The organism is Pseudochelatococcus sp. B33, from assembly GCF_053570585.1.
Genome location: NZ_JBSEFH010000036.1, coordinates 1 through 45,119 on the forward strand (window position 1 = coordinate 1; position 45,119 = coordinate 45,119).

General features: G+C 62.9%; 35 protein-coding genes and 4 pseudogenes. 26 read left to right on the plus strand and 13 right to left on the minus strand.

The genetic code is table 11. The annotated features are described in order from the left end of the window. Positions 1 to 137 precede the first annotated feature (137 nt). The 8 genes and pseudogenes from ACUSIJ_RS26975 to ACUSIJ_RS27010 all read left to right on the plus strand — a co-directional run. Positions 138 to 1,093 (plus strand): annotated as a pseudogene (locus ACUSIJ_RS26975) (extracellular solute-binding protein); the annotation flags it as partial. Between the two features lie 52 nt (positions 1,094 to 1,145). Then, positions 1,146 to 1,876: pseudogene (locus tag ACUSIJ_RS26980) on the plus strand (SDR family oxidoreductase). Positions 1,877 to 1,958: 82 nt separating this feature from the next. Then, a complete protein-coding gene (locus ACUSIJ_RS26985) occupies positions 1,959 to 2,729 on the plus strand; it encodes an enoyl-CoA hydratase/isomerase family protein (RefSeq protein WP_449311516.1) in 771 nt (256 codons plus the stop codon). 522 nt (positions 2,730 to 3,251) lie between these two features. Next, a complete protein-coding gene (locus tag ACUSIJ_RS26990) occupies positions 3,252 to 3,518 on the plus strand; it encodes a hypothetical protein (protein ID WP_449311517.1) in 267 nt (88 codons plus the stop codon). A gap of 76 nt (positions 3,519 to 3,594) precedes the next feature. Further along, complete coding sequence (locus ACUSIJ_RS26995) at positions 3,595 to 9,129, plus strand: glutamate synthase-related protein (RefSeq protein ID WP_449311518.1); 5,535 nt, start codon at positions 3,595 to 3,597, stop codon at positions 9,127 to 9,129. A 14-nt stretch (positions 9,130 to 9,143) separates the two neighbouring features. Next, positions 9,144 to 10,958, plus strand: a complete 1,815-nt coding sequence (locus tag ACUSIJ_RS27000; protein WP_449311519.1) for a diflavin oxidoreductase — start codon at positions 9,144 to 9,146, stop codon at positions 10,956 to 10,958. 116 nt (positions 10,959 to 11,074) lie between these two features. Next, positions 11,075 to 12,049: a hypothetical protein gene (locus ACUSIJ_RS27005; RefSeq protein ID WP_449311520.1), complete on the plus strand. Its 975-nt coding sequence runs from the start codon at positions 11,075 to 11,077 to the stop codon at positions 12,047 to 12,049. Between the two features lie 62 nt (positions 12,050 to 12,111). Then, a complete protein-coding gene (locus ACUSIJ_RS27010) occupies positions 12,112 to 12,588 on the plus strand; it encodes a hypothetical protein (protein WP_449311521.1) in 477 nt (158 codons plus the stop codon). A 120-nt stretch (positions 12,589 to 12,708) separates the two neighbouring features. Here ACUSIJ_RS27010 and ACUSIJ_RS27015 read toward each other — a convergent pair whose 3' ends face one another. The 3 genes from ACUSIJ_RS27015 to ACUSIJ_RS27025 are packed head-to-tail and all read right to left on the minus strand — an operon-like array spanning position 12,709 to position 14,399. Next, on the minus strand, positions 12,709 to 13,182 hold the full coding sequence (locus ACUSIJ_RS27015) for a cupin domain-containing protein (protein ID WP_449311522.1): 474 nt from the start codon (positions 13,180 to 13,182) through the stop codon (positions 12,709 to 12,711). Between the two features lie 21 nt (positions 13,183 to 13,203). Continuing rightward, positions 13,204 to 14,118: a LysR substrate-binding domain-containing protein gene (locus tag ACUSIJ_RS27020; protein ID WP_449311523.1), complete on the minus strand. Its 915-nt coding sequence runs from the start codon at positions 14,116 to 14,118 to the stop codon at positions 13,204 to 13,206. Continuing rightward, complete coding sequence (locus tag ACUSIJ_RS27025) at positions 14,106 to 14,399, minus strand: hypothetical protein (RefSeq protein WP_449311524.1); 294 nt, start codon at positions 14,397 to 14,399, stop codon at positions 14,106 to 14,108. The genes ACUSIJ_RS27020 and ACUSIJ_RS27025 overlap by 13 nt, the downstream gene beginning before the upstream one ends. A gap of 339 nt (positions 14,400 to 14,738) precedes the next feature. On the opposite strand from ACUSIJ_RS27025, the gene maiA reads away from it, so the two are divergent. Continuing rightward, complete coding sequence (maiA, locus tag ACUSIJ_RS27030) at positions 14,739 to 15,365, plus strand: maleylacetoacetate isomerase (protein ID WP_449311550.1); 627 nt, start codon at positions 14,739 to 14,741, stop codon at positions 15,363 to 15,365. A 13-nt stretch (positions 15,366 to 15,378) separates the two neighbouring features. Here the strand turns inward: maiA and ACUSIJ_RS27035 are convergent, their stop codons facing one another. Next, positions 15,379 to 16,500: an LLM class flavin-dependent oxidoreductase gene (locus ACUSIJ_RS27035; RefSeq protein ID WP_449311525.1), complete on the minus strand. Its 1,122-nt coding sequence runs from the start codon at positions 16,498 to 16,500 to the stop codon at positions 15,379 to 15,381. 759 nt (positions 16,501 to 17,259) lie between these two features. Between ACUSIJ_RS27035 and ACUSIJ_RS27040 the strand changes: the two genes are divergently transcribed. The 10 genes from ACUSIJ_RS27040 to katG all read left to right on the plus strand — a co-directional run bounded on the left by ACUSIJ_RS27040 (position 17,260) and on the right by katG (position 29,997). After that, the gene (locus ACUSIJ_RS27040) at positions 17,260 to 18,333 is read left to right on the plus strand and encodes an LLM class flavin-dependent oxidoreductase (RefSeq protein WP_449311526.1); all 1,074 of its coding nucleotides are present in this window, start codon (positions 17,260 to 17,262) and stop codon (positions 18,331 to 18,333) included. A 50-nt stretch (positions 18,334 to 18,383) separates the two neighbouring features. Continuing rightward, complete coding sequence (locus tag ACUSIJ_RS27045; RefSeq protein ID WP_449311527.1) at positions 18,384 to 20,558, plus strand: hydantoinase/oxoprolinase family protein; 2,175 nt, start codon at positions 18,384 to 18,386, stop codon at positions 20,556 to 20,558. Next, on the plus strand, positions 20,555 to 22,405 hold the full coding sequence (locus ACUSIJ_RS27050) for a hydantoinase B/oxoprolinase family protein (protein ID WP_449311528.1): 1,851 nt from the start codon (positions 20,555 to 20,557) through the stop codon (positions 22,403 to 22,405). The genes ACUSIJ_RS27045 and ACUSIJ_RS27050 overlap by 4 nt, the downstream gene beginning before the upstream one ends. A 20-nt stretch (positions 22,406 to 22,425) precedes the next feature. After that, a complete protein-coding gene (locus ACUSIJ_RS27055; RefSeq protein ID WP_449311529.1) occupies positions 22,426 to 23,613 on the plus strand; it encodes an ABC transporter substrate-binding protein in 1,188 nt (395 codons plus the stop codon). 89 nt (positions 23,614 to 23,702) lie between these two features. After that, complete coding sequence (locus tag ACUSIJ_RS27060) at positions 23,703 to 24,422, plus strand: ABC transporter ATP-binding protein (protein WP_449311530.1); 720 nt, start codon at positions 23,703 to 23,705, stop codon at positions 24,420 to 24,422. Positions 24,423 to 24,427: 5 nt separating this feature from the next. After that, positions 24,428 to 25,153, plus strand: a complete 726-nt coding sequence (locus ACUSIJ_RS27065; RefSeq protein WP_449311531.1) for an ABC transporter ATP-binding protein — start codon at positions 24,428 to 24,430, stop codon at positions 25,151 to 25,153. Beyond that, a complete protein-coding gene (locus ACUSIJ_RS27070; RefSeq protein WP_449311532.1) occupies positions 25,150 to 26,067 on the plus strand; it encodes a branched-chain amino acid ABC transporter permease in 918 nt (305 codons plus the stop codon). Before ACUSIJ_RS27065 ends, ACUSIJ_RS27070 begins: the two co-directional genes overlap by 4 nt. Further along, a complete protein-coding gene (locus ACUSIJ_RS27075) occupies positions 26,064 to 27,080 on the plus strand; it encodes a branched-chain amino acid ABC transporter permease (protein WP_449311533.1) in 1,017 nt (338 codons plus the stop codon). Before ACUSIJ_RS27070 ends, ACUSIJ_RS27075 begins: the two co-directional genes overlap by 4 nt. A 261-nt stretch (positions 27,081 to 27,341) precedes the next feature. Further along, a complete protein-coding gene (locus ACUSIJ_RS27080; RefSeq protein ID WP_449311534.1) occupies positions 27,342 to 27,818 on the plus strand; it encodes a Fur family transcriptional regulator in 477 nt (158 codons plus the stop codon). Then, positions 27,808 to 29,997: a catalase/peroxidase HPI gene (gene katG, locus ACUSIJ_RS27085; protein WP_449311535.1), complete on the plus strand. Its 2,190-nt coding sequence runs from the start codon at positions 27,808 to 27,810 to the stop codon at positions 29,995 to 29,997. Before ACUSIJ_RS27080 ends, katG begins: the two co-directional genes overlap by 11 nt. Positions 29,998 to 30,591: 594 nt before the next feature. On the opposite strand, the gene ACUSIJ_RS27090 is transcribed toward katG, so the two are convergent. The 7 genes and pseudogenes from ACUSIJ_RS27090 to ACUSIJ_RS27120 form a co-directional block, all read right to left on the minus strand. Beyond that, entirely contained in the window at positions 30,592 to 31,149 is a 558-nt protein-coding gene (locus ACUSIJ_RS27090) for a hypothetical protein (protein WP_449311536.1), read from the minus strand. 486 nt (positions 31,150 to 31,635) lie between these two features. Next, positions 31,636 to 32,427: an ABC transporter ATP-binding protein gene (locus ACUSIJ_RS27095; protein WP_449311537.1), complete on the minus strand. Its 792-nt coding sequence runs from the start codon at positions 32,425 to 32,427 to the stop codon at positions 31,636 to 31,638. A gap of 8 nt (positions 32,428 to 32,435) precedes the next feature. Continuing rightward, positions 32,436 to 33,200 (minus strand): ABC transporter permease, encoded by a 765-nt coding sequence (locus ACUSIJ_RS27100; RefSeq protein ID WP_449311538.1) that lies wholly within the window; start codon positions 33,198 to 33,200, stop codon positions 32,436 to 32,438. Then, on the minus strand, positions 33,197 to 34,258 hold the full coding sequence (locus tag ACUSIJ_RS27105) for a taurine ABC transporter substrate-binding protein (RefSeq protein ID WP_449311539.1): 1,062 nt from the start codon (positions 34,256 to 34,258) through the stop codon (positions 33,197 to 33,199). The genes ACUSIJ_RS27100 and ACUSIJ_RS27105 overlap by 4 nt, the downstream gene beginning before the upstream one ends. 142 nt (positions 34,259 to 34,400) lie before the next feature. Next, positions 34,401 to 35,280, minus strand: a pseudogene (locus tag ACUSIJ_RS27110) (LLM class flavin-dependent oxidoreductase); the annotation flags it as partial. Positions 35,281 to 35,299: 19 nt separating this feature from the next. Beyond that, positions 35,300 to 35,989: pseudogene (locus ACUSIJ_RS27115) on the minus strand (siderophore-interacting protein); the annotation flags it as partial. Between the two features lie 114 nt (positions 35,990 to 36,103). Continuing rightward, positions 36,104 to 36,427 (minus strand): phasin family protein, encoded by a 324-nt coding sequence (locus ACUSIJ_RS27120; RefSeq protein WP_449311540.1) that lies wholly within the window; start codon positions 36,425 to 36,427, stop codon positions 36,104 to 36,106. A gap of 174 nt (positions 36,428 to 36,601) precedes the next feature. Here ACUSIJ_RS27120 and ACUSIJ_RS27125 point away from each other — a divergent pair, with 174 nt between their 5' ends. The 5 genes from ACUSIJ_RS27125 (at position 36,602) to ACUSIJ_RS27145 (ending at position 41,610) form a co-directional block, all read left to right on the plus strand. Continuing rightward, positions 36,602 to 37,219 (plus strand): TetR/AcrR family transcriptional regulator, encoded by a 618-nt coding sequence (locus tag ACUSIJ_RS27125; protein ID WP_449311541.1) that lies wholly within the window; start codon positions 36,602 to 36,604, stop codon positions 37,217 to 37,219. A gap of 154 nt (positions 37,220 to 37,373) precedes the next feature. Continuing rightward, positions 37,374 to 38,120: an outer membrane protein gene (locus ACUSIJ_RS27130; RefSeq protein ID WP_449311542.1), complete on the plus strand. Its 747-nt coding sequence runs from the start codon at positions 37,374 to 37,376 to the stop codon at positions 38,118 to 38,120. 241 nt (positions 38,121 to 38,361) lie between these two features. Then, positions 38,362 to 38,817 (plus strand): MarR family winged helix-turn-helix transcriptional regulator, encoded by a 456-nt coding sequence (locus tag ACUSIJ_RS27135; protein ID WP_449311543.1) that lies wholly within the window; start codon positions 38,362 to 38,364, stop codon positions 38,815 to 38,817. Further along, the gene (locus ACUSIJ_RS27140; protein WP_449311544.1) at positions 38,804 to 40,498 is read left to right on the plus strand and encodes an MFS transporter; all 1,695 of its coding nucleotides are present in this window, start codon (positions 38,804 to 38,806) and stop codon (positions 40,496 to 40,498) included. The genes ACUSIJ_RS27135 and ACUSIJ_RS27140 overlap by 14 nt, the downstream gene beginning before the upstream one ends. 38 nt (positions 40,499 to 40,536) lie before the next feature. Then, complete coding sequence (locus ACUSIJ_RS27145) at positions 40,537 to 41,610, plus strand: HlyD family secretion protein (RefSeq protein WP_449311545.1); 1,074 nt, start codon at positions 40,537 to 40,539, stop codon at positions 41,608 to 41,610. 289 nt (positions 41,611 to 41,899) lie between these two features. Here the strand turns inward: ACUSIJ_RS27145 and ACUSIJ_RS27150 are convergent, their stop codons facing one another. Then, positions 41,900 to 42,517 carry a TetR/AcrR family transcriptional regulator gene (locus ACUSIJ_RS27150; protein ID WP_449311546.1) on the minus strand — a complete coding sequence of 206 codons (618 nt, stop codon included), beginning with the start codon at positions 42,515 to 42,517 and terminating at the stop codon, positions 41,900 to 41,902. 443 nt (positions 42,518 to 42,960) lie between these two features. Between ACUSIJ_RS27150 and ACUSIJ_RS27155 the strand changes: the two genes are divergently transcribed. Further along, positions 42,961 to 43,350: an SDR family NAD(P)-dependent oxidoreductase gene (locus tag ACUSIJ_RS27155; protein ID WP_449311547.1), complete on the plus strand. Its 390-nt coding sequence runs from the start codon at positions 42,961 to 42,963 to the stop codon at positions 43,348 to 43,350. A gap of 9 nt (positions 43,351 to 43,359) precedes the next feature. On the opposite strand, the gene ACUSIJ_RS27160 is transcribed toward ACUSIJ_RS27155, so the two are convergent. Further along, on the minus strand, positions 43,360 to 44,331 hold the full coding sequence (locus ACUSIJ_RS27160; protein WP_449311548.1) for an AraC family transcriptional regulator: 972 nt from the start codon (positions 44,329 to 44,331) through the stop codon (positions 43,360 to 43,362). Between the two features lie 146 nt (positions 44,332 to 44,477). Here ACUSIJ_RS27160 and ACUSIJ_RS27165 point away from each other — a divergent pair. Continuing rightward, on the plus strand, positions 44,478 to 45,119 hold a 642-nt coding region (locus ACUSIJ_RS27165; RefSeq protein WP_449311549.1), incomplete at its 3' end, for an NAD(P)H-binding protein.

The following is a 45,119-nucleotide window of genomic DNA, read 5'->3' on the forward strand; positions in this document are numbered from 1 at the left end:
CGCCGTAAACTCTATGTTGTTCCGGAGCTTGTCCAATTCGATGGATTAAACTGAATGCAGGCTGCCATAGGCACGGCGGCGAGGGATATTGCGTTTTATCGATAACGTCCCGAAGTTCGCCGGTTCGGCCGGGATCGGATCATCCGCATGTGGGCCAGGTCACGGCGGAGGAATGCCTGCTGCCTCTCGATGTGGCGGGGCGCGGGGCCGAGCGCGCGGCGTTGGAGGCGGCGACGGTCGGCCCGTCCTATCGCAGCTATTTCTGGCAGGGCCGCCAGTGGGCGTTCCCCATCGATGCCGCGACGCAGGTGATGGCCTGGCGGCCGGACCTGCTGCCGAAGGCGCCGGCGAGCTGGGACGAGGTCGTAGCCCTCGCCCGCGACGGCAAGGTGCTGCTGCCGCTGCGGTCGCCGCACGCGCTGATGACTTTCTTCACGCTGGCGGCCAATATCGGCCGGCCCTGCTCGACGCTACCGGGCAGGTTCGCGGATCCCGAGGCAGGTGCCCGCGTCTATGAGATGATGCGCGAACTGGCGGGGCATATCGATCCCGCCTGTTTCGACATGGACCCAATCGACGCTTCCGAGGCCATGGCGAAGCAGGACGCCGCGTGAGCCTGCATTCCCTACACCTACGGCTATGTCAGCTATGGGCGCGAAGGCTTTCGTCCGCGGCGTCTGGCCTTTGCCGACATTCCTGTCGCCGGCGCGTCGGGACCGGTCGGCGGCACGCTGGGCGGCACCGGCATCGCGGTATCGGCACGCACCGGCCATCCGGGGGAGGCGGTGGACTTCGCCTACTGGATCGCGTCGGAGGGCGTGCAGCGCGGTCCCTATGCCCACGCCGGCGGACAGCCGGGCCATGTGCGGCCGCCTGGGAAGACGACGCCGTCAACGCTGATACCGGCAATTTCTACCGCCTGACGCGCGCCACGCTCGAAGGTTCTTACCTGCGTCCGCGCCACGAGGGTTACATGGCGTTTCAGGCGGCCGCATCCAGCCGCATCAGCGATGGATTGAGGGCGCGGCGGGCCACGGCGGCCGTCCTTTCCGACCTCGAAGCCCTTTTCCAAAAGAGCTTCGCGGGCAAGTAGGCGTCTCGCGGGCCGGTGTCCGGGCCGCCAGGGCAGTTGAAAGGGGATATACATGGTATATGTGGGAACTCTCGCAAACAAGGTCACGCTGGTGACCGCAGCAGGACAGGGCATCGGCCGCGCTATCGCAGAAGCGTTCGCCGTCCGTGGCGCAAAGGTCTGGGCGACCGATCTGAACGAGAATGCGCTCGCGGGTCTCGATGTGGAGCGCCGCTGCGGGCTCGACGCCCGTGACGACGGGGCGGTCAGGGAACTGATCGCCGAGATCGGAACCGTCGACATCCTCGTCAACGCGGTCGGCTTCGTTCACAACGGCACCATTCTGGAATGCACCGAGGACGATCTCGACTTCGCTTTCGACGTGAACGTGAAGTCGATGATGCGGACCATCTCCGCGGCGCTTCCCGGAATGCTCGCGCGCGGGGACGGCTGCATCATCAACATCGCGTCCGTGGCGGGCAGCATCAAGGGCGTTCCGAGCCGCTTCGCCTATGGCGCCACGAAGGCGGCCGTCATCGGCCTGACCAAGTCGGTCGCCGTCGACTACGTCACCCAGGGCATCCGCTGCAACGCGATCTGCCCCGGTACGGTCGAGAGCCCGTCGCTCGAACAGCGGCTGCGGGCGCTCGGCGACTACGAGAAGGCGCGTGCCGCCTTCATCGCGCGCCAGCCGATAGGGCGCATCGGACGTGCGGCGGAGATCGCCGACCTCGCCGTCTATCGGCGGGCGCGACCTACACGACCGGCCAGACGCACATCATCGACGGCGGTTGGGTGAACTGATGCCGGCGGGGCGCCGTCCGTCCGCGCCGGCTTGTCATGCATCCGGGTTGTCCCCGCGTGCTCCTGTTTCGGGAAGGTTGCAATGAGCGAGAATATCAATTTCAGGGTCGACGGGCATGTCGCGACGATCACGCTGGACCGACCTGCCAAGCTGAATGCCATGACGCCGGAAATGATCGAGGGATTGCTTGCGGTCGTGGCGGAATGCAACGTCAGCAACACCATCCGCTGCGTGATCCTGACGGGGGCGGGCGAGAAGTCTTTCTGCGCGGGGTCGGACATTCGCGAACTCGACACGTACGATACACCGTGGAATTTCCGCAATCGCCCCGACTATTGCGATGCGATCCGCAAGCTGCTCAAGCCGACCATCGCGGCCGTGAAAGGATATGCCTTCGGTGGCGGCCTCGAAATGTCGATGAGCTGCGACATCCGCATCGCCTCGCCGAACGCGCGCTTCGCCTCGCCGGAAATCAAGCTCGGCTGGATCGGCGGTGGTGGCATGGCGGCCTTCCTCACGCATTCGGCCGGCGCCTCCAACGCCGCCCTTATGCTGCTCACCGGGGAGCCGGTCGACGCTGGCCGGGCGCTGCAATGGGGCCTGGTCAGCGAGGTCGTGGAACAGGAGAAGCTCGTGCCGCGCGCACGCGAGCTTGCCGGGATCATCGCCTCGCGCGCGCCGATCGCGGCCGAGACCGCCAAGCTCAACCTGCGCGCCGCGCATACGATGCCGCTGGAGAAGGCCATCGAATACGAACGTGACCTGCAGACCATCTGCTTCGCCACCGAGGATGCGCATGAAGGCCGCAGGGCATTCGCCGAAAAACGCGCGCCCGTGTTTCATCGCAAGTAGGAAACGGGAACCGACTATGCGTCGCGGGAGAGGCATAGTTCCGGATATCGCTGTCCCGGCCGGGGCGCGTCGATCAGGGCGTGCTTCGAGCAAGCATGTTTCAGGCAAGGCAGGTTTCGGCCCGGGCAATCCGTGGGATCGGGCATCGCCTGCATCCGGCGGGGGAAGACGCATCGCGTCAGTGCCGGTGCGACGGCGGGCAGCGCGTTGTCTTCGCACGCCGCTGTCCCTGCCGCCTCAACAAAATGGAACGGAAGCAGGCATTGTCTTGCCCGGTTGGTTTCCAGGAACGTCCAGTTGATTAGAATTTATATTATGTAAATCTGTGCCAACCGTAGAATATAATTATCGTAAAATAGACTTGTGTGTTATTTATATATTGCATGTCAGCCTTGGGTAATATAAATATCCGCCTCCGTGATGTACGACGGAGCGTATGCTGACGCTCTTCAGGACGATCAGGCGTCCCGGTTCCTGTCATCTGGCAGAGGAAGGGAACGTTGCAACCGCCGGAGGCAATCAGTGATCATGGACACTGATGGCCGCTGGCTGCTGGAATGTACTTCCATCGCATCCGTGCCACCATGTTTCGGAGAACTGGCCGTGAATACCGGATCCGTCGAGATGCAGGCGATTGCGGCGATGATGCCGTGGATCCTGCTCGCCGTCACGGCCGGCGTTCCGCCTCCCGCCTGCGCGGTGGTTTCCGGGCCGCGTGCAGCCCGAAAACCGCGACGAGCAGCGAATGCGGGGAGGCGACGCGGCGATCTTTCGGGAATGGCCGGATAGCGTCAGGCGGATTGTGCGCCTCCTCGGCGTAGTGCCCGGCCCTTGGGCCGGCTGTCGATGAGGAGGGAGACAATCGATGAATCAGGTGGATCGATCCTGCGGCCTGTATGACGATACGGTCGAAAAGAACAATTGCGGCGTCGGCTTCATCACCCGCAAGGACGGACAGCAGACCCACGAGGTCATCCGGCTGGCGGACGAGGCGCTGTGCGCGGTGCCGCATCGCGGCGGCATGTCGGCGGAGGGCGTGGGCGATGGCGCAGGGGTATCGATCGACGTGTCGCTTGCCTTCTTTCGCAAGCTGACGGGACGTGCCGATCTCGAACCGGGGCTGTTCGGAATCGGCAACTTCTTCTGGCCGCGAGGCGGCGAGGCGCAGCGGCGGGCGGTCGATCTCGTTTCCGCCGTATTGCGCGACGAGGGGCTCGGCATCGTGCTGGTGCGCGACGTGCCGGTGAATGACGATGCGTTGCGGCCAGCGGCCGTCCGCTTCCAGTTGCCGATCCGTCAATGGGTTTTCATGGCGCCGCCGGAGATGTCGCAGGCCGCTTTCGACCTGACGATCTACCGTGCGCTGCAGGCCATCGAGGCGCAAGCGTTCACCGATTCCGGGCTTGGCGAACTCTATCCGTTGTCGCTGTCAGCGCGCACGCAGGTGTTGAAGGGCCGCCTGAACTCGAATGAGGTCATCCCCTATTTCCGTGACCTCGCAGACCCGGATCACGGGGTGCGCAGCCTGTTCTTCCATACCCGCTTTTCCACCAATACCGATCCGCATCCGAGCATGGCGCAGCCTTTCCGGCTGATGGCGCACAACGGTGAGCTGAACACGGACAAGAAGAACCGCCTGTCCGAGGCCGCCGTAGTGCGCGCCCGCAACGGCCGCATCGTCCGCCCCAGGGGCCAGTCCGACAGCTGCCGTTTCGACCAGACCCTGCACGGCCGGCTGATGGACGACGCGCTCGATCTGGTCACGGCTGTCGTGTCCATGATGCCACCCGCGTGGGAGAACAACGGGGATCTCGACCCCGACGTGCGGGCGATGCTCGAATACTTCTCGCTCTACGAGGAGAAGAACGACGGCCCGGCGGCGCTGATCTTCGGCAACGGCGACATCATCGGCGCACGCCTCGACCGCCTCGGCCTGCGGCCGCTGCGCACGGTGGAGACGGCGGACTATCTGTGCGTGATGTCGGAAGCGGGGCAGATCGGCTTTCCGCCGGAGACCGTCATCCACCGCGGGCGGATCGAGGCGGGCGGCATGCTCTATTTCGACCATCGCGAGGGGCGGGCGTTTGGCACCGACGAAGCCCTGCGGCGGATCGCGGCACGGCGTGACTACAAGGCGTTGGTTGCGGCCGCGCGGGTCAATATCGAGGATCTGCCGGCCATCCCGGCCGAGCGGCAGGGCTCGCCCCTGCGCTACAACGGCGATTTCAAGCGCTGTCAGCGCTACGTCGCCTATGCCCACAACCAGGAAAGCTTCCGCTTCCTGATGGACCCCATGCTGGAGACCGGCGCGGAGAAGGTGTCGGCCATGGGCTACGGCAACGCCATCAACGCCCTGTCCGACCAGGAGGGCGGCGTCGCCAAGTACTTCTCGCAGCGTTTCGCCCAGGTCACGAACCCGCCCCTCGACAGCCTGCGCGAAGCCGACGGCATGACGATGCGCGTGGCGCTCGGCGCCAAGGCGGGTGTCGGCGGTGCGGCCTCGCGGCAAATCGTCATTCGTTCGCCGCTGCTGTCGCATCTGGAGATGCTGCAACTCAGGGAGCAGAAGCTGACGCCGTTCAGGAAATTCGAGCTCCTGTACGGGCCGGTGTTCGGCGACGCGGCTGCCAATGCGCGGGCGCTGGAGGAGGCCATCGACGTCCTTTGCCGGGATGTCGCTGATTTCGCGCACGAACAAGGCGGCATCGCCGTGCTGTCCGACAGGCACGTATCGCGCGAGCGAGCCGTGCTGCCGCTGACCATCGCGATTTCCGCCGTCAACCAGAGGCTGATCGACGAGGGGCTGCGGCTGCGCATTTCCGTCATCGCGGAGAGCGGCCAGATTGCCTCCGCCCACCATGTCGCGACGGCGCTGGGCTTCGGCGCATCCGCTGTCTATCCGCTGGGGGTGCAGCTGCGCGCCGAGGAGAAGTTCGGTGAGGAGGGTGCGGACAAGGCGTTCGGCAAGTTCGTCAAGGCGGCCGAGAAGTCGCTGATGAAGACGATGGGCAAGGTTGGGCTCTGCACGGTCGAGAGCTATATCGGTGGTGAGTTCTTCGAGCCGAACTTCCTCGATACGAACGATCCCGTGCTGCGCCGCTACTTCCCCAACATGAAGACTCCGGTCGGTGGCGTCGGCTTCGAGACCATCGCTCAGGCGGTGGCCGACTGGCACGAGCGGGCATCGCTCGTGCACAAAGAAAGCGACATTCCGCTGCTCGGCCTCTTCAAGGAACGCAACGATGGGGCGGGCCATTCCTTCGGCACGGTGGCGGTGCGCGGCTTCGTCGACATGACCGAGGAGCGCATCAGCCGCCCGGGTGCAGCCGGGGAGGATGCCGATATCCTGCGTCTGCTGCCGCTCAACCGCATGGAGGACGCGTTCGGTGTCGACGAGACCGCCTATCGCGAGACGAGCTTCGAGCAATTGTCTCCCGAGGCCATCGACAATTTCCGCATCACGCCGGGCTATCGTGCCTTCAGCCGCATGATGGCGCAGGAGCGCGCCCGGCGTCCGGCGGCGCTGCGCGATGTGCTGGCCTTCCCCGCCGATGTGACCTGCCTCAACCATGCCGAGGATTTCCGGCGCGAGATGGGACGCTTCTCGCGCAGGGGCAACAACGGTTTCCAGGTGCGCGGACTCGCATGCCGCCGCACGGCAGAGGACGAGTTCCGCCTGCGGCTGACGGCCGTGCCCGACGCGGTGGCCGGCGCCCTCAGCGCCGCCGCCAACGACGTCGGCCGCCTGACGGCGATGGGGCAGTCGCTGCTGCTGCGCTTCGGCGAGGACATCACCGGCCACTGGCTGGAGGAAGGGGAGCTCGTCCTGCGCGCCACGGGCGAGGCGCGTGGCTATCTCGCGCTTCTGCGCCGCGCGCCGGACAGCATTCCCCTTGAGGACGTGCAGCGGGCGAGCGAGATCACGCGCCAGTTCGCCTCCGGTGCGATGAGCCACGGCGCGTTGAACGCGCCGGCGCACGAGGCGGTCGCCCACGGCACCAACATGGTGGGCGGCCTGTCGAACTCCGGCGAGGGGGGCGAGCACATCTCCCGCTACGGCACCATCCGCGCCTCACGCATCAAGCAGTTCGCCTCGGGCCGCTTCGGCGTGTGGGCGGGCTATCTGGCCGATCCGATGCTGGAGGAGCTGGAGATCAAGATCGGGCAGGGCGCCAAGCCCGGCGAGGGCGGCCAGCTGCCGGCCAAGAAGGTGACGGTCGAGATTGCCGCCGCGCGCGGCGGCACGCCGGGCGTGGAGCTCGTGTCGCCGCCGCCACATCACGACACCTACTCAATCGAGGATCTCGCGCAGCTCATCCACGACTGCAAGGCGGCGAGGGTGCGGGTGATCGTCAAGCTGGTGTCGTCCGAGGGCGTCGGCACCATCGCGGTCGGCGTGGCGAAGGCGGGCGCGGATGTCATCAACGTCGCGGGCAACACCGGCGGCACGGGTGCTGCCGCCGTCACCAGCCTCAAGTACACCGGTCGTGTGGCCGAGATCGGCGTCGCGGAGGTGCATCAGGCGCTGTGCGCCAACGGCCTGCGCCAGAAGGTGACGCTGCGCTGCTCCGGCGCGCATCAGACGGCGAGCGACGTGGTCAAGTCCGCGCTGCTCGGCGGGGACAGCTTCGAGTTCGGCACGGCGGCGCTGATGATGCTCAAGTGCGTCATGGCCAAGAACTGCAACATCAAGTGCCCAGCCGGGCTCACCACCAATTCCGAGCTGTTCGACGGCGATCCGCGCGCGCTGGCGCAATATCTGGTGAACGTCGCCCACGAGACGCGCGAAATCCTCGCGACGCTCGGCCTGCGGTCGCTGCGCGAGGCGCGCGGGAGGTCGGACCTGCTCCACCTGCTTGACCATCCGGCGAGCGTCGGCCAGCTTGATCTGCGCGCCATGCTGACGGTGGCCGATGCAACGCCCGTCTCCGACCCGGTCTACATGGAGGCGGACTATTCGCGCGATGATGACTGGTTCCGGCAGGTGCACGCGGCGCTGGTCGACGGGCGGGAATTGACCGTCGAAATCGGCGGCGGGCATCTCGGCAACCGCAACAAGAGCATCGGTGGCCAGCTTGCGGTCGATATCGAGCGGCTGCTCAACCACACGCTGACAGAGGCGAATGCGCGGGCGCTGCCGTCCGTCATCATCGATGATCGGGGCCGGCGCTTCCTTGACGGCCGCAGCGTCACCATCGAGACGACCGGCTCGGCGGGGCAGTCCTACGGTGCGTTCTGCAATGACGGCATGGTGATGCGTCATACCGGCACCTGCAACGACGGCGTCGGCAAGGGTGCCTGCGGGGGCGTCATCGCGGTGCGGTCGCCGGGCGGCGGCTCGCGCGATGCGGGTGGCAATGTGCTGATCGGCAATTTCGCCCTGTTCGGGGCCACCGGCGGGCGCACCTTCATCGAGGGGCAGGCGGGTGACCGCTTCGCCGTGCGGAACTCCGGCGCCACGGCGGTCGTGGAAGGCGTCGGCGATTTCTGCTGCGAGTACATGACGAATGGTGCGGTGCTCAATCTGGGCGCTTTCGGTGCGGGCTTCGGCAACGGCATGAGCGGCGGATTCGTCTACCAGTACGACCCCTACGGCGACCTGCCGAAGAAAGTCAGCGCCGACAGCCTGCTGCTGTTTCCCATTGCCGGCGATGACGAGGCGTCGGTGATCCATGCGGACGCGGTGCATCGGTTGCTGGAGTGGCACCTGGCCGAGACCGGCTCGCACCGCGCCGCCTGGTTGCTGGCGAACTGGGAGGCCGAAAAGCGCAATTTCGTCTACGGCCTGCCGGTCTCCCTGCTGCAATATCAGGATTGCGACGCCATCCTCGCCGCGAAGTCGCGCAAGGATCTGCTGGAGGAGTTCTCCGAGGCGCTGGCGGGCCATCAGCTGCGCAAGTTCAAGCTGGCCTTCCGCGACCGCAGACCGGTGCTCGGTGGCGTAGCGCCGGAATACGGCCATACCGACACCAGCGACATGTACGCGCTGCTCAACAACTACACCGTCCTCAACGCGGCGCGGCAGCTCGCCGCCGCACGGCTGAAGCAGGAAGGCAAGGCCGCCCCGGGCGATGCCGAGATCGGCGAGGCCATGCGCAAGCTGGTGCTGACCGAGGATTTCGCCCTGATGCAGAAGCTCCAGCGCCATGCCCGGGAGGCGCTGCAGGACTATGAGGACATGGCGCTCTCCGCGCTCGTCGCAAGCAAGCGGCTCGGCGACTACAAGGAGGCGCTGGCGCGGCGCAACGTCATTTCGATGGACAGCCCTGGCACCTACGGCTGGATCCTGTACCAGAACGCCAGAAACATCGAGCGCCTCGGCCGTCTGCCCGACTTCGAGGAACTTTTCGCACGGGCGGCCCTGCCTGAGATCGTCGCCAGCGCGAACCAGCACGGTTAAGGAGGCATGTCATCATGAAGATCCCCTACATTCCCGATGACGCGCCCTTCAGCTCCGAGCAGCGGGCGTGGCTCGCGGGCTTCCTGGCGGGGCTCAACTCGCGGCTGGCGCTGGAGACCGGTCCTGCCGCGCACGTCCCCGCCGCTACGGTCGCGGCCGCGCAGGCGCCGGCGCGCAAGGTACACGTCCTTTACGGCAGCCAGACCGGCAACGCGGAATCGGTGGCGGAGAGCGCGGTCAACGCCGCGCGCAAGCGGGGGCTGGAGCCCGTGCTGCTTGCGCTCGACGAGGTCGACCTCGCGCAGTTCGCCGCCATGGAGCATGTGCTCGTCGTCGTCTCCACCTATGGCGAGGGCGAGATGCCGGATAACGCCGGCCTGTTCTGGGCGGCACTGTCTGCGGATGCCGCACCGAGGCTGGAGGGCATGACCTATGCCGTGCTTGCGCTCGGCGACAGGGCCTATGACGGCTTCTGCGAGGCCGGCAAGCTGGTCGACCTGCGGCTCGAACAGCTTGGCGCGACGCGGGCAGCGGCGCGCGTCGATTGCGACGTCGACTACGACAAGCCCGCCTATGACTGGATCGCGACCACGCTTCCGCTGTTCGTGCCGGGCGGGCAGGAGCAGGACGCCTTTGCCGCCGCGCCGGCGCAGGAAGTCTCCCCCGCCAGCGCGAAGGCCGCGTGGAGCCGCAGAAGACCGTATCCCGCGCGCCTTGCCGTCAACCGCCGGCTGTCCGGCGAGTCTTCGGGCAAGGACATCCGCCACTACGAGCTGGATCTCGGTGACAGCGGCATCTCCTACGAGGCGGGGGATGCGCTCGGTGTGATGCCGGTGAACGACGCCGCGCTCGTCGCGCTGCTGCTGGAACGCCTCGGTCGCAGCCCCGACACGCCGGTAGCGAATGTGGACCGGCCGCTGGGCGAGCTGCTGGCGAGGGGACTCGAAATCGCCACGCCGGCGAAGGATCTCATCGCCCATGTCGCCGCTCATGCGTCGGGGGCGCAGGGCGAGGTGCTGCGGGAAAGCTGGCACGCGGCGGAGGCGGGTGAGCGCGCGGCGCTCGATGCCTTCCTCTGGGGCAAGGATGTTCTCGACCTGCTGAACGTCGATCCCGCCTTGCCGCTCGATGCGGACACGTTCGCCGGACTGCTGCGGCCGTTGCAGCATCGCGCCTATTCCATCTCGTCAAGCCCGCTGCTGCATTCCGATCGCGTCCATCTGACGATCTCGACGGTGCACTGGTCCCAGCCCGTCGGGAAGGACGATGGCCGGGCGCGCGGAGGGGTGTGCTCGTCATGGCTCGCCGGACTGGCCGACGGAAACGGCGGCGTAGGTATCTTCCTGCAGCAGAACAAGGCATTCCGCCCGCCTGCCGCTGACGACGCCCCGATGATCATGGTCGGTCCCGGCACCGGTATCGCTCCCTTTCGCGCCTTTCTCCAGCACCGGCAGGCGAGGGGCGCCCAAGGCCGCAACTGGCTGTTCTTCGGCGATCAGCGCCGGGCAAGCGATTTTCTCTACGAGAACGAACTCGTCGCCTGGAGCGCCGGCGGCCTGCTGACGCGCCTTGATCTCGCCTTCTCGCGCGATCAGGCGGAGAAGGTCTACGTGCAGCACCGCATGCACGAGAATGGCCGCGATCTGTTCGACTGGCTGGAGCAGGGGGGCCATTTCTATGTCTGCGGCGATGCGGGACGCATGGCGAAGGACGTCGACCGTGCGCTGCACGAGATCATCGCGAAGCATGGCGACCGTTCCGTGGAGGAAGCGACGGACTACGTGAACACGCTCAGGAAGGAAAAGCGTTACCTGCGCGATGTCTACTGAGAAAACACCTCAACCCGGACGACCGGTCCCGGACTGCTTCGCGGCCCGTGGCCCGCGCGTCTTCGTCTAGCCGGTTGCAAACCGCGGCGGACGTTCCAGACCTTGGCGAGCTTTTCATGTCGTATCGTTGCCCTTACGGAAGTGATTGCGAGAATGGCGTATCGAGTGACCTGCAGGCGATCGTGACCGCGCCGGGCTTTCGCGGGGAACGTGTCGCGGCCGATCCCGCCGGGGTGATCGCCACCTTGCCGTCCGTCGATCTCGCCGTGGCGGTGACGCTCAATCCCTGCGTGGTGATGACGCATATCGGCCCCTACGACTGGCCGATGGCGGCGGGCGACGCGCTGCGCTTCGCCGAGGGGCGCACGGCACTGCGCTTCATGGCGGCGAATGTCGACACGGTCATGATGATCGACGGTGCATCCATGGGGCGCATGCCGCACTCCTTGCAGCTCTTCTCGTCCGAGGGCACGGTGCTGCACCGCGCGTTCCTGTCCTCGCTCACGGGTGCGGCCGGATACCGCGACCTGCGCCTGCGGCTGGCGTCCTCCGTGCCCGCGCCCTCCACCTCCCGCCCGGGTGAGGGCGGAACAGGGGCGTGCGGCGGCGAGTGCGATCCGCGTCTGCTCGAATCCTGCGATCTGGCGGGACATCTCGACAGCCTGTTCGTCAACCATGGGGTTTCGCGCCGGATGGCCCTGCCCATGTTGTCCGGAGCCCGGAGGGTGCGTTTCGAGGCGGTCTACGATGCCCTGTCACTGATGACGCAGGCGAGGATGCCGGTAACGCAGGCGGCCTGCAACGCCGGCATGGTGCAGCTCCACCGGGGCATGCTGGAGCGCATGCGCTATTCCGGCAACATCCTGTTGTTGACAGCGGGCAAGTGCACCACCTCGATCGATCTCGACCAGATCGAGGAAATCTGGCTGTCGCCCGTCCGGCAGGGAACGGAAACCCGTTACCTTCTGGAAATCTACGACTGGCGCTATCACTGCGTTCACGCGATGATCGACGCTGGCGAGGAACAGGCGTGGGCGCGTGATGCCTGGAACCGGATCATGGCATCCCTGATATCGGCCGGGCATGTATGACCTCGCGACGATCGCGCCGCGGCGCATCGTTGCAACACCGATGCCGGAGGGGGGGGGACGCCATGACGGTTGCAGCCATTGGCGAATGCGTGCTCAAACTCTCGTCCACGGGCGGGAAGGCGTTCGAGCTCTCCTTCGGCGGCGATACGCTGAACACGGCCGTCTACCTGGCCCCGCTCGGCATTCCGGTCGACTATGTGACGGCGCTCGGTGCTGTGCGCGCCCTCACGTCGACTGTCGGCAAGACGGCGAGGTCGGGAGCGATCCTGGCGATCGCTTGCAACCGGTCGGCCAGCCAGGTCATTGCCACAAGGTCGGTGACACCCACGCGCAGCGGGCTCCGGACCTTCGATCATGTCCGGGGCGGCTTCGACGATTCGCCTGCGGACCAGCAGTGCCTCCTTCGCCAGGCGCAGGATTTCCTCACCGCGCGGCGTCGGGGAGATCTGCCGCGGGCCGCGGTGGAGGAGCGAAACGCCGAGCGTCGTCTCGATTCCTTCACCGGCTTGGCGATTGCGGATTGCGTCGCGTTGGGATGAGCGGCAGCGGCTGCAAAGGGCCTAAGACAGATTGTCAGTAGAGTGCCTCGACCTGTTTGATGAAAATCTCGGTGGCAGGTCACCACCGATCTGGCGGCTTTGGTTGCGAGCCCTCGACGGTCATCCCTGGTGGATCGGATCAATCCACGCGACTTCTTCCGGCTTTTCGACCGGCTCGATATCGAGATTGACGACGACGGCTTCGCCGTCGCTCCGTACCAGCACGCATTCCAGCTCCTCGTCGGGACTGGCATTGATTTCCTGATGGGGAACGTAGGGCGGCACATAGATAAAATCGCCGGCGCCCGCCTCCGCGACGAACTCCAGGCTTTCCCCCCAACGCAGGCGGGCCCGGCCCTTGATGACGTAGATCACGCTCTCAAGCGGACCGTGATGGTGTGCGCCCGTCTTGGCGTTGGGATGGATCGTGACCGTGCCTGCCCAGAGCTTCTGGGCACCCACACGAGCGAAGTTGATGGCCGCGCGGCGATCCATGCCCGGCGTTTGTGCCGTATTGGGGTCGAGGCTGCCTGCCGGAATGACACGTACGCCGTCATGTTTCCAATCGGTGGTCTTGTGGTGATCTTCTGCCATGATTCACTCTCCTTCTGCTTCCTACGCCGTTTCCTTCGGTAGTTTCGTCTTAACCGGAAGCGGCAGAACCTGTTCCTTGAGACTGACGATAAACTGCTCCACCAGCGGCGACGTGACGGAACTGGCCTGCAGGCACAGGTTCGTCTCACCGAGCGGCGGCAAGCTGTATTGTTCCGGGTCGAGAATCCGCATGCCGGGCGGCACGCCCTCCGACGTGCGGATGGTGATGCCGAGACCGGCCCTGACCGCAGCCCACAGGCTTGCAAGGCTCTGGCTCGTGAAAGATAGCCGCCAGTTCTGTCCCTGTTTCTCAAGAGCCGCCGTGCCCTTGCTGCGAAACATGCAGGGAGCGCCCATCAGAACGAGGGGAATCGGGTTGTCGAACAACGACGATAACGCTGCCTTGTCGTCCGGCCCTACCCAGACGATCGGAAGGTTCGCGACAACCTGATAGGGTGGATGGGTCATCGAAGGGGTCGTATCCCGCCAGAAAAGGGCGACATCCAGCGCGCCAGTCGACAGGTCCTCCAGCAAGGTCGCATTGCGGTCGACCCGTGCTTCGACCGTGACGTTAGGGCGATGGCGCGAGAATCGGCCAAGCAGTCCGGGCAACCAGGTTTCCGCCACGTCCGGCGGCATGCCGACGCGCAGATAGCCTTCGATGTTCCCCTGGTTGATGACGCCGATCGCCTCGTCGTTGAGTTCGAGCAGACGCACCGCGTAGCGATAGAGCGTCTCGCCTTCATCCGTCAGTACCAGTTTGCGGCCCTCCCTGCGGAACAACGCCTTGCCGCATTGCGTTTCCAGCTTACGCAATTGCAGGCTGATCGCAGACTGGGAGCGTCCGACATTCTCGGCGGCGCGCGCCGAACTCCCCAGATTGACGCCAGCGACGAAGCTACGCAGTACGTGCATATCGAGGTTTACGAGTGGCATGACTTTCTTTGATCCTCCTGTGCAGAGGCCAATCCGTCCACCGTCACGGAGACGAGGAGCCTGCCCGGAATAGGAATGCCGGTCATGTGGATTTTTCGCCCGGAGAACCGCCCGGAGCCGTTTGCGTTACCGGCCGCCCGGGTGGCCCGGCAGGCGAGAAACTCGACCACCGGATGACGGCGAGGCTTCTGCGCGGACGGGATCGCTCCCGGTGCATCCGCGCCGTGCGGCTGAAATACGTTCTTCGCCAAATTCAACCCGACGATGCCATCTTTGGGCATGGACGCCTCCGTTCGAGGGATGATCAACGACACCATTTTTGCACAGTGATGCCGTCAGAGTGGCCGCCCTGCCAATCTATTAAATGAATATAATTTATCAATTTAAAAGTTTTTTTTGATCTATTGAGAAAAACTCATGCGCGGAATGGTCCGAGGCTGCACCGCCTGGGCACACCTCGTCCTCCTGTTGGGAACGGCTGTATGCTTAACCCGTGAGTTTCGCTGAAGCTTTCCTCCAGAATTACAAATTTGACCATGAAAAACCGGCGTCCTAGTCATTGTAGCCGGGACGTCCAGCCAGTAGCGACACGCTCGGAAACGCAGGAAATGATGGTCATGATGAAGCTTTACGACAACGACAGATCATCCGCCGCCTACCGCGTCCGTATCGCTCTTCACCTGAAGGGGCTCGACCCAGAACGGAATATGATCGTCATTCATGGCTCCCAGGCCGAAAATCGGACACCCGCCTATGCCAGCATCAATCCGCAGCGCCTCGTGCCCGCGCTCGGTGTGGAAGACGGTTCGACCCTCACGCAGTCTCTTGCAATCATCGAGTATATCGACGAGCTCCACCCCGAACCGATCCTGCTGCCGAGCGCCCCGTTGGCAAAAGCGCGGGCGCGGGCTATCGCGCTGACCGCTGCATGCGATATCCATCCCTTCGGCACACCGCGTGTTGCAGCCTATCTCACTGATAACAAGGATTTTTCAGAGGATGACGTGCGCAGCTGGGTGCGCCACTGGATTCGGGAAGGGCTGGACTCCCTGGAGGTGCTGATCGCAGCCCACCGTAACGGTACTTTCGCAATTGGCGACGTTCCGACCATCGCGGACATCTTTTTAGTGCCTCAGGCGCTCGTTGCCGAACGGCTCGGCCTCGAACTCGACACCTGGCTGAATATTGCGGAAATCGTTCGCCGCTGCCGCCTTTTGCCCGCATTCCGCGAAACGGAGCCGGTTTGAAGCAGCGCACTGTTCATCGACCATCCGGTATATCGCTGGAACGCATTGTCGGCGCCGGTCCTCCGGACACCCCACGTTTGCCGATCAGCGCGCGCACCCGCGGCAGGAGTTCCCGGCCATATTCGATCGCATCCTCAAGGGGATCGAATCCCCGGATCAGGAAAGTGGTGATGCCTATATCGTAGTAGTCCAGCAACGCATCCGCCACCTGGTCCGGGGTCCCGACCAAGGCGGTCGTGTTGCCAGACGCGCCGGTGATGGCAGCCATTTCGGTCCACAGGCGCTTGTCGAGCCGAGTCCCCTTCGTGGCGGCTTCGAGTAGACGCCTTGACCCTTCCGCCTCTGGCGCTCTGGGGGACGGATCCAGACCGGCCGCTTTCCTTATCGCTTTCGCCCGGGCAAGAAACTCCTGTGCCCGCGCCCAGGCGGCATCTTCCGTTTCCGCGAGAATCGGGCGCAGTGAAACGCTGAAGCGCACCTGCCGATGATGCAGGGCGGCCGCCTCCCGCACGCGGCCGATGAGTTCGCGCGCCTGGTCAAGCGTCTCGCCCCAGAGCGCAAAGACATCGGCATGCCTGCCGGCCACCGCGATGGCATCATGCGAGGCGCCGCCGAAATAGATCGGGATATTCCGCTGATAGGGAGCCGGCACCACCGATGCGCCCTCTAAATGATAGAATTCGCCTTGGTGATGGACCGGCGCATCTTCCGACCAGATCCTTTTCAGGACGCCGATATATTCGTCGGTCCGGCGGTAGCGGTCGGCTTTCGGGAGCCAGTCGCCGTCACGCCGCTGATCGGCATCGGAACCGCCGGTAATGACATGGAGCGCAACGCGGCCCCGGGTAATATGGTCGAGCGTCGCGAATTTGCGCGCGATGACGGGGGGCGCTGCAAAGCCGGGACGATGGGCGATGAGCACGCCCGCCTTCTTGGTGTGCGAGGCTGCAAGCTGACCAAGCAGAAAGCCATCGGGACCGTTGCTGTAATAGCCCACCAGGATCCGGTCGAACCCACTCTCATCGTGCGCGACGGCACTCCTGCGGACGTAGTCCAGATCGATGACTGTTGCGTCGGAAGGATAGATTTCGGAACTAAGCTTCGGCTGGATCATGCCGATGAATTCTATGGACATGCAACTTTCCCTCTATGCGGGCAAGTCTGGCGCGCGCGGCCATGCCGCCCCCTCTGGCCGGATACCCATCGCGTACGATTTTGCCTTCAGACGGCCAGGCTGGCGAAACGCTGCCATCAGCTTCATGACGGAGGAGGTCGACATGCCAAAGGGGCCACCGCCGCACGCCGCGACCCGCCACCGTCGATCAACCGCGCAATGCGCTGCCGACGATCAAGCGGATACGACCGGGGCATCATAGATCACCTCCCACGGAAGTGAATCGCGAAAACCTCAAGAGACGAATGCCAATCATTTCATTCAGAACGCATGCTGTTCCAAAGGCCATCAGCAGTCCGCGGTTTGTGCCTGGAGTTGGAAATTTTGCCTGAATGCCAGTGGGTTGGTGCCGGAACGCAAGTATCGACGGCACAAAGCTCCTTAACATCCGATCGGATTTCATCTCATCCAGACCCTATCTAAAAGCCTCTAGGGTGAGAGTTTCTTGCCAGATCTCGAATTAGAGCTGTAGCTATGGCTAATCGATGAAATATTCAATTTTATATTTTCAAACTCTTCATTGAGAAAAACGCAACATTCGCCCCATTGACTTTAAAAAAAATAATTTCTATAGCCTAAGTAATATTTGTTTTTTAGCAGTGAGTTGCTGGAGTTATGGGCAATGACGGTGCGGACAAAACGCCATGGACTGTCAGTCCGCCCGAAGCCGGATGTTGTCTGTCGCGGTGAGGCAAACCTGCCATTCACCGGGAGGCCGTCGTGACCGGCGCAGGTATCCGTTTCGGGGTCTGGGCGCCGGTGCATGGCCCGCGTGCAGCCTTGAATGATCCCCAGGAGCCGTTCAACGCCTCGTGGGAGCACAACAAGGCCGTTGTTCTCGAAGCCGAAGATCTCGGCTTCGATTCCGTGCTCATAGCCCAACACACCGTCAACCCCCATCTGCCGGACCACGACCAGCTCGAAACCTGGACCGCTGCGGCGGCACTGGCGGCGCTTACCCGTCGCATCGAGATCATAGCGGCGATCAAGCCCTATATTTTCCATCCTGTCTTTCTCGCGAAAATGGCGCTTCAGATCGAGAACATCAGCGCCGGACGTTTCGCGTTCAATCTCGTCAATGCCTGGAACAGCCAGGAATTCGAGCAAGCCGGCATCGCCTTCGGCGAACATGACGAGCGCTATGCCTACGGCCGCGAGTGGATTTCCATCGTGTCCCGGCTTGTCGCCGGACAGACCGTTTCGCATGATGGGCCACATTTCACCATCGCCGATTACAAGCTTACGCCGAAGGATCTTTATCGGCCCCGGCCCCTGATCTACATAGGCGGCGAGTCAGAGCCCGCCCGCGCCCTGGCCGCCGAGCAGGCTGACGTATGGTTCATCAACGGGCAGCCTCTCGCAAACGTCGCGGCGCTTATCTCCGATCTGCGGCGTCGGCCGCGCAACGGCACACCCCTGCGTTTCGGCCTGTCGGCTTTCGTCATCGCACGCGAAACCGAAGCGGAAGCGCAAGACGCCCACGAGCGGCTGATCGCCCTCGCATCGCAGGGCAATGTCCATGCATTGCAGGGCCGCCACGCCGACCCGAAGGCCGTGATGTTCAAGACCATGGCGCATTCGCCGCGGATCGGAACCAACGGCGGGACGGCTGCGGGCCTGGTCGGCTCCTACGATCGGGTAAGCGAGCGCATCCTCGCATTCCATGCGGCAGGGATCGAGCTGTTCATGCTCCAGTTCCAGCCGCTTCGGGCCGAGCTTCGGCGTTTCGCGGACAATATCATCCCACGCGTGCGCGTGGCGGAAGGGAACGCCGTCGTCAGCCGCCGTTCCTGATGCCTGATCTTTCCTATCCAGCATTCGGCCCAGAGCTCAGATAGTTCACGATGACTTCGTTGCCCCAGATCACCGAACAGACAGGAGAAGCGCATTCCAGCGCCTCGTTCCGCTTTTCCGCAGATACCGGCGGGACATTCACCGATCTCATCGTCGAGAGCGCCGCCGGCGCGCTGCAATTGTTCAAGGCGCCCACCGATCCCGTCGCGCCCGTGCGCGGCATCCTGGCAGCCTTCGATCTCGCGGCCACGGCCTTCGGTCTCGACCGCGGGGAACTGCTCGCCCAAGGGCGAACCTTCGTGCACGGCACGACTCATGCCATCAATGCAGTCGTCACCCGCAAGACGGCGAAGACGGCTCTGCTCGTCACGGCCGGCCATCCCGACATTCTCGTCCTTCGCGAAGGCGGCAGGCTTGAGCCGTTCAATCATACGGTGCGGTTCCCGCCTCCTTACATACCACGCGCGTGGACGTTCGAGGTGGCGGAACGGATACTGGCGGATGGCACGGTGTTCGACCCGCTGGGCGAAATCTCGCTCGTAGAACTGCTGCGGACGTTACGGGCGCGCGAGGTGGAAGCGATCGCCGTTTCCCTGCTCTGGTCCGTGATCAACCCTGTCCATGAGCTGCGGGTCGGGCGACTTATCGAGGAGCACCTGCCGGGCGTGCCCTACACGCTCTCGCATCAGCTCAATCCCAGCATCCGCGAGTATCGCCGCTCCGTAGCCACCGCCATCGACGCCTCGCTGAAACCGTTGATGAATCGCTACCTGACGAATCTCGAATCCGAGATGCGGCAGGCAGGCTTCCGCGGGCAGCTCTGGCTCGTGACCTCGCAAGGCTCCATGGTGGATGTCGCTACGCTGCGCCAATCTCCCATCCTCGCGTTGAAATCCGGCCCGTCGATGGCGCCCCTCGCGGGTAAGTGGATAGCGCGCAAGGAAGCGGACGAACGGGACACCGTCATCTTCGACACCGGCGGGACCACCTTCGACGTCTCGCTCGTCCGGGACGGACGGATTCCCTACACGCAGGAAACCTGGCTCGGCCGGCCTTATCAGAGCGACATGACCGGCTTTCCCTCGGTCGACGTGCGCAGCGTGGGCGCAGGGGGCGGAAGCATCGCCTGGGTAGATACCGGCGGGGTTCTTCACGTCGGGCCGCAAAGTGCCGGCTCCGTCCCGGGGCCGGCCTGCTACGGGAAGGGAGGCGTCCTGCCCACCGTCACCGATGCGGCGGTCGTGCTCGGCTTCATCGATCCCGGCTTCTTCCTCGGCGGAAGGATAACGCTCGATCCCGTCGCCGCCAGAGCGGTAATCGAAGAACACGTCGCCCGACCGCTGAATCTTTCCCTCGAAGACGCCGCGTCATCGATCCTTTCGGTCTGGACCGAAAACATGGTGCAGGCAATCAACGACATCACGATCAACCAGGGCATCGATACCGCCAGCGCCGTGCTGGTCGCCGGCGGCGGGGCAGCCGGGCTGAACGCCGTGGCCATCGCCAGGCGGCTTGCCAGCACCATCACAATCATTCCGACCGTCGCGGCGGGGCTCAGCGCGGCCGGGGCCATCGTGAGCGACATCGGCCGCGATTTCCGGCGTGTCTTCGTCACAAGCTCGAAGCAGCTCGACAGAGACAGGATTCGCGAAACCCTGGCGTATCTCGAGGAGCGCGCGCGCTCCTTCGCCTCGCAATCCGGCGCCGCGGAAGGCTCCTATGCCGAAGATTACGTGATCGAGGCCCGCTATGCCCATCAGGTCTGGGAAATAGACGTACCCATCGCGCCGCAGGCGATTCTCGGCAACGACGGCGAGCGTCTCCTTGCCGAAGCCTTCCATCGCACGCACGAGCGCGTCTTCGGGTTCCGCGATGAACGCTCTACGGTCGAGATCATCGCCTGGCGCGTCTCCGTCAGGCTGATCCGGCACGACGAGGTGGAGCTACGCCTGCAAAGCCGGGCCGCACCACGCGAATCTGGCGAACGGCAAGTCTATTTCGCGGGACACGGATGGATCGACGCCCGAATCCTGTCCTTCGACGGCATGGATGCAAGCGAGGATGTTCGCGGGCCGGCGATCATCGAGTCCGCCTTCACATCAGCCGTCATAGATTCCGGAGCCACGGCGACGCGTACCCTGGACGGCAACCTGATCGTGCGTTTTGATGCGAATGGCGCGTGGTCGCCCGCGAATTCCGACAATTCCGGGAGCAACGACAGATGACCTCGAAATCAGCTCTCAATGGCGCCCAGCTTTCGATCCTCATCAACCGGATCGAGGGCATCGCACGTAAGATGACAAACACGCTCTACCGCACCGGCAGGTCAGGCGTGCTAAACCGCGCCAGGGACTTCTCCTGCTGCATACTGACCGCCGGCGATGAACTGCTGGCAACGGCCGACAGCCTGCCCATCCACGTCCTGGCGGGCCCGGAGCTCATGTCGCGCTACATGAAGGAGGTCCACCCCGATCTGAAGTCCGGCGACGCATTCCTGCACAACTCTCCCTATCACGGCAGTTCGCATCCGGCCGACCACGGCATCCTCGTGCCCGTCGTGGATGAAGACGGCAAGCACCGCTTCACGATTCTCGTCAAGGCGCACCAGGCGGACTGCGGAAACTCGTTGCCGACGACCTACATGGGTGCGGCCGTCGACGTCTATAACGAGGGTGCGCTGATTTTCCCCGCCGTCAAGGTGCAGAGCGATTATCGCAACATCGACGACATCATCCGGCTTTGCGAGATGCGAATCCGTGTTCCCGAGCAGTGGCACGGGGATTTTCTGGCGATGACGGGTGCCGCCCGCATCGGCGAACAGGAGATCCTGCTGCTCGGCCGGGAATTGGGATGGGACCTGCTTTCCGGCTTCGCCACGCAATGGCTGGATTACAGCGAAGTCCTGATGACGGAACGGTTGAGCCAGTTTCCCGCCGGAACGACATTCGGAGACAGCGCCCATGACCCCATTCCCGGCACGCCGGAAGAAGGTGTGCGCATCGTGGCGAGGGTAGAGAGCCTGCCCGAGGAAGGGCGGATCCGCGTCGACCTGAGAGACAATATCGATGCCTTGCCGTGTGGGCTGAACCTGTCGGAGGGATGCGCGAGAACCGCGACCCTGATCGCCATATTCAATACGGTGGGCGGCGATGTTCCACGCAATGCCGGAAGCTTCCGCAGAGTAGACATCCTGCTGCGCGAGGGCAGCGTCGCGGGTATCGCGAAGCATCCGACAAGCTGCTCGGTCGCAACGACCAACGTAGCCGACAGAGTGACGAATGCGGTTTCCCTTGCGCTCTCCAAACTCGGATCGGGCTTCGGGTCGGGCGAGTTCGGAGGCTCGCAGGCACCTGCCTCCTCGGTCATTTCCGGCATAGATCCGCGAACGGGCGAGCCCTTCGTCAATCAGCTCTTCCTCGGCTCGACGGTCGGCGCGGCGACATCGTTCGGGGATGCGTGGCTCACCTACCTGTGCGCTGGAAACGGCGGCATGTGCTTTCTCGACAGCGTGGAAGTGGACGAGCTCTACCATCCGATCGTCGTGTGGAAACGCGCGCTGGTGAAAGATAGCGAGGGAGCAGGCCGGTATCGCGGCGCGAGTGGCCTCGTCGTGGAATACGGGCCGTTGGCCGGCGATGTCGAGCTGGGCTATGTCAGCGACGGCAATGTCAACGCCCCCCGCGGTGCCGATGGCGGAGGTGCGGGGGCCTCGGCCAACCAGTGGCTGCGCGATGCGGACGGTCAGCTGCACCCGCTGGCGGCCTGCGCGCAGATCGTTCTCAAGCCCGGAGAAAGAATTGTCTCGCTCTGCTGCGGCGGCGGCGGTTACGGCACCCCTCTCGAGCGACCGGCCGAACTTGTGTCCTTGGACCTCGCCGAGGGATGGATCAGCGCGCCGAGGGCGCGCGACGTCTACGGCGTCGTGATCGCAGCCGACGGCCATGTCCTTTCGGAAGAGACGCGAGCCAGAAGGCATGCGCTTTTGACCGGCACACAACCGGAGAAACCCGAAGATCATCTCCACGGGTTTCGTCTTCAGAAACCAGATTCCCACAAGGAGATACCAGAATGACGACAGGAAACAGAATGGACATGGTGCGACGCTTGGCCGGCATATTGGCCGTGGCGGGCATCATGCTCTCGCTTCCGGCTCAAGGCCAATCAGAAGACGAGGTCGTGATCGGTGCTGCGACCTCGCTGAGCGGCTGGATGGGGCCGTTCGACCAGGACCCGACTCGTGCTGCCGAACTCGCCGTCCGGGATATCAACGAGGCGGGCGGCCTGCTCGGCAAGAAGATCCGGCTCGAACACATCGACACCAAAACCGATCCGGCGCTGACTTCAAAAGCCGCTCAGGAACTGATCAACAAGGGGGCCAAGCTGCTCGTCCTGGCGTGCGACTTCGATCTCGGCGCGCCAGCCGGGCTCGTGGCCCAGAATGCCGGCGTGATCGCGATCTCCACCTGCGGAGCCGATTTCAAGTACGGCAACCATACGATCGGCAGCAACGTCTTTTCCCTTGCCACGGATGCCGCCGCAACCGGCAGCGCTCTCGCTGACTGGGGCACGCGCAAGAAGGGATGGAAGAAGGCCTACATCCTCCTCGATACGTTCATCGAATACGACAAGTCCCTGTGTGCAGGCTTCAAGGCGAAATGGGAAGAGCTGAACGGCGAGGGCAGCATTGTTCTCGAGGATACGTTCAGAAACGCCGACGTCTCCGTCGCCTCGCAGATTTCCCGCTACAAGGCGAACGGCGAGGAAGCCGATGCGATCATCCTTTGCAGCGTGCCTCCGGGGCTTGCGAGCACCATCAAGCAGTACCGCGACGCGGGCATCGACCTGCCGATACTGGCAGGAACCGGCGGAGCCGGCGATGCCTGGCATTCGGCAGTGCCCAATCTTTCCGACTACTACTTCCTGAATTATGCCGCTGACCGCGGCATAACGGACCCGAATCCCGAGACGGAAAAGTTCCTGGCGCGCTTCGAGAAGGAATTCGGAGAGCGGCCGGCGCTCGGACATGCCGTGACCGGCTACGGTGTCGTTCAGGCGTGGGCGAACGCCGTTCGCGCGGCCGGCTCGTTCGAAACCGACAAGGTGCGCGAGCAGCTGCAGTCCTTCACCGACGAGCCCTTGCTCGCCGGCCTGACGACCTTCACCGACAAGCAGCACATCGTTACCGACCGGCCAATGCTGTTCATCGGCTTCAGCGAAGGAAAGGGCGAAGCGCTCGGCTACTACGATCCCCGCAAGGGCGACTTCGTAACGTGGTGGTAAGTTCACCCCTCATGCGGCAGCCTCTCTGGCGATGGAGCCGGCAATCGGCCGGCTCCGTCACTCGGCCGGCAAGATAGGGAACTCCCCTGGTGAGCGAGATATTGTCTACCGAAGCGGTCAGTGTCCAGTTCCAGGGATTGAAGGCTCTTGACAATGTTTCCTTGAGGCTGCGAAGGGGAGAAATCCTTGGTCTGCTGGGACCGAATGGCGCGGGCAAGACGACGCTGGTCAATGTTCTCAGCGGCTTTCAGCCGCCGACGCAGGGCCATGTCCAGCTCGACGGGCAGCCATTGCGGCCATCGGGACCCGAATTTTTCGCGCGCTCCGGAATCGCCCGCACATTCCAGTCGGTCCGTCTCTTTCCGCGGCTGAGCGTTCTCGAAAACGTTCAGGTCGCGGCTCTGCTGCATCATTCCGGCCGTGCGCAATCCATTCGCAAGGCGCGCGAAGCGATTGCCTTTGTGGGTCTGTCCCACGTGGAAGGCCGTCCATCGGCGGAACTTCCCTATGCCCAGGAGCGTCTGATCGGCATCGCACGGGCACTCGCGCTGGAGCCCGACTTCCTGCTCCTCGACGAGCCGGCGGCTGGAATGCAGGATGTGGAGAGCGGCAAGCTCATCGAGCTGATCCGGGCGATACCGGGCACGTTCAACTGCGGCATTCTCCTCATCGAGCATAACCTGCAAGTCATCATGGAATGCTGCCCGTCTCTGCATGTCCTGCAGGAGGGCAGAACCCTCACCAATGGCACTCAGGACGATGTGCGCCGCGATCCTTTGGTGATAGAAGCATACCTGGGTGTGTCATGACACATTTGCTCGATGTTCGCGGACTTGAAGTCAGGTACGGTAATATTCCCGCGATACGTGATCTTGATTTCCACATCGACGAAGGCGAGACGATCAGCTTCATCGGACCGAACGGGGCGGGCAAGACGACCACCGCCCTCACGATTGCCGGCGCCTTGAGGCCGTTCGCCGGCTCGGTCCTTTTCGATGGATCGGACCTGGGAACGCTTCCGCCCGAAAAGCGAATGGAGCGCGGCATCATTCTTGTTCCGGAAGGACGGGGCATTTTCTCCCGATTGACAGTGAGGGAGAACTTCGAGGTCGTATCCCGCGCCCGGCTGCGCCAACGGGGAGCGCAAGAGCAAAGGCGCCAGCTCGAGCAGCTTCTTGCGCTCTTTCCCATTCTTCGGGACAGATTCAATTCCTACGCCGGCCTCCTGTCGGGCGGAGAACAACAGCAGCTCGCGATCGCGCGTGCGCTGTTCGCGCAGCCAAGACTGCTGATCCTCGACGAACCATCCCTTGGCCTTGCTCCCAAGTTCGTCGAGACGGTTTTTTCGGTTCTACGGCGGCTGCGGGAGGAGGGGCTGACGATACTTCTGGTCGACCAGAGCCTGCGTCGCGCTCTCAACAATGCAGACCGGTTGTACCTGCTGCGCTCGGGCAGCTTGGTCGCCCAAGGCGCCTCCCGGGTTCTCAAGGACGATCACGCATTCGAACGAGCTTATTTCGGCGAGGCGGTGCATCCATGAGTTTTCTTCAGCTATTGATCGACAGCCTCAGTCTCGGCGGTCAGTACGCCCTGATCTCCCTGGGTATCGGCCTGATCTTCGGCGTCATGAGGATGATCAATTTTGCCCATGGGGACCTGATAACGCTCGGTGCCTACGCATTGGTCGTGCCGTCGACGGCAGATGTCGCAGTCCCCTTGATCGGCAGCTGGTCCGCCTGGCTGCTTATCCCCTCAATCCTGGGATTTGTCGCGCTCGCGACGGTCTTCAGCGAGCGCGCGGCATTCCGGCCCCTGCGGCGCAGGGGAGCCGATCCCACCAGCCTGCTGATATCGTCGTTTGCCGTCGGCTATTTCATCCAGAGCATTCTGCTCTTCATCCATACGGGCATGCCAAAATCCGTCGGCATTTTCCCGGAGCTCAGTGGCCAGATCCAAATCTGGGGCGCGAGGGTCGCGCGGACCGATATCGGGGCAATCGCTGCGTTGCTGGCCCTGCTTGTCCTTGTGGTCGGCTTTCTGCACGGCACCCGTCCGGGCATCCAGCTCAGGGCGGCATCCGAGGATTTCTCCACGGCCAGGCTGCTCGGCGTGAAGGCGGATCGTGTGATCGCCCTCGCATTCGCATTGTCCGGGCTCCTCGCCGGCGTCGTCACGTTGATTTATGTCGCCAAGACAGGGGTCCTCGACATCCGGATGGGCGTACCGCTCGCCATAGCGGGCTTCGTCGGAACGGTGATCGGGGGCATGGGGTCCCTGGTCGGGGCGGCGCTCGGCGGATTCTTTCTCGGCGTCTTGTCGACCTTGCTTCAGGCCTTGCTGCCTACGGATCTGCGGCCAGCAAGAGACGCTTTTGTGTACGGGCTGGTGATCCTCGTGCTGGTGGCAAGACCGCAGGGGCTGTTCGCCAGAGGGGCAGGGGGGAACAGGATATGACTTCCAACCGCCTGTTGAAGGCATTGTTTCCCGCCTTGCCCTTGATCCTCCTCCTGCTCGTCTTGTCGGTGGCGGCGACGACGGTGGGGGGCACGTTCCTCAAGGGCGCGGTCACGGAAGCCCTGATCACTACCGTGCTTGTCGTGGGACTCTCGATATTCGTGGCGAATTCCGGCGTCGTGTCTTTCGGGCATGCGGGCTTCGCCATGATCGGCGCCTATGCCGCCGCTTGGCAAACCTGCTGCTCGGGAATGCGGAATGTCTTTCTGCCGTCGCTGCCCAGCTTCATCGCAACGGTGGACGTGCCGGTCCCCGTCGCCATTCTGCTGGCTGGCGGGGTGGCCGGGCTGGTGGCGCTGTTCTCAGGACTGGCCATCATGCGCCTGGGCGCTACCGCCGCCTCCATCGCCCTTCTGTCGCTGCTGTTCGTCATCAAGAGCTTTTATGAGAACTGGAACGGCATGACGGCAGGGCAGAGCACGCTGGTCGGCCTGCCTCTCCGCGTTGACCTGTGGGTTGCCCTGACGTTCGCGGCAGCGGCCATCGTCGTGGCCCAGTTCTACAACACCAGCACGACCGCCTTGCGCCTGCGTGCCAGCCGGGAAGAGGAAGCAGCCTCGCGCGCCTGCGGCATTTCCACGTGGAGGCCACGCCTTGGCGCCTTCGTTCTGAGCGCAGTGCTGGCGGGCATAAGCGGCGGGCTTTATGGACACTATCTCGGTGTTCTCGCGGTCAACATGTTTTGGCTGGATATGACGTTCGTGACCATCGCCATGATCGTCATTGGCGGCATGTACAGCCTCACGGGAGCGGTTGTCGGCACGCTCGTATTCAGTATCGTGCGCGAGCTATTCAGAGCCCTGGAAAGAGGCATCGCTTTTGGGGGTGAGTCTTTATACGTTCCCAAAGGAACACAGGAAGTCGTCATAGCGCTCATCCTGCTGTTGATCTTGATCGTGCGTCCACAAGGGATCGTCGGCAATCTTGAATGGAGGTTGCCGCATAAAACATGATGGGACCATACGCAGCCGATCGATGGTTCGCGCCATCCAGTGGTATGTCAGAATAATGGTACCTGATTGGACATATATGTTGGCAAAGCGGGACGTGTCGGTACCCGCGCAACGGTCGACGTGTCCTGTGCGCCACAGCCAAGGCCTTGGCCGTACCTCAGCGATCAGACAACCCCGTCACGAACGCAGGCTCGACGCCGTTTCCAACGGCGGCTAGCATTTATATTGAATAATTCAAAATAAGATTCTACACTTAAGCTCATGATCCATCCGCCGGCCAATCATTCCCATGTTCACGATTGGGCCCAGACACTGAGGGCCAAGGGGCTGCGCGCCACGACGCAGCGCCTGGCGGTTCTGGATTTCCTGCACGGCCATCCGCATGCCGACGCCGAGGCTATCTTTCAGGCGGTGAGCCCCTCCCTGCCGACGATCTCGCTTCAGTCCGTCCATCTGATCGTCCAGGTTCTTTCGGGAAAAGGCCTGATTCGTCGCATCAACCTGCCGGATTCCGCCAGCGCGCGATACGAGACGCGCGTCGACGACAATCATCATCATATCCAGTGCATCCGATGCGGTCGCGTCGAGGACGTCGATTGTGCCGTCGGTCATGCCCCCTGCATCGAGCCCGCTGATACGCATGGCATGCGGATCATCGAGGCGAGCGTCGTCTTTCGGGGAATTTGCTCCGTTTGTGATCCCCAAGCCAGCAAAGGAACGCATAGTCATGACGACTGAAGTTGTGCCCAAGTGCCCGTTTTCCTCTGCCGCCTCGAGTTCAGTCGTCGGCGGCGGCACTCAGAACAGCCGGTGGTGGCCTGAGCAACTGCGTCTCGATCTGCTGAACCAGCATTCGTCGAAGTCCAATCCCCTGAATCCGACCTTCAACTATCGTGAGGAGTTCGAGAAGCTCGACTACGAGGAGTTGAAGAACGACCTGCGCAAGCTGATGACCGATTCGCAGGACTGGTGGCCGGCCGATTTCGGCCATTACGGACCTCAGTTCATCCGCATGTCCTGGCATTCCGCCGGCACCTACCGGCTGGCCGACGGGCGTGGCGGCGGCGGCCGCGGGCAGCAGCGCTTCGCGCCGCTCAATAGCTGGCCGGACAATGTGAATATCGACAAATCGCGCCGCCTGCTTTGGCCGATCAAGCAGAAATACGGCCAGAAGATCTCCTGGGCGGACCTTCTGATCCTGACAGGCAATGTTGCGCTGGAGACCATGGGGTTCCGTACTTTCGGCTTCGCTGCTGGCCGCGAGGACGTCTGGGAACCCGATCTCGACGTGAACTGGGGCGTCGAGACGACCTGGCTCGAGCACCGTTCGCTTGACAAGTTCGATGCGCCGCTCGGCGCCACCGAGATGGGTCTGATCTACGTCAATCCCGAAGGCCCGAACAGGAGCGGCGACCCGCTCGAGGCGGCGGCATTCATTCGCGAGACCTTCGCGCGCATGGCGATGGATGACGAAGAAACCGTCGCCCTGATCGGCGGCGGCCATACCTTCGGCAAGACCCATGGCGCTGCGCCCGAATCCCATAAGGGACTGGAGCCCGAAGCGGCTGGCCTGGAGGCCCAGGGCCTTGGCTGGACCAGCGACTATGGCACCGGGCACGGCGCTGACGCCATCGGCAGCGGCCTCGAGGTCATCTGGACGCAGACACCGGCGCAGTGGAGCAACTTCTTCTTCGAAAATCTGTTCAAATACGACTGGGTGCAGACCCGCAGCCCCGCCGGCGCGATCCAGTGGGAGGCGAGGGACGCCGAGGCGATCATCCCCGACCCGTTCGATCCGGCGAAGAAGCGCAAGCCGACCATGCTGACGACCGACCTGTCACTACGCTTCGACCCGGTCTATGAGAAGATCTCGCGCCGCTTCCTGCAGAACCCGCAGGCCTTCGCCGAAGCATTCGCCCGCGCCTGGTTCAAGCTCACCCATCGTGATCTCGGTCCGCGCTCGCGCTATCTCGGTCCGGAAGTGCCGAAGGAAGAGCTGATCTGGCAGGATCCGCTGCCCCCCGTCGATCATCCGCTGATCGACGGTGCCGATGTCGCCGCGCTGAAGGCCAGGGCGCTGGAGTCCGGTCTCAGCCTCTCCGAACTGGTCGGCACCGCCTGGGCCTCGGCCTCGACCTTCCGCGGCGGCGACAAGCGCGGCGGCGCCAACGGGGCGCGTATCCGTCTCGCGCCGCAGAAGGATTGGGAGGTCAACCGGCCCGAGCAGCTCGATAAGGTCCTGAAGGTGCTGGAGCGCATCCAGTTCGAGTTCAACCAGAGCGCCAGCCTCGGCAGGAAGGTGTCGCTGGCCGACCTGATCGTGCTGGCGGGCAATGCCGGCATCGAGCAGGCTGCCAAGGCCGCCGGACATGACGTGACGGTGCCGTTCTCTCCCGGCCGTACCGATGCCTCGCAGGCGCAGACCGACGTGCATTCCTTCACTTTCCTGGAACCAGCGGCGGACGGCTTCCGCAGCTACGAGAAAGCCGGGCTTGCGGCGCCCGCCGAGGTGGTGCTGGTCGACAAGGCGCAGCAACTGACGCTGACCGCACCCGAACTGACCGTGCTGATCGGGGGCTTGCGTGCGATCAACATCAATTTCGACGGTTCGAACCACGGTGTTCTCACCGACCGGCCGGGCGTGCTGACCAACGACTTCTTCGTCAACCTGCTGGGCATGGGCACCCAATGGAAGGCGGTTTCCGAAGACCAGAAGCTCTTCGAGGGCCGCGACCGCAGGACCGGCGAGGTCAGATGGACCGGCACGCGGGTTGATCTCGTCTTTGGCTCGAACTCGGTGCTGCGCGCTCTGGCGGAAGTTTACGCCAGTTCGGATGCGCAGGAGAAGTTCGTCAATGATTTCGTCGCCGCCTGGACCAAGGTGACAAACCTCGACCGCTTCGACCTGCATAACTGACCGCCTGGCGAGGGCCCCCCCGCCGGACAGAAAAGGCCTCTCCCGATGGCGCAAGCCGTCCGGAGGGGGCCGCTGAAACCGATGAAGGCGTCGACCGGCAAGCCGGTCGACGCCTTCATCGATTGGCGTAGCTGTTCCTTTGGATGCCAAGAACGACGTGTGACGCTGCAGCCTCAGCCAATCGCCGTATAACTCAATCCGCTCCGCGAATGTTGCTTTCGCCACGCAGGCCGGACGATACGCTCCAGATCTTTTCCTCAGCCGGATCACGTTCCACATCATGCGCCGATGAGGGTCTTGAGGCGGTGAATGACATTGTATGCATCGACGAAGGCGTCAAATCGTCACCTCTGACGATGTCAGTATCGGTGGTCGCCCGCCCCGCAACCAGACAAATCATATAAAGCCCCCCAAGCCAACAGCTTGGCAAGGCTTTGGTTTTGAATCTCGACCGTCGTAGATTCCCGAAGAACATGATGAACCACACATACGTCACTCAAAATCAATGAGTTAACGCGAGTGAGGTTCAAATTGGGGGGTGCCGCAGCTCGCAACCAACCTCATAAAGAAAGAGGCCGACCAAGTGGGCCACCTCTACAGGGCGCCGACGACGGGGCGTGACCGCAGTTCGAGCAGTTCCTGGTGAAACCGCTCCTGCACAGGCATCCCATGCGCGGCAAAGTCCCGTCGCAGTGCGGCGCTGAAACCTGCGGGACCGCAGAACCAGATGCTCGCCTCGCGCCAGGTTGGTACGGCCATGCGGGTGCACTCGCCGGTCGGTAAGCCGTCGCGGGCGTCGACCGAGACATGCAGACGCACGTCGGCGGCCTCCGCGTCCGCCTTCAGCTTGGCGATGGCCGTCTCGTCGAGGCCGGCCGTCGTGTGGAACAGGTCGATGGCGGGCAAGGGATGATCGGGGTGCGCTTGCCGCTCCTGCACCCGATGCACCATGGCGGCGATGGATGGCGTGACGCCGATCCCGCCGCCGATCCAGATCTGCTGGGGATGACCGTTGCCGAAATCGAAGCAGCCATACGGCCCCTCGATCCGCGCACCCTGTCCGATATGCAGTTTCTCGCGCAGCCAGCCGGTATGGTCGCCCAATTCCTTGTTGGCGAGGGTGATCCGGCGGTCCCTGTCGTTCCATGCCAAGGCAATGGTGTAAGGATGCGCACCTTCGGAACGATCCGAAGTCGCGAAGGCGAACTGCCCCGGCTTGTGCCGGGCCGGCCCTGCAACACCTCGATTTCGCTTTCGAGCGATCGCGCGCCGGAATAGTACCGGAGGAGGCAACCGTTCTCAAACAAGCAAGGTGCAAAAGTCGCTCTTCATCAAGTCCACCGGTTGAGAGCGAGGATGAGTGGACGCGCCTGCTCACCAACACGGCGAATGAGGCGGCCCGGGGATATCGCCGCATTGTGGTCCCGCGCGATGCCGCCCTCGCGTTCCTGACGGGCTGGAGGCGACGGCACCCCACCTTGCTTCGGTCGTCAGCATCGTCGCGAATGCACCCGACCGCCATGCGGCGACGGCGGGTCTTTCGTGTCCGCCGCTTCTGATCCTAGGTCCCCCGGGCATTATCGGACGCGTTACACGCGGGCACCGGCCTTCGCCTTTTTGCCCTGGGCGAGATATGAATCAACTGGCAAGATGCCGCACGGCCTCTTCCCGGACCCTGCGAAGGACCCGTCGCTTGAGCGTGGTGTACTGGGCATTTTCCAGCAAGGTATCGGCGTCGCGTGGATACGCAAACGGCATGGGGACATCGTCCACGATACGGCCGGGACGTGCAGACATCATGAGCACACGACTGCCGAGCAGCAGCGCCTCGTCGACGTCGTGGGTAACGAACAGCACCGTGGTACGGCTCCGCGACCAGATATCCAGCAATAGCTCTTGCATGACGCTGCGGGTCTGTGCGTCGAGCGCACCGAACGGCTCATCCATCAGCAGGACGTCCGGCCGCATGATCCACGCACGCGCGAGGGCGACACGCTGGCGCATTCCGCCGGACAATTCCCACGGATAGGCGCCCGCATGACGATGCAGGCCCACGAGCTGAAGCAACTCATGGGCCTGGGGCAGATATTCGGCCTCAGGCCGGCCGTTCATGCGCGGACCAAAAGTGACATTCTGCAGGACGGAAAGCCAAGGATATAGCTGCGGCTGCTGAAAGACCATGCCGCGGGATGGATCGGGTCCGACCACCGGGTTGTTCCCGCTGAGGACTTGTCCGCTGCGTGGGCGCTCGAAACCAGCCACCAAGTTGAGTATGGTGGACTTGCCGCAGCCTGACGGTCCGAGCAGCACAGAGAATTCTGCATCGTCGATGTGGAACGACAGGTCTTCCAGCACGGGAGGCCCCGGGTTCGCCCTGCCGGATCGCGGCGCGAAATCGAAGTTCACCCCATCCAGCGTAATGCTCGCCATCGGCAGTCTCACTCCTTGCCGGCCCACGGCACCAGTCTGCGTTGTAGGGACACGATGGAAAGATCAAGCAGGTAACCCAAAGTCCCAAGTATCAGGATGCCGATGAGAACGACGTCCGTGCGCAGGTAGGAACCCGCATTGACGATCATCCAGCCAACGCCCGAAGAAGAGGCGATCATTTCGGCAGCAACCAGCGACGTCCAGCCGATACCCACCGATAACCGCACGGTAGTGAACAGTGCCGGATAGCAGTCGGGAAATACCACGTGCCAAAAAATTTGACTGCGTGTCAGGCCGAGCGTTTGCGCCACGCGAATGTGTCCGATTGATACCTGCAGCACGGCGGCGGCGGCGCCGACCACTACGTTGAGGAAAGTCGAGATAAAAATCAGGAAAAACTTGGACGATTCGCCAATCCCCAGCCATACGATGGTCAGCGGTATGAGGGCAATCTTGGGAAGCGGCCGCAAGAATTGCACGTAAGGGTCCAGCGCTGCCGACAGGAAAGCGCTGCGACCCATGAGCAGACCCAGCGGCACGCCGATCGCGATTGCAACGGCGAACGCCGAGACCGCCCGTGCTATGCTGATACCTACGTGTTCCCAAAGCGGGATCTGACCGTAGCCATCGCGCCAGATGCGGTAGGCGGTCTCGGCGATTTCGGTAGGGGGAGGCAGGAAGAGGGAATCGACCCAGCCACGTTGACCGGCGATCTGCCATAGTCCAAAGACGGTCAGCACCGAAGCGGTGCTGACCGCGGCACGCCATGTCATTGAGCCGCCGAAGACTTCTGGAGTTGTTCGGCCAAGCCCAGGTACTTCGGATTGATCGACTGCGCAAACGATTCGGGGATGTCCTGGGTGCGAACCTGATCGATGCTGCCAAGGAATTCGGCGGTCTTGCGCGCAGCACCGGCGATGGTCGTCTCGTCGACGTTGGTGCCATCGCCGAACCAGGCGTTTGTCCGCTGCTCGGTGATTGAAGGATAGGCATTGCCCGCCAGAGAATCCGCCACCGCAGCCTCGGTTGCTCCCAGTTCCTTGGCAATCGCTGCGATCACGACCTCGGGATCCCGGCGGTAGTTCTCGACCTGCTGCTGCTGGACCAGCAGCAGCTTGGCCACCAGCTCGGGATGCTTCTCGCCGAAAGTCTTGCTGACCGACAAGCCGTTGAAGATCAGGTAGCCATCCTTCTTGAGATCCTTGGTGAAGAAAATCGGATGGCCCCCGGCTTCTTCAAGAGCTGAGTTGAATGGCGCCCAGACATAGGCTGCGTCCACATCGCCACGGCGCCAGGCTGCCACAAGTTCGTCGGGCCGAAGCGGCACGAACTTGATCTTACTGCGGTCGATGCTGTTGAGGTCAATGGCCGCATCGAGTGCGTATTGAGCAGTGGAGTTCGGCGGATAGCCAACGGTCTTGCCTTCAAGATCCTTAAGCGAATTGATCCCCTCGCGAGCGACGAGGCGTTCGTAAGTCGCAATATCCGCGGAAACGCCGACGAGTTCGATAGGCAACTTGCGAACGATGGCCGAGACTGTGGGGCTGGAGCCGAAATTTGCAATCTCGATGCTGTCGGAGGCAAACAACGGCAGGACATCCGCACCGGAAGCAAATTGTATCCACTTCACCGGCACACCAAACGCCTGCTCCAGCGAGCCGTCGACCTTGGCGTTGACGATGAGCTGGGCACCGCCGCTGTAAGTGATGCGCACCTCCGAAGGCAATGGCTCAGCGGAGAACGACGGCGGGGCGCCAAGAGCAACAAGGCAGGCAAGTCCTGCCGCGAAAGTGAGAAAGGGTCTTCTCGCCAATGTCTTGATTGATTTCATGGTGCGCTCCGCGGATCTCTCAGGAGGTGCTTTTGACTATAAATTTTTAATTTAGTTTATAGATTTAGTCAATAATATTCTGTGCGCAGGAGGACCGGATGCAGCAGCCAAGGATCTCCTAGCTTCGTTGCATCACGCCCCTTCAGCTGCGCAGCAGCGGCAGCAACTGATCGCCCTGCCGCCTGATCTCAGACAGATAGGGCGGATCGGGAAGCACGAAGTGTATGATGCCGAGATCCGGTATTTCTTCAGCGAATGGGCGACATCTACCGTCGAACCGACGAGCCAGGTCGTAGCTGCTCCCTCGCTGCCGAACTTGCCGGGAGTGGTATAGAGGTTGTCGTCGAGTACCTCGCCGCGCGCCTGCTGATCGAGCAGTCGCGGTTGGCCTATCGCGGCGGCCCGCCGATGATCGTTCCAGATTGCATGCACGCCGCCGGCGAGCGCCGTGACGTTGGCCTGTGCATCGGCCCAGGCCTGCTCCGTGCTGTCGCGGACGAGGGTGGTAGTCCTCAAGCCGAAATCCGGCGGAGGGAGATCCCTGTCCAGCTTCCTGCCAAGTTCCCTGAGGTGATCGATCAGCTCCCCGATGTCGTTGAGCGGCTCGCCCCAGAACAACTGAAGGTCGGCTTCCGCCGCAGCGACCCGCTCGGCGGCCGAGGCTCCACCGAAGTAGAGCCTGAGGAGCGCCCGCTCACCCCGCACCTTGATGCGCAGCTCGACAGTGGAGGACCTCACGCGGAAGTACTCCCCTTCATGGGTGATGTCCTCCTCGGACCATAGACGGCAAACCAGCCGGATGAACTCCCTAGTGCGATCGTAGGTTGCGTCTGGCCTCCCTCGCTGTCAGCGTAGGCCGTAAGATTATCCTTGCCAGATACGGTGTTGATGCGCAGGCGGCCGTCCGTCAGCTGGTCCAGCGTGGCGGCGGCGGAAGCGAAGTGCGCCGGCTGCCAGTATCGCGGACGGTTCGCGACCGGCGGCTCGAATAATAGTGTGGTGTGCCCGCCGGCGAGGCTCGCGCAGCCACAGCCCGATCGGGTCGCCGTTCCGTGCATCGGCCGCCCACCGGCAGGCGATGCCGTCGCCGTGCATCACGAAGTCGATGTCCAGTTCGCCTCTCGCCGGATCAAAACGGCGCACGGTGTAAGTCCGCACGGCACAGGCGTGTTTGTCATGGCGGTCGGCGGTCAACGTCGCGAGCCCGTTTTCCGCCGACCCATCCCGAGGGAAGACAAGCTTGATATGCGGCCCGAGGGCGTCCGGGTGCCAGGGATAGTCGTTGAGGCCGCCGCCGAGCGTGATCCGGCGCATGCGCGGCGTGAGGAGAACGGAGCGGCGGACTTCGGCAACCCTGAACAGTCGGTCCGAGGGGGATGCTCGAAGGATCGTCATTTGCGCATCAGCCACATGAAGTATGGCCCTCCTATGAAGGTCGCGAGCAGACAGGCTGGGATTTGATAGGGAAACAGGAGATTCCTCCCGAGGAAGTCGGCGATGACGAGGATGCTGGCCCCGATGAGCGCCGCGCCGATCAGTTATCAGTTGGTGAGTGCTGCGCTGGAGGCCGATCATGCGCGCCATGTGCGGTGCCATCAGGCCGACGAAGCTGAACGGACCGGCGATCAAGGTCGCTGCAGTCATCGCAGGCAGTCCAGAAACAAGCTGCTCCTCATGAGTTTTTCTCGATCGAAGATCGCTCGAGGACGCAAGTTCCCTCCAGTGCCTCATCGAGGCGCCGTTGACTTTTCCGTCAGGAATTCAGGACAAGCGAGAGCATCCGGCGACGTTTGCGTCAGCACCACATAGCTTTGTTAAAGCAGGTAGATTGAACAGCCGATCACGTTACTCAGTTGTGACGTCGCTCTCCCGATTCAACGTGAACAGTCGCTGTCCTTCCGCGATCCACCCCGCCAGGAATTTTTGCGCAAACCCGGAATGGCGCGCGAACACGTCCTGAGGACCCTCTGCTTCGGACAACTCCCGGAGATAATCCGCCTGGTTCTCCAACTGACGCGCAGCGACGCGAAGCGCATTGCGATAGAGCTCCGCATAAACTTTCGCCGGAGCCTGCCCCAGTTCCTTCAACCAGTCCGCTTTCGGGAAATCATAGTCACCAATACTGCTGCTTACAGATTGATTCTGCGAATCGCTATGCCCATGTGACATCGTCATGCCTCCTGAAAATCTCGCAAAATTGCGATTTGTCATAGGATTTTATTTATATTAAGCATACTAACTACAACTGTCATCGTCCGTTGACAACTGTTGTCACCACCTGTTGACCTGACGCGAATATAAGTCTACATCTTCGATATCGTCAACCGGGCATCGTGGAGAAAAATGCCAAGGACTACCATCAAGATCGGGGCGGGAGATTCGACACGCGAACGCATCCTGAAAGCCGCCATGTTGCGTTTCTCGGCGCATTCATATGAGGAGACGGGACTGCGCGATGTCGCGGCAGACGTCGGTGTCGATCCCGCTTATGTACATCGCTGCTTCGGCTCGAAGGAAAAGCTCTTTCTCGAAGCTGTGAGGGCCACGACGCAACCCGAGCGCCTCTTTTCCAAAGACGCTGACGAGCTTGCGCCCACCCTCGCCGCGGAACTGCTGGCCGAGCGCGGGGAAAACGAGATCCGGTCGCTCGACATTGTCATTCGCTCGTTCTCGAGTCCTGCCGCTTCGCGTGTTCTACGCGATAGCCTTATGGAGGACTTCGTGTGCCCGCTGATGAGGAAACGCGGACAGGTGTCGGAGAAGCGCGCTGCGCTCGTCGCTGCCTTCCTCATCGGTGCGGGTATCCTGAGGAATGTCATCCGGGCCGATCCGCTTCTCGAACTAGACGGTAGGGAACTTGAGGAAATCATCGTGCAAACGATCGAGGAACTAATGAGCGGCGACGCGGCTCCGGATGGTGATGCCCAGCGCGCGCCTGTGCCGGATCATCGGGGGAACTGATGACGTGCCTTCCCGCACTGCGCCGTAACCTGCACGATGCCATACACGCAGGATGATGCGCTTCGGCTCGGCTGCGCCTTCGCTTGGAGCCCCACGAAACGCATGTCCCGCCGGAAGGCGGGGCTGCAATGAAAAGAAACCTATGGAGTGAATCATGAAACAGGTTCTGGATATAAAGAAAGTACTGTTTGGAGGTGTGGTCGCTACCGGTCTGGCTGCGTCGGGCGCAGCTTTCGCCGCCGACCTTCCCAGCCGTCAGATCGAGCCGGTCGCTCCGGTCTACGTTGCCCCGGTCTTCACCTGGACGGGCTTCTACGTTGGTGTCAACGCCGGTTACGCGTGGAACGCCAACAACGACAACGGCTATTATATCGATGGCGGCTACTACAAGTCGGGCAGCGACGACGGCGGCTTCACCGGCGGTGGCCAGATCGGCTACAATTACCAGATCGACCAGTTTGTCGTCGGTGTCGAGGCCGACATCAACTATGCCGACCTGAAGGGCAAGAACAACGCCTGGGGCTATTCCGGCATCGGTTCCTCCTCCAACGGCATCGAGTGGTTCGGCACTGTCCGCGCCCGCCTCGGTTTCGCGATCGACCGCGTGCTCATCTACGGCACTGGCGGTTTCGCTTATGGCGGCGGAGGCGACAGTAACGGCTTCGTCTACGACGGCATCTACTACTCGCAGGACAACGATACCCGCACCGGCTGGACGCTGGGCGCCGGTATCGAGTACGCTTTCACCGACAACATCACGGCTCGGGTCGAAGGTCTCTATGTCAACCTCGGCAAGGAAGACCGCAACTTCTTCTACGCCCCGACGATCTACAACAAGCGCAAGGACACCGAGTTCGGCGTCGTCCGTGCCGGCCTGAACTACAAGTTCAACACGTTCTGAGTCCAAAACCAACCGCTTCGAGGAACGCCCATCAGTCCCACCCGCGGTGCAGACCGCCGGAAAAACGCCCGCCCCCGGGCTCATCCGGGGGCGTTCCGGTATGGGATCGGGGTCGGATGCTGCGCGGGGAGGGGATCTCCAAAACAACAGAAAACCGGCATCATCAGGCATCTTGAACTACGACGGTTCTCATGCTAGATGATAGTCATCATATTATTAGTGCACTAACTATAAGCCCGCGATGAAACCCAGTCCGATCACCTCCGAGTTCCTCGAGGTGCTCACCAAGGTGAGCCGCAAGATTCACACAGCCTTTAACCAGCAGGTTACGGCTCATGGCCTGACATATCCGCGTGCTCGTGCGCTTCTGCGTCTCATCAGAAAACAGAACATGACCCAGAGCGAGTTGGCGTGCGAGCTGGAGCTCGAGCAGGCGACGCTGGTGCGTCTGCTGGACCGCATGGAGGAACATGGCCTCGTCGAGAGGCGGCCGGGCCCGAATGACCGCCGAGTGAAACTCGTCGTGCTCACGCCCCATGGCGAGGAACAGGCAGCACTCGTCCGCTCGATCGGGGAGGAGATGCGCAAGCGGATCTTCGAGGACATCGATCCCGATGATCTGGCGGCAGCCATGACGCTGCTCGGGCGCATGTCGGCCAATGTTGCCAAGCTGGAGGATATCGATGTCCTCGCGTGAGAGTGTTGCCGCACTGGAGACCGTGACGGCGGACGATGCAGCTACGATTGTGCAAAAGTCGCCGGAATCCGACGGTGTACCGGCCCAGCCGGCTCCGCCTCCGTCCGTCATGCCGAAATCGCTGCCGATGACGGCCGCCTATATCCTCGCGGGAACGCTGATCGCGTTGACGCAGGGGCTTGGCGCAAGCCTCATTTCCGTCAACCTGCAGCAGATCGCGGGTCCCATGCACCTCACCCAGGTCGAACTCACCTGGCTGATGGCGGCCTATTATTTCCCGAACGCCAGCCTGACCCTAATGCTCTTCAAGATGCGCACCCAATTCGGGCTGCGGAACTTCGCCGAGGTGGCGCTCGTGGTCTATGTCGTAGTCAGCTGCATCCACTATTGGGCGGACGACTACCGCATGGCGCTCGCGACGAGTTTCCTGGCGGGCGTTGCGGCTGCTCCCATGACGTCACTCGGTTTTCTCTATATTCTCGAGCCTATTCCTCCGGCCAGGAAACTGAATGCGGGACTTTGCATCGCCTTGACCGCGATTGCCGTTCCCACGTCTGTCGCCGGCATCATTTCACCGATGCTGATGCAACTTGGCAGTCACTACAGCCTTCGCCTGCTCGAAATGGGTCTCGCCATGCTGTCGCTCGGGCTCGTCTACCTGCTGCCGCTTGCGTCTCCGCCGCGCGCCAAGGTGATCAGCGGAACCGACGTCGTGAGCTACCTCCTTCTGGCGATTGCCCTCGGCTGCTTCGCCGTGGCGCTGACAATGGGGCGTCTTTATTGGTGGACCGCGGCGGAGTGGCTGGCGTGGGTCATCATCGCCGGAATCGTCGCCGGCACTGTCTTTGCCGTCGTCGAGCTCAATCGGGAGAACCACCTCGTCGACATCCGCTGGCTAACCTCGCGCGAAATGCTGCACTTCACCGGGGCGCTGATGATCTCCCGCCTCGTGCTGTCGGAGCAGACCACGGGCGCCATCGGCTTCCTGCGCAATGCCGGCCTGCTGACGGAGCACATGGCGGGCCTCTACTGGGTCATCCTTGCGAGTTCGGTTGCCGCCGGCATCTTCTGCGCCGCGATCATGAAGCCAGGGCGGGAATCGGCGATCCACGCGCTGTCTCTCCTGCTGGTCGCGATCGGCAGCTACATGGATAGCCGGTCGACCGTGCTGACGCGGCCTGAGCAGATGTATCTCAGCCAGATGCTGGTCAGTTTCGCGAGTGGTCTTTTCCTGCCACCGGCATTGGCAGTCGGCCTGATGGCGGCCATGAAGCGCGGCCAGAACTATATCCTCTCCTTCATCGTGGTTTTCCTCGCCACGCAGAAGATCGGTGGTTACCTGGGCAGCGCGGTCTACGGCACGTTCGTGCAGTGGCGCGAGCAATTCCACTCCTTCCGGCTGGTCTCGCGGCTGGCATCCACCGATCCGCTGGTCGCGGCGCGGCTGAAGCAGCTCGGCAGCGCTTACAGCAAGGTGCTCGCCGATCCGAGCCAGCAGGCGCAGCAGGGAACCGCACTGTTCGCCAGACAGGTGCAGCAGCAGGCCTATGCTCTCGCCTATAACGACCTGTTCCTGTTGACGGCCTGTCTCTCGCTCATCGCGTTCGCCTGCCTTTGCATCCATGTGGCGTGGCGCAATCGCGAGCGATTATTCCCCAACCCGGCGCCCGCCGGCGCCTGAGGCGAGACATCGAGGCAGACCGGAAGCGGAACCGCTACATGACCAAACTCTTTCGCTCGATCGCCACCTACGTGGCTCTCTGCATCGGCATCTCCGGCGTGTTCGTCGTGCTCTATACGTGGAATCTGCCCCCGTTCGGCGGCACGGTCGAAACGACGGATGACGCCTATGTGCGTGGCCAGGTCACCATCCTGAGCCCCCAGCTGTCCGGTTATCTCGTCGAGGTCCCGGTCCAGGATTACCAGAAGGTGGCGGCCGGCGATCTGATCGCCAGAATTGACGATCGTATCTATGCGCAGAAACTGGAGCAGGCGAAAGCGACGCTCGCGGCGGCCGAAGCCTCGCTCGCCAACTCGGAACAGAGCCGCAAGGCGGCGGAGGCCAGGATCACGTCTGCCCGCGCTGCGCTCGAAAGTGCCAGGGCGGCATTCGATGTCGCCAGAACAGCCTATGAGCGCACCGAAAGTCTGCTCAAGAAGAACTTCACCAGCCAGAGCGAGGCGGAGAAAAACCGGGGAGCCTTCAATCAGGCTCAGGCCGCGGTGCATCAGGCGGAGGCGGCAGAGTTGATCGCCGAACAGGAGCTTCACTCGATCGTCGTAGGCCGGCGATCGCTTGTAGCCAGCGTGGAGAATGCCAGGGCGGCCGTGAAGCTCGCCGAGATCGATCTCGCGAACACACGCATCGTCGCGCCGCAGGACGGCACGCTCGGCGAAGTCACTGGCAGGCTCGGCCAATATGTATCGGCGGGCACGCAGATCGGCTCGATCGTGCCGGATCGTGTCTGGGTCGTCGCCAACTTCAAGGAGACCCAACTCACCCACATGCGCGCGGGGCAGCAAGTGACATTCACCGTCGACGCTCTCGGGCGTCAGCGGTTTTCGGGCCGGATAGAGCGTTTTGCACCGGCCACGGGTTCGGAATTCTCGGTCATCAAGGCCGACAACGCCACCGGCAATTTTACCAAGGTGTCCCAGCGCATTCCGGTCAGGATCGCCATTGAGCCCAGGCAACCGCTGGCAGACAGACTGGTGCCCGGCATGTCGGTGGTGGCAAGCGTCGATCTCGCGCAAGACGGCATGGCGCAAGCACAGGCAGCCGGACTTGAGTGACAATCGGCCTCTCCATGTCGGGCCCTATGATGTATCGCGCTGCGCGCAAGGGCCAGAAACCACAGATCCCAAGCTGGCGTTTGATTGTGGCAACATTGCTTGCTGGAGCTAGCCTGCCTTGCTGTCTGTCTTCTCCACATGAGTGATGCGTTGGGCAGGGCAGCAACCAGCGACGCGTCGACGCCTGTCTTGACATTGGGAATAGCCGCCTCGCGCAATATTCGGTCGAAGCGCTCGAACAGGGATGACCGTTCCCGCCTTCGTCAGCCGAATATCCCGGGCGGTGCGCTTACCTGGAAATCGTTTGCTCAGTGAATGTCTCCGGCGTCGTCCTCTCAACGTATGATTCGTCAGCCAGGAGACCAGCGATCACCTGCGAGATGAGCAACTCAAGCTCGCCCCCTTCCGCCTCCCGCAGTGGTTCGGCGCGGATTATGTCGCGCAGGATGCCGACCCCGGCGAGAAATGCACCGACGAGCGCTGCGCGCCTCTCCGACACCCCCGCACGCTTACCAAGAAGGGGTTTTATGAAGTCATCCGCGATCACACTGCCAAGGACGCGAGAAGCATCGGGACTGGAAAATGAACGGACGATGATATCGAGCGACCGAATTTCGTTTGCACCCCTGTCTGTCAAAACCTCCTTTGCCAGCCTGGAGGGAAACTCGCTCGGGTCCCCGGTGAAAAGACGTCCAGGTTGGAGGATGGCCTTGACAGCCTGACGGAACAACTCTTCCTTCGAACCGAAGCAGCGATGCACGTAGGCTACGTCGACGCCGACGTCGGCCGCCAGGTCGCGTAGTCCCGTCTCCTCGTAGGAATGAGCCGAGAAGCGCAGCATGGCTGCCTTCAGTATCCGCTCTCGTGTCGTATCGTCAGGTTCAGGGCGAATGAGTTGCGTCGGCATAGTATCTCCTCAAGGCCTATCGGCCTTTATACCGAACTAGCTGCGTAAAGCAAAGCAGTCAACAGCGACCTCCAAAGCTGGTGTATTACTGCGGAAATGCGCCTGAGACGTGTATCACCCTTATTTTTACTCCAAGGAATCCGGTGACGCAGGGTAGGGCAGTGATGCGTCGCCGGAACCACGTTTTCGAACCGGCCTGAACGACCAGCATCCTACCCGCGAAAAACGGGGCTTGTTCCACGCCGGGCGGCAGCCTTGATGTAATCTGATTCCGAGAAGCATATGTCATTCTGGTCCGTGTTCGTTGTGTTACCAGCTTCAAGGACGTCCGGGCACTTCACGGAGCTGCTCGATTCCGACGAAGTTCCTGAGACTAACTTACGCCCGCCTAAAGTACGTCGTCTTCTGTAGCTGTAACGTGCCAGGCAGCCGTTCTCTGGCCGATGCACCTCACGTCGCTGCTCCTGCCGCGCCTGTCCGCGCAGCCGCAAGCGGCGATCATCAATGTCTCGTCGGGGCTTGCCTTCCTGCCGCTCAAGTTCGCCGCCGTCTATGTGGCGACCAAGGCGGCGCTGCACGCATTCACGATGGCGCTGCGGGCAGACCTAGCCGGTGGTGGCGTCAGGATCGTCGAGATCGTCCCGCCAGCGGTGGATACCGATCTCGGCGGGGCCGGCCTGCATACCGAAGGCGTTTCCGTTGATGCATTCGCGGATGCCGCCATGTCGCGCCTTGCAGCAGGCGAGTTGGAGATTGGTTACGGCCCATCGGACAGGTTCCGCCTTGCCTCGCGCGGCGAGATCGAGGCGTTGCTGAACGACCTCAACGGCTGAGAGTCCGCCTCAACTCTCCAGAAGCTGCGCCGGAGACAAAGGGATCTGCGCGCCGTTCCGCGGTGCGGCCGGCTTGCGTGCGCGGCCATACTGCCGGGGCGAGCAGCCCATCACGCGCTTGAACGCCGTGCTGAACGCGCTTTCGGATTCGTAGCCGAGCGCAGGCGCGATCACAGACACCGGATCGCCGGAGTTCTCCAGCCTGTCGCAGGCGAGCAGCATGCGCCATCGGCTGAGATAGTCCATCGGCGTTTCGCCCGCCGTCTCCTTGAACCGCAGCGCGAAGGTCGAGCGGGACATGCCGGCGACCTCGCCGAGCTCCTGCAGAGTCCAGCGGCGGGCCGGATCGGCGTGAATGGCGGTGATCGCCTTGGCGAGTTGCCGGTCCGCAAGCGCAAAGAACCAGCCCACGCCGACGCCGGGCCCCTCCGCCAGATGAGCGCGCAGCGCCTGGACCAGCATCATATGGGCGAGATGCTGAGCGACCAGATAGCCGCCCGGTTCGCCCTCACGTAACTCCTGCATCATTCGCTCGACCGACCAGCGCAGCGCCGCTTGTTCCGACGCCTTATGGAGATGCACGACGGGCGGCAGCATCGCCAACAGCATGCCGGCATGACCGCCGCTCACGCCAAACCGGCTGCCAACCAGAAACAGGTCGCCGCCGCCGTTGATGAAGACCTCACCACCTCGGCGGGCGGCCGGAAAGATTTCGGAGGCCGGAACGGACGGCAGGTCGAGATCGCTGGCCAGACGAAAAGGCTGGCCGCTCGGCAGAACGAAACTGTCGCCTTCCTCGAGAATCAGCGGCTCGGAAAGCCCATCGACCACGAGCCAGCAAGACCCCGCCACAACCGCATAGCATTTGATGAGTTGGTGCTGGTCGCCGAACTGCACCGACCAATCGCCGCCGGCATGAAAGCCGGAGGAAACATAGCTCTGCGGTTTGAGCAGCGAGAGCACTTGCGACAGTGGATCCATGTAACCTCGGACGATTGCGAAGATATGCTGGATCATATCGCATGGACCATCCGACAGGCAAACGGCTATCTCAGACCCTCACCAAGGGCGGTCGAGGTCCCGGAAGCAGCGCCCGTACGTGGTGACCACTCAATCGGGAGCTTTCCATGATTGTCGTAACAGCGCCGACATCCAGAATCGGCACCCATCTCGTTTCCGATCTGCTCGAAGCCGGCACCCGCGTCCGGCTGATCGCCCGCGATCGGTCGCGCCTTGCGCCGGACGTGCGGGAGCGAGCCGAGATCGTGGAAGGGTCGCATGGCGATCCCTCTATTGTCGAAGAGGCTTTCCGTGGCGCCGAAGCGCTCTTCTGGCTCGTGCCGGCTGATCCGAAGGCGGACAGCGTCATGGCCGTCTATGTGGACTTCAGCCGCCCTGCGGTCGAAGCGATGGTTTCTCACGGCGTCCGCCGCGTCGTCAGCGTATCGGCGCTGGGGCGCGCAACGCCACTGGCCGACCAGGCGGGCTATGTTACGGGATCGCTGGCGATGGACGACCTGATCGCGGACACGGGGGCCGCCTTCCGGGCGCTCGTCATGCCGTCGTTCATGGACAATATTCTGTGGCAGGCAGCCTCGATCCGCGACCAGGGACTGTTCTTCTCGCCGATCTCGGGCGATCTCAGGTTGCCCAGCTGCGCCACGCGGGACATCGCGGCGGTCGCCGCGCGGCTGCTGCTCGACGACACCTGGTCCGGGCAGGGCGAAACCGCAGTGCTTGGGCCGGAAGACCTGTCCTTCGACGACATG

Excerpts from the sequence above, each read along its gene's own strand:
- ACUSIJ_RS27045 (WP_449311527.1), top strand. The coding sequence starts at position 18,384 with ATGACTTCGTTGCCCCAGATCACCGAACAGACAGGAGAAGCGCATTCC.
- ACUSIJ_RS27070 (WP_449311532.1), top strand. The coding sequence starts at position 25,150 with ATGAGTTTTCTTCAGCTATTGATCGACAGCCTCAGTCTCGGCGGTCAG.
- ACUSIJ_RS27035 (WP_449311525.1), bottom strand. The coding sequence starts at position 16,500 with ATGTCCATAGAATTCATCGGCATGATCCAGCCGAAGCTTAGTTCCGAA.
- ACUSIJ_RS27155 (WP_449311547.1), top strand. The coding sequence starts at position 42,961 with ATGCACCTCACGTCGCTGCTCCTGCCGCGCCTGTCCGCGCAGCCGCAA.
- ACUSIJ_RS27160 (WP_449311548.1), bottom strand. The coding sequence starts at position 44,331 with ATGGATCCACTGTCGCAAGTGCTCTCGCTGCTCAAACCGCAGAGCTAT.
- ACUSIJ_RS27080 (WP_449311534.1), top strand. The coding sequence starts at position 27,342 with ATGATCCATCCGCCGGCCAATCATTCCCATGTTCACGATTGGGCCCAG.
- maiA (WP_449311550.1), top strand. The coding sequence starts at position 14,739 with ATGAAGCTTTACGACAACGACAGATCATCCGCCGCCTACCGCGTCCGT.
- ACUSIJ_RS27100 (WP_449311538.1), bottom strand. The coding sequence starts at position 33,200 with ATGACATGGCGTGCCGCGGTCAGCACCGCTTCGGTGCTGACCGTCTTT.
- ACUSIJ_RS26985 (WP_449311516.1), top strand. The coding sequence starts at position 1,959 with ATGAGCGAGAATATCAATTTCAGGGTCGACGGGCATGTCGCGACGATC.
- ACUSIJ_RS27025 (WP_449311524.1), bottom strand. The coding sequence starts at position 14,399 with ATGCCCAAAGATGGCATCGTCGGGTTGAATTTGGCGAAGAACGTATTT.
- ACUSIJ_RS27130 (WP_449311542.1), top strand. The coding sequence starts at position 37,374 with ATGAAACAGGTTCTGGATATAAAGAAAGTACTGTTTGGAGGTGTGGTC.
- ACUSIJ_RS27020 (WP_449311523.1), bottom strand. The coding sequence starts at position 14,118 with ATGCCACTCGTAAACCTCGATATGCACGTACTGCGTAGCTTCGTCGCT.
- ACUSIJ_RS27150 (WP_449311546.1), bottom strand. The coding sequence starts at position 42,517 with ATGCCGACGCAACTCATTCGCCCTGAACCTGACGATACGACACGAGAG.
- ACUSIJ_RS27135 (WP_449311543.1), top strand. The coding sequence starts at position 38,362 with ATGAAACCCAGTCCGATCACCTCCGAGTTCCTCGAGGTGCTCACCAAG.
- ACUSIJ_RS27145 (WP_449311545.1), top strand. The coding sequence starts at position 40,537 with ATGACCAAACTCTTTCGCTCGATCGCCACCTACGTGGCTCTCTGCATC.
- ACUSIJ_RS27005 (WP_449311520.1), top strand. The coding sequence starts at position 11,075 with ATGTCGTATCGTTGCCCTTACGGAAGTGATTGCGAGAATGGCGTATCG.
- ACUSIJ_RS27015 (WP_449311522.1), bottom strand. The coding sequence starts at position 13,182 with ATGGCAGAAGATCACCACAAGACCACCGATTGGAAACATGACGGCGTA.
- ACUSIJ_RS27000 (WP_449311519.1), top strand. The coding sequence starts at position 9,144 with ATGAAGATCCCCTACATTCCCGATGACGCGCCCTTCAGCTCCGAGCAG.
- ACUSIJ_RS26995 (WP_449311518.1), top strand. The coding sequence starts at position 3,595 with ATGAATCAGGTGGATCGATCCTGCGGCCTGTATGACGATACGGTCGAA.
- ACUSIJ_RS27105 (WP_449311539.1), bottom strand. The coding sequence starts at position 34,258 with ATGAAATCAATCAAGACATTGGCGAGAAGACCCTTTCTCACTTTCGCG.
- katG (WP_449311535.1), top strand. The coding sequence starts at position 27,808 with ATGACGACTGAAGTTGTGCCCAAGTGCCCGTTTTCCTCTGCCGCCTCG.
- ACUSIJ_RS27075 (WP_449311533.1), top strand. The coding sequence starts at position 26,064 with ATGACTTCCAACCGCCTGTTGAAGGCATTGTTTCCCGCCTTGCCCTTG.
- ACUSIJ_RS27140 (WP_449311544.1), top strand. The coding sequence starts at position 38,804 with ATGTCCTCGCGTGAGAGTGTTGCCGCACTGGAGACCGTGACGGCGGAC.
- ACUSIJ_RS27120 (WP_449311540.1), bottom strand. The coding sequence starts at position 36,427 with ATGTCACATGGGCATAGCGATTCGCAGAATCAATCTGTAAGCAGCAGT.
- ACUSIJ_RS27055 (WP_449311529.1), top strand. The coding sequence starts at position 22,426 with ATGGTGCGACGCTTGGCCGGCATATTGGCCGTGGCGGGCATCATGCTC.
- ACUSIJ_RS27095 (WP_449311537.1), bottom strand. The coding sequence starts at position 32,427 with ATGGCGAGCATTACGCTGGATGGGGTGAACTTCGATTTCGCGCCGCGA.
- ACUSIJ_RS27010 (WP_449311521.1), top strand. The coding sequence starts at position 12,112 with ATGACGGTTGCAGCCATTGGCGAATGCGTGCTCAAACTCTCGTCCACG.
- ACUSIJ_RS27125 (WP_449311541.1), top strand. The coding sequence starts at position 36,602 with ATGCCAAGGACTACCATCAAGATCGGGGCGGGAGATTCGACACGCGAA.
- ACUSIJ_RS27050 (WP_449311528.1), top strand. The coding sequence starts at position 20,555 with ATGACCTCGAAATCAGCTCTCAATGGCGCCCAGCTTTCGATCCTCATC.